Source organism: Streptomyces caatingaensis, assembly GCF_001187435.1.
In the GTDB taxonomy this organism is placed as follows: Bacteria; Actinomycetota; Actinomycetes; order Streptomycetales; family Streptomycetaceae; genus Streptomyces; species Streptomyces caatingaensis.
The window spans coordinates 803046-859818 of record NZ_LFXA01000002.1 but is presented as its reverse complement, the minus strand read 5'-3'; the positions used below and the strand labels follow the sequence as shown (position 1 = coordinate 859818).

Here is a 56773-nt window from a genome sequence, read left to right as displayed (position 1 = left end):
CGGCGTGCGCCGCGGGGCGCACGCCGGGAAGCCTACTGGAGGTAGGACTCGCCGCCGGGCCGTGCGGTTGAGCGGGGGCGCCCATTTGTTACGAACCGTGACGGGGGCGGGCCGGTCCCCGTCACCGCTCGGCGACCAGGAGCGTCTGCAGGATCCGCCCGCAGTCGCCGGCCGTGTCGTCGAGCCGGCCGGAGGCGAGCCCCGAACCGCCGGGGGTCGCGGCGGTGGCGGCGCTCAGGCACAGCCACTCCCCGACCGGGTCGCGGTGCAGGGCCAGGGTGATGTCGGTGTTGATGACGAGCCGCCGGACGTGGTCGAGTTCGAAGCCGACGGCCCAGTTGCTGTCCGCCAGGGTCAGGGCGCGCGTGAGCGGGGTGTCCTCCTCCCCGGCGACGAGGGGGATCCGCTGGCGGGCCCAGGCCGTCCCCGGGCCCGGGGTGGCGAATCCCCCCGCGGCGAAGCGCCACTCCATGGCCGCGACGTAGCCGTCGGGGTACGCCCCCGGCAGCGCGGGCGGCCCCTGCGGCTCCGGCGGGGGCGGAGGCGTGGGTTCCGGGCGCAGGCCCGGGGTGTCCGCCGGGCTCGTGGCGACCCGCCAGGCCCGGGCCAGCATCACGGGCCGGCCCCCGGCGGTGATCTCGCCCTCCAGGAGCTCGGTGCGGCGCCCGGCGCGGAGGGTGCGCACCCGTACGGTCAGGTCGCCGACGGGGACGGGCGCCGGGATCTCCAGGGTCACCCGGGCCACGCGGAGCCCGTCCCGCGGCTCGTGCCGTTCCAGTGCGCGGCCGAGGAGGGCGGAGGGCGGGCCCGCGTGCTGCGCCTCGGGGCTCCAGGGGCCGGCGGTGGCGGCGGTGCTCGCGTAGCGGCCGTCGCCCAGGCGGCGGTAGAAGGACTCGGGGCGGGTGGCGGCGGGCATCAGCGCGGCAGCTCGATCTGGTAGCGGATGAACCCGCGGTAGTCGGCCACCCTGTCGTACAGGGCGCGCGCGGTCGCGTTGGTCTCGTGCGTGCTCCAGTACACCCGCGAGCAGCCGCGCTCCTCGGCCCACCCGACGACGGCGGTGATCAGCGCCTCGCCCACGCCCTTCCGGCGGGCGCGCGGGTCGGTGAAGAGGTCCTGGAGGTAACAGACGTCGGGGCCCGAGGTGTTGGGGTGGGCGAAGTAGTGGGTGATGCCGACGAGTTCGCCGTCGAGGCGCGCGCCGAGGGCGTGCACGCGCGTGTCCTCCTGGAAGGCGCGCCACGCGGTGTCGTAGGTCTCCTGCGGCTCGTCGCGCCCGTAGAAGTCCAGGTACGCGCGGAACAGGGCCTCCCAGGCCGCGCGGTCGGCCGGGGTGAGCTTGCCGATGGCTATCACGGTGCCTCCGGGGTGTCGGGACGGTCGCGATCACCCTCCACCGCGGGAGGCCCGGCGCGGTAGCGCTTGTGTCGGGAGTCACGCGACCCGCCGCCGGGCGGCCCGTCGCACCCCCGTACCCTCGGGCGCCGGGAGTTCCTTCGTGACCCGCCGGTCCCGTCCCCGACCGCTCCGCTAGCATGTTCGAACTCGCGATGATCGCCCTCATCGCCCGCACCAGCCGGACCTCGCATCCCCTCCGACCAGCACCCACACATCGATCAGACCATTGATATCCAAAACATCGCGGGTGACTTCGCGAACAGACCACGGCATCACGTCCGCCGCGTGGCGCCGCCCCCGGACGGTCCTGTGGGCCGCGGCCGCCGTCGTGGGCCTCGGGTTCCTCATAGCCCTGGAGATCGCCGCACGTCACTACGGTCTTCCGGGGCCGATGACGAACCAGGTGAAGGAAGTGGTCCTCGCCCCCAAGTCGGGGCCGCTGCTGTACGGCAGCATGGCGCTGACGATGGTGGTCCTCACCTGGCGGGAGCGGTTCGTGGCCCTCGGCGCCGCGGTCGGCATCGATCTCGTCTTCTTCCTGGTGCGCTGGGCCGTCGGCGCCAGGATGATGTTCGGCAACGGCGCGTTGTGGGTGGTGCTGGCCTGCGCGGTCATCGCCGTCACGCGCCGCACCGGCCGCGAACGCGCCCTGCTGCTCAAGGGTGTCGGGCTGGGGCTGCTGCTGGTGGCCGGCCGCAAGACCGGCGACACCTGGCTCCTCATCACCGCGAAGACCCGCCCGACGGTGCTCGACCAGTACCTGGGCACCGCGGATCACGCGCTGGGCGACCCGTCGTGGCTGGTGGGACGCATCGTCCGGGCCACCGAACCGGTCGGCACCCACCTCCTCGACTACGTCTACATCCAGCTCGCGGTGGCCGCCGTCGTCGTCGCGCTGTACCAGCTGCGGAACGTGGCGTCCGAGCGCCGCTTCCCGCGCCACCACCTGGTGCGCACCTTCCTGCTGATCGGTCTCCTCGGGCCGGGCATCTACATGATCTACCCGGTGGTCGGGCCGGTCTTCGCCTACGGGCCCGACGGCGCCCAGTGGGCGGTGGCCGACATCTGGCCGAACGCGCTGCCGTCCGGCACTCCGCACCACATGCCGTTCAACGACTTCACCCCGCGCAACTGCATGCCCAGCCTGCACACCGCCTGGGCCACCGCGATCTTCATCCACTCCCGCAAGGGCCCGCGGATCCTGCGCTTCTTCGGGGCGTTCTGGCTGGTCACCACCCTGGGCGCGACCCTGGGCTTCGGCTACCACTACGGCACGGACCTCGTCGCCGGCGTCGTCTTCACCCTCACCATCGAGGCGGCCCTCCGCTCCCAGGAGCGCGGCTGGGACCGCGCGGGCCTGCGCCTGGTCGCCTACGGCACGGCGGTCTTCGCGGCCCTCCTGCTGGCGTACCGCTACCTGTCGGTGCCCATGGCCGGCCTGCCGTGGCTGTTCGGCCCGCTGCTCATCCTGGCGATGGCGTCGGTGATCTACGCGTACGTCCGGACCACGAGGCGGTGGGACCGGAAGCAGGCGCCGCTCCCGCACCCGCGCAAGGCACCCGAACTGGTCTGAGTTTCCGGCCCGTACGCCCGTGGCCGCCCCGGGGGCGGTGTCCCGCTCCGGGGCGGCCACGGGTGTTCTCGCGGGCCGGGCCTACGCGTTGGGGCGCAGGGTCCAGACGATCGTCATCTCGCCGGTCTCGGCGCCGTCCTCGCGGGTGATCGAGACGCGCACCGGGAACTCCGGGCGGCCGCCCGCGTCGAGTTCGGCGACGACCTCGGCGGCCGGACGGCCGAGGACGGCGGTGGCGGTGACGGGGCCCTTGGCGAGCTTCTTGTAGCCGATCTCGGCGCGGACGGCGAGCGGCACGGCGCGGGAGAGCTGGTCGCCGAAGGCGGCGAGGACGATGGCGCCGCTGGCGGACTCGGCGAGGGTGAACATCGCGCCGGCGTGCGGGCCGCCGACGTGGTTGTGGTACTCGGGCTGGTCGGGCAGGTGGAGCACGGCCCGCTCGGCGGAGATCTCGCCGAAGGCGAGGTTGAGGGTCCGCACCATGGGAACGGTGGCCGCGAGCATGTCGCCGATCGAGGGCTGGGTCTGAGACATGACACGTGAAGTTACCAGCCAGTAGCGTCTCCGGGAAGGCCCACCGACCACGCCCGTCACCTCCGCCCCTTATGGTTGTCGGCCATGTGGCCAGGACAGCAGCCCGCCAACGGGGGCGAGCACAACCCGCAGCAGCAGCCGAATCCGTACCAGCAGCCCAACCCGTACCAGCAGCCGGGGTACCAGGCGCCGGGGTACCAGACGCCGGGGTACGGACAGCCCCATCCCTCTCCGCAGCCCGGCGGGGCGCAGTGGACGCCGCCGGCCGCGCCCGGCGGGCCCCAGCCGCCGGGGGGCGGGGGGCGCGGGCGGCGCACGACCGTGATCGCCGTCTCGACGGCCCTGGCGGTGGTGGCCGCGGCGGTGGTCACCGGGGTGCTGGTGCTCAGGGACGACGGCGAGAAGACCACCGCGCACGACGACCCCAAGCCGCCCGCCTCGGCCTCGGCCTCCGCCCCGTCGACCGCGGGGCCGACCGGTTCGTCCTCGCCGGAGGTCAATCCGCGCGGCGGCGGCCAGGAGGTCAAGCCGGTGATCGCCGGCTGGAAGCCGGTCGTCAACCTCAAGCGCCACGACGTCTTCGACGTCCCGCCGGACTGGAAGGTCTCCGGGCCGTCGATGCAGTACAGCATCAGCGACGAGAGCGCCAAGGACGACAAGCGCTACCTGCTGCCCAAGCCGGCCGTGGTGATGACGGGCCCCGCCGACTACAAGGCGGGGGTGTGCGAGGCGAACAACGCGATGGGCGCGGCGGGCACCAAGGGCGCGCAGGGCGCCAAGAGCCTGGGCAGCGCAGCCGAGATCGAGGCGCTGAACTGGGTGTGGGCGGCCTTCGACCAGAAGAAGACCGGGCAGTTCAAGCGGTCCGACGCCAAGGAGTTCCGCAGCGACCACGGACTCACCGGCCAGATGGCCACGGCGACGGTCACCGGGGTGAAGAAGACGGGCAAGTGCACGACCGACGGCAAGGCCGTCGCCTTCACCTACAAGGACACCAACGGCGACCTGGCCACCTGGATCCTCTTCAGCGTCAAGGGCACCGACGACGAGATCCCCGAGGACACCATCAAGAAGATCATGAGTTCGCTGCGGCCGCTGGAGACGGACTCCTGACCCGGCTCACCCCACGCCGAAGGCCCCGGCGGGCGGCTCCGGGGAGCCGACCGCGTCCGCGTCGGACACCGGGGCCGCGCCGGCGGTGAACCGGGCGAGCGCGTCGCCGTGTTCGACGCGGGCCGGGAAGGCGTCCGCCGCGGCGCGCCGGGCCAGCGTGCCTACGGGCAGCGGCGCGGCGGAGGCGGCGAGCACGACGTTGCCGAAGCGGCGGCCGCGCAGCACCGGCGCCTCGGCGATCAGGCAGATCTCGGGCAGGACGGACGCCAGCGTCGCCACCTGCGGGCGCAGGAAGTCGAAGGGGGCGCCGTCGGCCAGGTTCGCGACGTAGACGCCGCCGGTGCGCAGCACGCGCGCGGCCGAGCGGGCGTACTCGAGCGAGGTCAGGTGGGCGGGGACCCGGGAGCCGCCGAAGACGTCCGCGACGACGACGTCCGCCGAGGCGCCGGGGGCGGCCTCCAGGGCCGCGCGGGCGTCCTCGGCCCGTACGGTGATCCCCGACCCGGCGGGTAGCGGCAGGTGTTCGGTCACGAGGGCGACGATCCCGGGGTCGGCCTCGACGACGTGCTGCCGGGATCCGGGGCGGGTGGCGGCGACGTAGCGCGGCAGGGTCAGGGCGCCGCCGCCGAGGTGGAGGACGTCGAGCGGCCGGCCCGGCGCGGCGGCCGCGTCGAGGACGTGCCCGACCCGCCGGGCGTACTCGAACTCGAGGTACGACGGGTCGTCGAGGTCGACGTAGGACTGGGGCGCGCCGTCCACGGTCAGGAGCCAGGCGCGCGCCCGGTCCACGTCCGGCAGGAGCCGGGCGGTGCCGCCGGCGACGTCGCGGGTCACGGGTATGGGTTCGTCCACCTCCCCATTGTGACTGCTGGTGACGGCTGTGGCGGCCGGTGACGGCCACGGCGGGATCATCCCTCCGTGGCGGTCACCCGGCCCGCCCCGACGGTGCGCCCGCCGTCGCGGAGGGCGAAGCCGAGCCCGGGTTCGACCGGGAGGCCGTGGTCGAGGACGGCGGTGAGGGTCACGGTCTCGCCGGGGCGGGCGGCGGTGCGCGGGCCCAGGTCGATGCCGCCGGGGACGTCGGCGGTGCGGAGGTGGAACCGGGGGCGGGAACCGGTGACGACCGGCGCCCGGCGGCCGCCCTCCGCCGGGCCGAGGACGCGCACGCTGGCCTCGAAGCGCCGGCGCGGGACGACGCTGCCCGGCGCCACCACCATGTCCCCGCGCCGGGGTTGGCGCCCCCGCGCACTCGGCAGCAGCAGCGCGACCCGGTCGCCGGCCCGCGCGCCGTCCACGGGCCGGCCGAAGGTCTCCATCGCGGCGACCGGGACGGGCTCCAGGACCCCCGGCACCTCGACGGGGCCGGGGAGGCGGAGGGTGCCGCGCTCCACGGTGCCGGTGACGAGGGTGCCGGTGCCGGGTACCGGGCGGACCCGGTCGACGGGCAGCAGGAAGGGGGCGCCGGTGGGGCGCGCGGGGGCGGGCACATAGGTGTCGACGGCGTCGAGCAGCGCCTCGACGCTGCCCGTCCAGCGCGGGTCGCCGGCCAGCGCGCCGAGCGCCGAGACCCGGACGACGGGGACCAGCCCGCCGGGCCGGCCGTGCGCGGAGAGCAGGTCGCGGACCTGGAGTTCGGCGAGGGCGGCGAGCTCCGGCTCGGCCGCGTCGGCCTGGGTGAGCGCGACGACGAGGCCGCCGACGCCCAAGTGCCGGACGAGCACGAGGTGTTCGACGGTCTGGGGCTTGACGCCGTCGAGCGCGGAGACGACGAGGACCGCCCCGTCGAGGCCGGCCGCAGCGGCGATCACGTCCTTGGCGCGCGCCGCGTGTCCGGGCAGGTCGGCGTGGACGTAGCGGCGCGTGTCGGTCGCGTACTCGAGATGCGCGGGCAGGACCGTCCCGCCGCGGGCGCGGCCGAGCCGTGCGGCGGGGACGAACGCGGCCGTGCCCCGCGCCGCCAGGACCTTGGTGACGGCCGAGGTGAGCAGGGTCTTGCCGTGGCCCGCGTGGCCGATGGCGCCGATGTTGAGGAGCGGCTCGGCGGGGCCGGGGAGCGGGGCCGGGGTGGGGATCGGGGCGTGGGCGGGCTGGGACATGGGCGTTCTCCGGTTTCTCCGGTGCGCGGGTCCGGCGCGGCGGCCGGTGGGCCCCGGGGCTGACCGACCCTCCCCGTACGGGGCCGCGGGAACGATCCGGGAAGGGTCAGCCTCGGACGTGCCGGAGCAGGCCGGAGGGCCCGGGAGCGGGCGCGGGGCGGGCGGCCCCGAGCGGGCCCGCGACCGCGGACCGCCTCGCGCAAGGGGCGTACCGGCACATGCTCTTGATGCTCGCTCACCCCGGAGGGGCCGTCGAGTGGTTTTCGCCCCGGCCGCGCACCGCGGCGCCCGACGCGTCATCACCTGATCCGGAGATCACACCGCAACCGGCCGCATGTCGGTTACGCTCCTTCGGTGTCCGACTCCGCCGCTCCCCCGCCCGCCCCGGACGAGCGCCCCGGCCGCTGTGGCGCGCTCTCCCCCTGGGCCCGGCTGGGGCTTCTGGCCGCCATCGTCGGCGGCGGGGTGGCCACCGTCCTCGCCTGTCACCCCGAGCGGCTGCTCGCCGGGGGACTGCCCGCCGGCACCCCCTACGGCCTGGCCTTCCTGCTCTTCTCCGCCGCGTACGGGCTGTGCACCGCGGCCTTCGTGCCCCGCCCGGTGCTGAGCGTCGCCGCCGGGACGCTCTTCGGCGCGCAGGCCGGGTCGGTGGCGGCGCTGGCCGGCACGGTCCTCGGCTCGGCCGCCTCCTTCGGGCTGGCCCGGCTGCTCGGCCAGAAGGCGCTGCGCCCGCTGCTGCGCGCCCGGTGGCTGAAGGCGGCGGACCGCCAGCTGAGCCGGCACGGCTTCCGCTCGATGCTGGCGGTGCGGCTCTTCCCGGGCGTGCCGTTCGCGGCCGCCAACTACTGCGCGGCGGTCTCGCGGCTGGGCTGGACGCCGTTCCTGCTGGCCACCGCCCTGGGCAGCGCGCCGAGCACCACGGCGTACGTGGTCGCCGGCAGCCACGCGGCGTCGCCCACCTCGCCGGCGTTCATGGCGGCCGTGGCCTTCATCGCCGTCACCGGGCTCGCGGCGGTGCTGGTGGCCTGGCGGCGCCGGGGCCGGGCGCTCCTGGCCGGCGGCCGGCGGCCCTCCTGATCAGACGGGCGGTCCCGCCGACCGGACGGCGGCCCTCCTGATCAGACGGTGTTCTCCTCGTCGTCCCGCTCGCCCTCGGCCTGCGACGGCGTGGTGCGGGGCGTCTGGGGGTGCTGCTCCTCGCCGAGGTCGTCGTCGCGTTCGCCTTCGGCCTGGGACGGTGTGGTGTCGCTGAGAATGATCTCGCTCATCGTGCTCCCCTTCCCGCTGCCTCCAGTGTGCCGCCGGAGCGGAGAACACGGGTACCCGGGGGCGGCCGGGGCACGCGGGAAGGGGCTGCCGTACAGCGAACCGCCGATTTCGGACGATCCCCCGCGTCGCCCGAAATCGGCGGACATACCGGAATTCGCCCTGCTCAGAGGGCAGGACAGCCGGTACCCTCCTGAGTATATTGGCTCGGAGCCAGTCAACGCAGGAGTTACAGCATGTCCCCTCGCAGCGCGTCGGTCAATGAGGAGTTGCGCCGCCGGTCCCGCGAGCGGCTCCTGTCGGCGACCGTGGAGCTGGTGGACGAGCGCGGCTACGAGGCGACGACGCTGGGGGACATCGCGGGGCGGGCGGGCGCGGCCCGCGGCCTCGTCTCGTACTACTTCCCGGGCAAGCGGCAGCTCCTGCAGTCGGCCGTGCACCGGCTGATGCACCTGAAGCTGGCGGCGGCGCTCGAACGCGAACCGGTGAGCCAGGACGGACGCGAGCGCATGGCGCGCGCCATCGACGCGATCCTGGGCCTCGCCCGCGAGCACCCGCGGCTGATGCGCACCCATATGGCGGGCATCCTCCAGGCGGAGGGCTTCATCCAGTGCCCGGAGCAGCAGCGGCTGGCGTTCCTGCTGCGCGACACCGTCACCCGCTACGGCTCCACCGACCCCGAGTCCGACTACCGGCTGCTGCGCGCGTTGCTCATGGGGGCCGTGGTGGCGGTGCTGATGCCGGGGATTCCGATGCCGGAGACACGGCTGAGAGCGGAGTTGTTCCAGAGGTACGGACTCGACTGGGAACTCGGCGTTCCGCCCGGCCCGAAACCGCCCCCGCCCGGCGTCTGAGTGATCCGAGGTGCTGCCGGGGCGCGGCGGCGGTGGGATGCTGGTCCCAACCGCCGGAAGGAGAGCCCTCCGTGCTTCGCGTCGCAGTGGTGGGATCGGGGCCGAGCGGGGTCTTCACGGCCCAGGCCCTGGTGCAGCAGGAGTCCGTCCCCGGGGTGACGGTGGACGTCCTCGACCGGCTGCCCTGCCCGTACGGTCTGGTGCGCTACGGCGTCGCCCCCGACCACGAGAAGATCAAGTCCCTGCAGAACACGCTGCGTACGTCGCTGGAGCACCCCGCGATCACCTTCCTGGGCAACGTCCCCGTCGGCGAGGGCCCCGGGGAGGTCGCCCCGGCCCGGCTGCGCGAGCTCTACCACGCGGTCGTCTACTGCGTGGGCGCGGCCTCGGCCCGGCGCATGGGCATCCCCGGCGAGGACCTGCCGGGGAGTTTTTCGGCCACCGACTTCGTCTCCTGGTACAGCGCCCATCCCGACTCCCCGCCCGACGCCTTCGCCCTCCCCGCCCGCTCCGCCGTCGTGATCGGTGTCGGCAACGTGGCCGTCGACGTCGCCCGGGTGCTGGCGCGCGGCGCCGACGAACTGGCCGCGACCGACGTGCCGCACGCCGCGCTCTCCGCGCTCGCCGAGAGCCGCGTCACCGACATCCACATGGTGGGCCGACGCGGCCCTGCGCAGGCCAAGTTCACCACCAAGGAACTGCGCGAGCTGGGATCCCTCTCCGGGGTCCGGGCCCTGGTGCGCGCCGAGGAGGCCGCGCTGGACCCGGCCTGGGAGGACGGCTCCGCGCTGCCCGGCATCGTCCGCCGCAACCTCGACGTGCTGCGCGGCTGGGCGGCGGCCGGGGATCCGCCGCCCGGCCCGCCCGACGGCCGCGGGCGCCGCATCCACGTCCGCTTCTTCCTGCGGCCCGTCGCCGTCCTCGGCGATTCCGCGGTGCGGGCCGTCCGCTTCGAGCGGACGGTGCCGGACGGCGCCGGGGGCGTGCGGGGCACCGGCCAATTCGAGGACATCGAGGCCCAGTTGGTGCTGCGCTCGGTGGGCTACCGGGGAGTTCCGATCGCGGGACTGCCCTTCGACGCGGCCGGCGGGACGGTGCCCCACGCCGCCGGGCGCGTGCTGCGCGACGGCGCGCCGTCGCCCGGGGAGTACGTGGCGGGGTGGATCAAGCGGGGGCCGACGGGGGTCATCGGGACGAACCGGCCCTGCGCGAAGGAGACGGTGCAGTCCCTGCTCGCCGACGCGCCGTCGCTGCTGGCCCGCCGGCCCGCCGACGATCCGCGCGCCGCCCTGCGCACGGCGGGCGTCGCTCCGGTGGAGTGGCCGGGCTGGCTCGGCATCGAGGCGGCGGAGTCGGAGCTGGGCCGGAGCCTGGGGCGTCGCACGGTCAAGATCCCCGACTGGGAGGGGTTGTTGGGGGCGGCGGGGTGCGTGCGGGGGTAGGCGGGGGGAGGGTGTGCCCCGGACCCGCCCTTTCACCGTTTCTTGCGCGGCTCCGCCGCGGTCTTGTCCTCAGTCGCCGGACGGGCTGAATCAGCCCGTCCGGCGACTGAGGACACCGCCCCGGAGGGCGGTTTCCGCGCGGCAGCGCGCAAGAAACGGTGAAAGGGCGGGTCCGGGGCACATTCCCCGCCCACACCCCCACTCACCCGTACGGGCGAACCCACCCCTGCGGGCGCCCCCACGCAGCCCTCCCGCCCGCCCGGGACCGCGGAACCGGTCCGAACCCATCGCGTACGATCTCCAACCGACCGCAACCGCTTCACAACAGGGAGGGGTCGCAGCCGTGGCTGCACGTCCCTTGCACGAGATCGTCGAATCCGGCTGGGCGAAGGCCCTGGAACCGGTCGCCGGACGGATCGCCGCGATGGGCGACTTCCTGCGCGCCGAGATCGCGGCAGGCCGCACCTACCTGCCCTCCGGCGCCAACGTGCTGCGCGCGTTCCAGCAGCCGTTCGACGACGTCCGCGTCCTCATCGTCGGGCAGGACCCCTACCCCACGCCGGGCCACGCGGTCGGGCTGAGCTTCTCCGTCGCCCCGGAGGTGCGCCCGCTGCCGGGCAGCCTGGAGAACATATACCGGGAGCTCAACAGCGACCTGGGCCTGCCCCGGCCGTCCAACGGCGATCTGACGCCGTGGACGCGGCAGGGCGTCCTCCTGCTCAACAGGGCCCTGACGACCGCCCCGCGCAAGCCCGCCGCGCACCGCGGCAAGGGCTGGGAGGAGGTCACCGAGCAGGCCATCCGCGCCCTGGTGGCCCGCGGCAAGCCGATGGTGGCGATCCTGTGGGGGCGGGACGCGCGCAATCTGCGCCCGCTGCTCGGCGGCGTGCCGTGCGTGGAGTCCGCGCACCCGTCGCCCATGTCCGCGGACCGGGGGTTCTTCGGTTCGCGGCCCTTCAGCCGGGCCAACGACCTTCTGGTGGGCCAGGGTTCGGCACCCGTGGACTGGCGGCTGCCCTGAAGCCGCGCGGTAAGGTGCCCGCCATGAGGGACTTCACGAACGTCCTCGCGAACGCCCGCACGACACCGGGCGCATGACGTCCGCTCAGGTGCTGGCCGTCGACTCGGGCGGCTCGGGCATCCGCGTCGCCGTCGCCCCGGCGGACGGCGCCGGCCCCCCGCTGACCTGGTCCTCCCCCGAACCGGCGCGGACGACGAGCGGCGGCATCGACGCCCGGGGCCTGCTCGGCCGCGTCCTGCCCGCGGCCCGCGAGCTGTTGCGCCGGGCGGACGCGCGGGAGTGCGCGGCCGTCTGCGTGGGGGCCGCCGGCATGGCCGGGCTCGGCGGCGAGCTGCGGGCCGTCCTGCCCGCGGCCCTGCGGGAGGCGCTGGGCACCCGGCGGCTCGCGCTGGCCTCGGACGCCGTGACCGCCTACGCCGGAGCCGTGGGCCAGGCCCCGGGCGCCGTCGTCGCGGCGGGCACCGGCCTGGTCGCCCTCGGCACCGACCTGGCGCCCGGCTCCGGCTGGCGGCGCGCGGACGGCTGGGGGCACCTGCTCGGCGACTGCGGCGGCGGGGCCTGGATCGGCCGGGCCGGACTGGAGGCGGCGCTACGGGCCCACGACGGGCGGGCCGGCGGATCGGCCGCGCTGCTGGCCCGGTCGGCGGCCGTCCTGGGCCCGGCCGGGGAGCTGCCGGGGCTGCTCTACCCGCGCCCGGACCGGCCCGCCCTGCTGGCCTCCTTCGCCCCGGAGGTCGCGCGGTGCGCCGGGGCGTGTCCGGTCGCCCGGGACATCCTGCGCACCGCCGCCCGGCACATCGCCGAGGCCGCCGCCGCGGCCTGCCGGCGGCCCGCGCCCGGCGCGCCGGAGCCGTCGGTCGCGGTCACGGGCGGTCTGCGGGGGCTCGGCGGGCCGCTGCTCGAACCGCTGGACGAACAGTTGCGCCTGCAACTTCCTTACGCGCGGCGGGTCGAGGCGGCGGGCACCCCGCTGGACGGCGCGCTGTACCTGGCCACGGCCCTGCTGACGGACCGTCTGCTGCTGCCGGCCGACGGGACGCTGCTGACCGTCATCGGGTGAACACCCTTTTCCCCGTTGACCGGACACCCCCTCCGGCCGCCGGATCCCTCACCCAATAAATCCGGACAGAGGTGACGTAACCTCCCCCCACCCGAACGGAGGAGTTCCCGACCGGATAACATGCGGCGCCATGAGCTCCTCCACAGGGCCCACGTCCGGCCTGCCTGTACGAATGCCCCGTCCCCGCCAGTCCGGGCGGCACCGGAGGCCGGAGCCCGTGACCGCGCCGACGGGGGCGCCCCCGCTCGTGCTCGCGGTGCCCGGCGCGCCCGGTCCCGCCGCGCGCCGCATCGCCGAGGAGATCCTCAGCATCGCCCGCTCCGAGCTGCCCGGCCTGGACGCGCGCATCGGCTACGCGGACGCCGAGGGCGGTTCCGCGGAGTACCCCGCGCTGGACGCCGTCCTCGGCTCCGCCGCGGCCCAGCACACCGCTCGCACCAGCGAAGCCGCCGCCTCCGCCGCCGGCCCGGACGGCGGGGACGCGCCGGACTGGTCCCGCGGCCCGGCCGCCGTCGTCGTCCCGCTGCTGGCCGGCCCGGACGCCGCCGTGCTGCGCCGCATACGCCGGTCGGTGGTGAGCAGCGGTTCGGCCTTCGAGCTGACCGACGCCCTCGGCCCGCACCCGCTGCTCGCCGAGGCGCTCCACGTGCGCCTCTCCGAGGCGGGGCTGGCGCGTGCCGACCGCGCCCGGCTGTTCACGGTCACGACCGCCGCCGACGGCATCGTGCTCGCGACGGTCGGCGGCACCGAGGCCGCGCAGGCCGCGGGCATCACCGGCATGCTGCTCTCCGCCCGCCTGGCCGTGCCCGTCCTGGCCGCCGGCCTCGACGAGGAGGGCGCCGTCGCCCGCGCCGCCGACGAGCTGCGCGCCGCCGGTTCGCGGAACCTCGCCCTCGCCCCCTGCCTGATCGGCCCCGAGGCCGACGAGGCGCTGCCGGCCATGGCCGCCAAGGAGGCGGGCTGCGCGGCGGCCGAGCCGCTGGGCGCCTACCCGGCGATCGGCCGGCTCGTCCTCGCCAAGTACAGCGAGCTGCTGGGCATCGCCACGCCGGCGCCGCTGGGGGCGCCGCTGCGCTGAGGGGCGCGTCGTTCCCCGTACGCCGTTCCCCGTACGCCGTACGCCGTTCGCCGTGAGGGGCCTCCGCCGTGGGGCCCCTCACGCGCGTCCCGGCCCGGGCGCCTCCCGGCTCAGGCGAAGACGACGCAGGAGGCCGCCGTCACCTCGATCGTGCCCGCCTTCCGCGGCACCCCCGTCTCCGGCTCGACCGTGAACCAAGTGACGTTCCCCGAGCGCTCGTTGGCCGCGTAGAGCCGTCCGTCGTGCAGGGCGAGGTGGCGCGGCCACCGCCCGCCGCAGTCCACGGTCGCGCGGAGCTCCGGGCGGCCGCCGTCGGCGTCGAGGGCGAGGACGGAAAGGGTGTCGTCCCCGCGGTTGGCCGTCCACAGGAAGCGTCCGTCCGGGGAGATCACGGGCGTGGACGGGTACGTGGGCCCGGCCGCTCCGGGCGGTACGACGCGGACCTCCTCCAGCGGCTCCAGCGCCCCGGCCACGGCGTCCCAGCGGCACACCGTCACGGCCGGGTCCAGTTCGTGCAGGACGTACGCGCGGTGGCCGCGCGGGTGGAAGACCAGCGTCCGGGGGCCGCTGCCGGGGGCGAGGGACGCCTCCCGGTACGGCACGGGGTCGCCGGTGGCGGCGTCCCGCTCCGAGATCCACACCGAGTCGGTGCCCAGGTCGACGGCCAGCAGCCAGCGGCCGGAGGGGTCGGGGACGGCGGTGTGCGCGTGCGGGGCGGACTGCCGGTCGGCGACCGGTCCACTGCCGTGGTGCGGCAGGACGACGGTGGGCGCCCCGGCCTCGCCGCCCTCGGCGAGCGGGAGCGTACTCACGCTCCCCGAGCCGTAGTTGGCCGTGAACAGCCGCCTTCCGTCCGCGCTCACCGCGAGGTGCGTCGGCCCGTCACCGCCCACCCGGACGGGCGGACCGAGCGGCTCCGGCCGGGCCGGATCCCCGGCGATCGAGAACGCCGTGACCGTGCCGTCGTCGGTCTCGCCGACGGCGTACAGACGGGTGCGGTCGGGGGAGACGGCGAGGAAGGAGGGGTTGGGGGTGGGGGTGGAGATGGTGTGAGCGGTGGTGGTGAGGGCTCCGGTGCGGGTGTCGAGGCGGGTGACCGTGATGCCGGGGCCTCCGGCGGTGGTGAAGGAACCGATGTAGGCGTGGGTTGCCTGGGATGCCATGGGCCGACGCTACAGGCGTGGGGAAATCTGCCCCAGCCCCGCCCCCAGAGGGGCCCATCTCACCGTTTCTTCCGGGGCTCCGCCCCGCGGCCCGAAACCGCGCCGCCGCGCGGCTGGACGCCCTCCGCGGGCAGCAGGGCGTTGAGGTCCTCGCCCGGCACCACCCTGCGCGCGGGCGGCCGGGGCCGCTCTCCTCGGCCCGGCGCCGCGCTACGCGCGGGTGGGCGGCGCAGCCCCCCCCCGCCCAGCACTGCACTGCCGCACGGGTGGCGGAGCCCGCCCTCCTCGCCCCGACGCCGCGCTACGCGCGGGTGGGCGGCGCAGCCCCCCGGCCCAGCACTGCACTGCCGCACGGGTGGCGGAGCCCGCCCTCCTCGGCCCGACGCCGCGCTCTGCGCGGGTGAGCGGCGCAGCCCCCCGGCCCAGCACTGCACTGCCGCACGGGTGGCGGAGCCCGCCCTCCTCGGCCCGACGCCGCGCTCTGCGCGGGTGGGCGGGGCTCCGCCCCTGCACGCCGGAACCGCGCTGCCGCACGGTAGGCGCGGGGCTCCGCCCCTGCACCCCGCCGGGGGCTACGCCCCCTGCCCCCCCGCTTCGGGCCTGCGCCCCTGCCCCCGAAGCACCGTGCGATCCCCCCAGAGGGAGCACCCCCAGCCCTCAAGCGCCGGACGGGCTGCTCCAGCCCGTCCGGCGTTTGAGGACAACCGCGCGGCAGCGCGGTTCCGGGGTGCAGGGGCGGAGCCCCGCCCCACCCGCGCGCAACGCAGCGCCAGGCCGGGGGCGGAGTCCCGCCCCACCCGCGCGGAGCGCGCCGGCGGGGCGGGCCGAGGGGCGCAGCCCCGGAAGAAACGGTGAAAGGGAGGGTCCGGGGCATATCACCCCCCGACGACGGCCCTACGCCCGCAACGGAACCGCCAGCTCCCCCAACGCCCGCTCCAGCCCCTGCAGATGGGCAAGCGCCCCCTCCCCGCCGGGAGACGGAAACAGCGCGGGAGCGGGCGCGGGCGCCGGCGCCGACCCTACCGCCGACGCCGACCCCACCGCCGAGGGCGACCCCACCGCCGAGGGCGAAGGCAACGACGCCGCCGGAGACGGCGACGTCAGCGCCCCCACCGCCGCCTCCACCCGCGCACACGCCGCCACCAGCCGCTCGTCCCGCGACGCCTCCGGATCGGCGGAGTCGGCGCAGTCGGAGGAGACGGCGGAGACGGAGGCGAGCCCGCGCACCTCGCGCGCGCACTCGTCGAGGAGGGCGAGGACACGGCGGGCCCGCTGCTTGCGGGCGCGCAGCGGGCTGAGGGGATGGACCAGCGGCGCGAGCGAGAGGCGTACGCGGCCGAGGAGCGCCTCCAGCTCGGCGACCAGCGGCGCTGGGTCGGCGTCGGGCGAGCCGGCGAGCCGGGCCGCCGCCTCCGCCGCGCAGGCGTGGACGCGGCGGAGGGCGTGCCGGATCCACGCGTCCGTCGTCGCGTGGGTCGTCACCGGCAGGACGACGACGACCGCGAGCGCCGCGCCGAGCGCGCCGACGCCGGTCTCGGCCAGGCGCAGGGCCAGCAGGCCGGGGGTGAGGACGCCGAGGAGCCCGTACAGGAGCCCGGCCATGACGGTCACGGCGAACATCATCCAGGTGTAGGAGACGGGTGCCGCGTAGAAGATCCCGAAGACGCACGCCGCGACGAGCACGGCCGTGGGTGCCCCGGCGCCGTGCAGCGGGATGGCGACGCCCGCCCCGAGGGCGATGCCGAGCACCGTGCCGGCCACGCGGCGGAAGCCGCGCACCAGGACGTCGCCCCGGGAGGCGGTGTTGACGAAGATCCACCAGACGGCGCCGACGGCCCAGTACCAGCGCTCCTGGGACAGCAGCTGTCCCGCCCCGAGCGCGAGCGCCCCCGCGACGACGGCCTGGACCGCCTGGCGGGTGGTCGTGCGGGCCAGGCCGGTCCCGGACGGCGGGGCCGGGGCGGCGGCGGGCGGCAGCCGGCGCTCGTAGCACCACAGGCCGAAGCGGACGGCGGAGGAGACCGCGAGGGAGAGCAGGGTCGCGGCGCACAGCTCGGGGAGCTGCGCGGGCACGGCGTGCAGGAACTGCGTCTCGAAGAAGGTCATGAACGCGAACACCCCGAGGGCGTGTCCGCGCGGCCCCCACCGCCGGGCGTAGACCCCGGCGCCCAGGACCGCGAGGAAGACGGCGTCCCGGGCCCAGGGCGCGCCGTGCAGCGCCGTCGCGGCGGCGAGCACGGGCAGGCCGGCCACCGGCAGCAGGGCGGTGGTGACGCCCTGGCCGCGGACCGTCGCGTCGGTGACGGTGAAGAGGGCGAGCAGCGCGGCGAGCCCGCCGGCGATCGCCGCGGTGAGGGAGTGGCCGGCGAGCCCGCAGACCGCGACCGCCGCACCGATGCCGAGGACGGCCCGGGCGCCGGCGCGCAGCCGCAGCCGGCCCGGGTCCGGAGCCACGAACACCTTCTTCAGCACCGGCACCTTCCTTTCGCACACGGAAAAGCAGTGGAGAGAGCAACGGAAAGGCGCCACGGAGATCCTCCGCAGCGCCATCGACGACACCATCAGACCATCCCGGCGGTTGATGGCTCAATAGTCTCCGCTCCGGCTGGGCCATTGGTACAGTGACCGCGCCCCGCACCCGACCCCGAGGGAGCCGTTGGCCCATGGCCGTGGACGCCCTGGACGCGAAGATCCTGCGGCTGCTGCTGGAGCGGCCGCGCACCAGCGCACGCGAGTACGCGCGCCTGCTCGGCATCGCCCGGGGCACGCTGCAGGCGCGGCTGGACCGGCTGGAGCGCACCGGGGTGATCACCGGGACCGGCCCGCGCCTCTCCCCCGCCGCGCTCGGGCATCCGGTGCTGGCGTTCGTCCACATCGAGGTGACCCAGGGGCACCTGGACCCGGTCGCGGACGGGCTGGCCGAGGTGCCCGAGATCATCGAGGCGTTCTCCGTCACCGGCGGCGGGGATCTCCTGGCCCGCGTCGCGGCGCGGGACGCCGCGCACCTGGAGGACGTGATCCAGCGCCTGGTGCGGCTGACGGGCGTGGTGCGCACCCGTACGGAGATGGTCCTGCGCGAGCGGGTGCCCTACCGGATGGTGCCGCTGGTGGACGCGGTGGGGCGCGCGGCGGAGCGCCGGACCTGAACGGGCTCACCCGCGCGGGGAGTTGGCGGACCGAGCGGCGAACGGCGGTGCGGGAGCGGGCGTCTGACACCCCGGGGTGCGGGAGGGGCACAACGGGGTGGGAGGATCAGGGGGTTCGACCCGGTTTCCAGTGAACCGGGACAAACCCGAGGATTGAGATGCATATGGTGAACATTGGGGGAAGACGGGCCTTCCGGTGGGGAGCCGGACTGACCGCGTCGACCGCCGCCCTCGCCGTCGCGCTGCCCGCGACGACCGCCGAGGCGGCCACCGGCCCGACGGGGATCGCGGCCAAGGGCGCCTTCCTGCTCGACAACGGGCCCAACCGCCAGCTGTGGGCCAAGGACGCCGACACCAAGCGGCAGATGGCCAGCACCACCAAGATCATGACGGCGACCGTGGTGCTGGACACCAAGCGCGTCAATCTCGACAAGCAGATCACGGTCAAGAAGTCGTACCGCGACTACGTCGCCCGTGAGGGCGGCAGCACCGCCGACCTGAAGGTGGGCGACAAGCTGACGGTCCGTCAGCTGCTGTACGGCATGATGCTGCCCTCCGGCTGCGACGCGGCCTACGCGCTCGCCGACAACTTCGGCACCGGCAAGACCGAGGCCCAGCGCACCAAGTCGTTCATCGCCCAGATGAACGCCAAGGCCAAGGCGCTGGGCATGAAGAACACCAGGTACGACTCGTTCGACGGCATATCGCAGTCCGGCGGGAACGTCTCCACGCCGCGCGACATCGCCAAGCTGGCCCGCCACGCCCTGGGCAACAGCACGTTCGCCACGGTCGTCAAGGCGAGCAGCACCCGCCAGAAGGCGACGAACGTCAACCGGCTGTACACCTGGTACAACACCAACCGGCTGCTGGGGTCGTACAAGGGCGCCATCGGCATCAAGACCGGCACCGGCACGGCCGCCGGCCCGTGCCTGGTCTTCGCCGCCCAGCGCGGCAAGCGCACCGTCGTGGGCGTCATCCTCAACGACCCGGCCAAGCGCTACCCGGACGCGGTGAAGATGCTCGACTGGTCGTTCAACACGAACAGCCCGAAGGTCAAGCTGCGGCAGCTGCCGAGCTTCGCCCAGCAGGACTGACGTCCCGGCGCCCGGGCCGTCGGGCCCGGGCGCCGTCCCGGTCAGCCGAGGAAGCTCAGCCGCACCCGCCGGTGCGGATTGTCCTTGTTCGTGTCGACCAGGCACACCGACTGCCAGGTCCCCAGCTCCAGCCGGCCGCCGACGACCGGCAGGGTGGCGTGCGGCGGGACGAGGGCCGGCAGGACGTGGTCGCGCCCGTGGCCCGGACTGCCGTGCCGGTGGCGCCAGCGGTCGTCCGCCGGGAGCAGGTCGTGCAGGGCCGCGAGCAGGTCGTCGTCGCTGCCGGCCCCGGTCTCCAGCACCGCCACCCCCGCCGTCGCGTGCGGGACGAAGACGTTGAGCAGCCCGTCGCGGCCGCCCGCCGCCTCCTTCAGGAACGCCTCGCAGTGCCGGGTGAGGTCGTACACGGTCTCCGAGGTGCCGGTCGTGATGTCGAGCACGTGGGTACGGAAGCTGTCGCTCATGTCACCATCATCGCCGGTCCGCCGCGGGAAGAGTCCGCCTCCCCGTCCGGTTGGCAGAACCATGAACGACATGCCGGTGGTGCACGAGGTGGACGTCGTGGTCGCGGGCGCCGGGCAGGCGGGTCTGTCCACCGCCTACCACCTGCGGCGCGACGGTTACGAGCCGGAGCGGGACTTCGTCGTCCTCGACCGCGCGCCCGGCCCCGGCGGGGCCTGGCGGCACCGCTGGCCGACGCTCACCTACGGCCGGGTCCACGGCATGCACGCGCTGCCCGGCATGCCGCTGACCGGCGCCGACGACGACCGGCCCTCGTCCGAGGTGATCGGCGGCTACTTCGCGGCCTACGAGGACGCCTTCGGCCTGCGCGTACGGCGGCCCGTCGCGGTGCGCGCGGTGCGCGAGGCGGGCGACGGGCGGCTGCGCGTCGAGACCTCGGACGGCGTGTGGCTCGCCCGGGCCCTGGTCAACGCCACCGGCACCTGGGACCGGCCCTTCTGGCCCCGCTACCCCGGCCAGGAGCTCTTCCGCGGCCGCCAGTTGCACACCGCGCAGTACGCGGGCCCGGAGGAGTTCGCCGGGCGGCGGGTCGTGGTCGTCGGCGGCGGCACCTCCGCCGTGCAGCACCTCCTGGAGATCGCCGAGGTGGCGACCGCGACGACCTGGGTCACCCGCCGGCCGCCGGTCTTCCGCGAGGGCCCCTTCGACGAGGAGCGCGGCCGGGAGGCGGTGGCGCTCGTCGAGGAGCGCGTCCGGCACGGGCTGCCGCCGCAGAGCGTGGTGTCGGTGACGGGGCTGCCGATGACGGAGGCGATGCGCCGCGCCGAGGAGGCGGGCGTCCTGCGCCGGCTGCCGATGTTCGACCGCCTCACGCCCACCGGCGTCGCCTGGGCCGACGGCACGGAGACGGCCGCCGACACGGTCCTGTGGGCCACCGGCTTCCGCGCCGCCCTCGACCACCTCGCACCACTGCGGCTGCGCGAACCCGGCGGCGGCATCCGCGTCGAGGGCACGCGGGCGGTCCGCGACCCCCGCGTCCACCTCGTCGGCTACGGACCGTCGGCGAGCACCATCGGCGCCAACCGCGCGGGACGCGAGGCGGTGCGCGCCCTCCGGCGGCCGCCGCTCCCGGCCCGCCCCGCGACCGGGCGGCCCCGCCCCGAACCGGCCCTGGCCGGAGCGGCACCGGGCCCGGCCGGGGCCTGAGGGGGTCCCGGTCACCCCTCCCCCGGCGAAGGGCCCTCGTAGCATGCACCCATGGTGCAACGACCTCCCCGCGTGGCCCTTCACATCACCTGCGTCAACGACACCCTCTATCCCCGCACCGGACGCGCCGTCGTCACCCTCCTCGAACGCCTCGGCGTCCGCGTCGACTTCCCCATGGCCCAGACCTGTTGCGGTCAGCCGTTCCTCAACTCCGGGTACCGGCGCCGCGCCGAGCCGCTGGTGCGGCGGCACGCCGCCGCGTTCCGCGGTTACGACCACGTCGTCACGCCGTCGGGCTCCTGCGCCGCCATGGTGCGCGAGCAGCACCCGCGCGTCGCCGCCCGGTCCGGCGACGACGGACTGACCGCGGCCGTCGCCGAAGTGGCCTCCCGCACCTACGAGCTGACGGAGTATCTGGTCGACGTGCTGGGCGTGACGGACGTCGGCGCCCACTACCCCCACACCGTCACCTACCACCCCACCTGCCACGGACTGCGCACGCTGGGCCTGGGCGACCGGCCCCGCCGGCTGCTGGAACACGTCAAGGGGCTGGAGCTGCGCGAGCTGCCGGGGGCCGAGGAGTGCTGCGGCTTCGGCGGCACGTTCGCCGTCAAGAACCCCGCCGTCTCGGCCGCGATGGGCCGGGACAAGGCCCGCGCCGTCACCGCCACCGGCGCCCGCGCCCTGTGCGCGGTCGACAACTCCTGCCTCATGCACATCGGCGGCGTCCTCACCCGGCAGGGCTCGCCCGTCCGCCCGGTGCACCTCGCCGAGATCCTGGCCGCCACGGAAGGAGACGCGCGATGAGCGGCCCCGTCCCCCTCGGCATGCCCGCCTTCCCGGACGCCGCCGCCGTCTCCACCCGCGACGCCCGGCTGCGCGCCACCCTCCGGCACGCCACCCGCACCATCCGAGCCAAGCGCGGCGCCGCCGTCGCCGAACTCGACGACTGGCGCCAACTGCGCGCCGCCGCCGCGGCCGTCAAGGACCGCACCCTGCGCCACCTCGACCACCACCTCGTACGGCTGGAGGAGCGCGTCACCGCGGCGGGCGGTACGGTGCACTGGGCCGCCGACGCCGACGAGGCCAACCGGATCGTCACCGCCCTGGTCCGGGAGACCGGCGAACGGGAGGTCCTCAAGGTCAAGTCCATGACCACCCAGGAGACCGGCCTCAACGCCGCCCTCGCCGAGGCCGGCGTCCGCGCCTACGAGACCGACCTCGCCGAGCTCATCGTCCAGCTCGGCGACGACCTGCCCTCGCACCTCCTCGTCCCCGCGATCCACCGCGGCCGCTCCGAGATCCGCGGGATCTTCCGCGACCGCATGGCCGACTGGGGCCGCCCGGCGCCCGCGGGGCTGACCGACCGGCCCGCCGACCTCGCCGAGGCGGCGCGCCTGCACCTGCGCGAGAAGTTCCTGCGGGCGCGGGTCGCGGTGTCCGGCGCCAACTTCATGGTCGCCGAGACCGGCACCCTGGTCGTCGTCGAGTCCGAGGGCAACGGCCGCATGTGCCTCACGCTGCCCGAGACGCTGATCTCCGTCGTCGGCATCGAGAAGGTGGTGCCCACCTGGCGGGACCTGGAGGTCTACCTCCAGCTCCTGCCCCGCTCCTCGACCGCCGAGCGCATGAACCCCTACACGTCCATGTGGACGGGCACGACGGACGGCGACGGACCGCGCGCCTTCCACCTGGTGCTGCTCGACAACGGCCGCACCGACACGCTCGCCGACGCGGTCGGCCGGCAGGTGCTGCGCTGCATCCGGTGCTCCGCCTGCCTCAACGTCTGCCCGGTCTACGAGCGGGCCGGCGGCCACGCCTACGGCTCCCCCTACCCCGGCCCCATCGGCGCCGTCCTCACCCCCCAACTGCGCGGCACCGCCTCCGCGCTGGAGGAGTCGCTGCCGTTCGCGTCGTCCCTGTGCGGCGCCTGCTACGAGGTCTGCCCGGTCGCCATCGACATCCCCGAAGTCCTCCTCCACCTGCGGGAACGGGTGGCCGAGGGCGGCGAGGCCACCGTCCGGGGCGTCCGGGCCGTCGTCCGGCCGGCCCGCCGGCACGCCCTGGAGCGCGGTCTGATGGCGGCCGCTGGCCTGACTCTGCAGCACCCCGGGGCGCTGCGGAGCGGGCAGCGGCTCGCGGCGCGGCTGCGCCGCCTGCGCCCGCGGCGGCTGCCGGGACCGGGCCGGGCGTGGACGGACAGCCGGGACCTGCCCGAGGTCCCCGAGGAGTCGTTCCGGGACTGGTGGGCGCGGACGCGAGGAGGTGCGTCGTCGTGAAAGGGACGGACGGCGGGGCGAGCAGGGCGCGGATCCTGGCGCGGGTGCGGCGGGCGCTGGCGGACGTACCGGCGCACGAGCGGCCGCGCGACCACCCCGTCGCCCGCGACTACCTGCGGGTCCACGGGCGCCGCTCCCCCGCCGAGTCGGCCGCGCTCCTCGCCGCGCACCTGGCGGACTACCGGGCCCGGGTGCACCGCTGCGGCGCCGACGGACTGCCGCGGCTGCTGCGGGACCTGCTGGCGGAGCGGGGCGCACGGCGGGTCGTGGTGCCGGCCGGGCCGCCCGAGGAGTGGCTGGCCGGGGCGCCGGTGGAGCGGGTGCCGGACTCGCCCGCGCTGACGCCGTACGACCTGGACGCGGTGGACGCCGTCGTCACCGGGTGCGCGCTGGCGATCGCGGAGACCGGCACCCTCGTGCTCGACGGGGGCCCGGGGCAGGGACGCCGGCGCGTCACCCTGGTGCCCGACCACCACATCTGCGTGGTGCGCACCGCGGACCAGATCGTGGACTCGGTGCCGCAGGCGCTCGAACGCCTCGACCCGCTGCGCCCGTTGACGTGGGTCTCGGGCCCGTCGGCCACCAGCGACATCGAACTCGACCGCGTCGAGGGCGTCCACGGGCCCCGGCTGCTCGACGTCGTCCTCGTCGCCGACGCCGCTGGGTGACCTTGGCAGTGGTACGAAGCCCCGGTGTCTGGGTGGCGCTGCGGCCGGGCGGCAGGCTGGTTCCCGTTCGGCAGGAACGATCGTCCGAAAGGGGCGCAGCAGCATGACCGTTCAGATGGCGGAGACGGCGGAGACGGACCGGGCCGGGGCATCTACCGGCTGGTCGGCGGGGTGGTCGGCGGCGGTGCAGCGGCCGGGTGCCAACTTCGGGGAGAACTGGTCGGAGACCGGCTTCGACCGGCAGAGCGTGCGGCAGGTCGTCCGGCTGACGGGCGGCGGCACGTCGGCCCGCGTCCGGCTGTCGAACCGCTACGGCGACGCGCCGCTGGCGGTCGCCGCGGCGTCCGTCGCGCTCGCCTCGGAGGGCGCGGCCGTGCGGCCGGGAACGGTACGGGAGTTGACCTTCGGCGGCGCGGCCACCGTGCGGGTGGCGGCGGGCGGGGAGGTGTGGAGCGACCCGGTGGAGCTGCGGACCGCGCCGTCCGGCCGGGTGGCGGTGACGCTGTACTTCGCCCGCCCGACCGGGCCCGTGACCTTCCACGCGCAGGCGTGGACGGACAGTTACCGCGCCGCGGGCGACCGCACGCGGGAGGCGGGCGGGGAGTCCTTCGGGGAGTCCACCCGGTCCTGGTACGTCCTCTCGGACGTCGAGGTGGCCGGCGCGGGCGCCGGCGCGGAGGCCGTGGTGGCGTTCGGTGACTCCATCACCGACGGCTTCGGCTCCACCCCGAACGCCGACCGCCGCTACCCCGACGCCCTCGCCGCGCGACTGACCGCCGCCGGGTGGCCGTTGGCGGTGGTCAACGCGGGCATCGGAGGGAACCTGCTGCTCAACGACTCGCTCTGGTTCGGCGAGGCGGCGCTCGCGCGCTTCGAGCGCGATGTGCTGGACCGGCCGGGGGTGCGGGCCGTGATCGTGCACCTGGGTCTCAACGACATCGGTTTCAGCGAGGTCGACCTTCCGACGTACAAGCCGGACGCCCCGGTGTCCGTCGAGGAGTTGACCGCCGGCCACCGGGAGCTCGTCCGGCGCGCCCGGGCGCGGGGGGTCCGGGTGATCGGGGGGACGATCACCCCCTTCAAGGGGTCGGAGTATCACAACGCGCGGGCGGAGGCGAAGCGTTCTGCGCTGAACGCGTGGATCCGGGGGGCGGGTGAGTACGACTCGGTTGCGGATTTCGCGGCGGTGCTGGGTTCGCCGGACGATCCGGAGGTGCTTGCGGCTGCCTTCGACTCGGGCGATCGCAAGCATCCCAATGATGCGGGGTTCCGGGTGATGGCGGGGGCGGTGGATCTGGCTGCGCTGTGAGTGATGGGGGGTGCCCCAGCCCCTCCCCCAGGGGGCACCCCCTCACACCGGCACCGTCGGCCTCGCATCCCGCCGCACCAGCGCCGCATACCGCCCCTCCGCCGCCAGCAGCTCCGCGTGCCGGCCCCGCTCGGCGACCCGGCCCCCGTCGAGCACGACGATCTGGTCGGCCCCCCGCACGGTGGAGAGCCGATGAGCGATCGTGATCGTCGTCCGCCCGGCGGAGAGCGCGTCGATCGCCCGCTGCACGGCCTGCTCGGTGCGCGTGTCCAGCGCGGACGTCGCCTCGTCGAGGACGAGGACCGGCGGGTCGCGCAGAATGGTCCGCGCGAGGGCCAGCCGCTGTTTCTCGCCCCCGGAGAAGCGGTGCCCCCGCTCGCCGACCACGGTGTCGTAGCCGTCGGGCAGGGCGGCGATGTGGTCGTGGATCTGGGCGGCCTCGGCCGCCGCGCGGATCTCCTCGTCCGTCGCGTCCGGCTTGGCGAAGCGCAGGTTGTCGGCGACGGAGGCGTGGAAGAGGTAGGTCTCCTGGGAGACGATGCCGACGGCGCGGGAGAGGGTGTCGAAGGAGAGGTCGCGGACGTCGGTGCCGTCGATGAGGACGCGGCCGCCGGTGACGTCGTAGAGCCGGGGGACGAGGTGGGCCAGCGTGCTCTTGCCGGAGCCGGTGGCGCCGACGACGGCGAGGCTGGTGCCGGCGGGGATGTCGAGGTCGATGCCGTCGAGGGTGGTGCGGTCGGCGTCGTAGGCGAAGGTGACGTTCTCGAAGCGGACGTCGCCGCGGATCTTCTCCAGGCGGACGGGGCGCTCGGGTTCGGCGATGTCGACGGACAGGTCGAGGTATTCGAAGATGCGCTGGAAGAGGGCGAGCGAGGTCTGCACCTGGACGCCGGTGGACAGCAGGGAGACCGTGGGCCGCAGCAGGCCCTGCTGGAGGGAGACGAAGGCGACCAGGGTGCCGAGGGAGATCTCCGGGCCGCCGGTCTTCAGGGCGATGCCGGCGGCCCAGTAGAGGAGGGCGGGCATGGCGGCCATGACGACGCCGATGGTGGACATCCGCCAGCGCCCGGCCATGCTGGCCCGCACCTCCAGCCCGACCAGCCGCTCGGACTCCCCGGCGAAGGCGGCGGTGAGCGAGTCGGCGCGGCCCATGGTGCGGCCGAGCACGATGCCGCTGACGGAGAGCGACTCGGTGACCATCGTGGCCATGGCCGCCATCTGCTTCTGCCGCTGCGAGGTGATCTTCTTCCGCTCGCGGCCCACCCGGTGGCTGACCCAGACGAACAGCGGCAGCAGGAGCAGCGAGACCGCGGTGAGCCGCCAGTCGAGGGCGAGCATGGCGACGACCGTGGCGACGACGCTGGTGAGGTTGGAGACCAGTGAGGTGGCGGTGGAGGTGACGGTGGCCTGCATGCCGCCGATGTCGTTGGCGATGCGGGACTGGACCTCGCCGGTGCGGGTGCGGGTGAAGAAGGCGAGCGGCATGCTCTGGAGCCGGGCGTAGACGGCGGTCCGCAGGTCGTGCATCACGCGCTGGCCGACGGTGGTGGAGATCAGCGTCTGGAGCACGCCGAAGACGCTGTTGACCACGGCGGCGGCGATCATGCCGAGGGCGAGCAGGGTCAGCAGTCCGGTGCGGCGCTCCGGGAGGGCGACGTCGAGGACCTCGCGCAGCAGGAACGGCGAGGCGACCGTGACCAGGGACGAGGCGGCGACGAGCAGGCCGACGACGGCGAGCCGGCCGCGGTAGGGGCGGAAGAGCCCCAGGATGCGGCGGACTTGGGCCGGGCGTTCGGGGTCGGCGGGCGGCGGGGTCCACTCCGGTTCTTCGGGACGCAGGTCGGGACGCATGGGCTCCTTCGGCGCGGTCGGCTCCGCCGCCCGGGGCGGACGGAGGCGGGGGTGCGGGGACGGCAGGGCGGAGCGGGGCGGCCGGACGGCGGTCCGGCCACCGCAGCAGAGCATAGCTCACTGTTACCTATACTCACAATGCACGGAGTCCTGATAGCCTGTGCCGATGACCGTCCCCGACACGTCCGGCCAGCTCGCCGAGCAGCTCCTGCGGCTCACCCGCAGGCTCAACCGGGCGCAGAAGCGTTACCTGGACCCGGTCGGCATCACGCCCGCCCAGTCCCGGCTGCTGCGCAGCGTCGCGCACTGCGAGGCCCCGCCGCGCATGGCCGACCTGGCCGAGCGGCTGGAGGTCGTCCCCCGGGCGGTCACCACCCTGGTCGACGCGCTGGAGGCGAACGGCGCGGTGCGCCGCGTCCCCGACCCGGCCAACCGCCGGGTGATCCGGATCGAACTGACCGACCGCGGCCGGGAGATCCTGCGGGCCCTGCGCGAGGCGCGGCGCGCGGCGGTCGAGGAGATCCTCTCGCCGCTGACCGCCGAGCAGCGCGAGATGCTCGGCGGTCTGCTGGGCGAGCTCATGCAGGGCTCCGCCCCGCACCGCCACTGAGGGCCTGGGGCCCGGAGGTTCAGCAGCGCGAGCGGTCCTCCGTCAGCTCCCCCTGCGCCGTGGCCAGCGTCCGGTCCCAGCAGGCGCCGGGGCCGAGGAGCCGGTAGCGCTCGCGGGAGACGCCGGTGGCGTGCCGCTGGTCGCGCGGCACGTTCTGCTGGTAGGCGGCCTCGCCGCTCCAGCGGTCGTCCAGCAGCGACCAGCCGGTCCGTTCGCCGCCCCGCAGGGTGACGGCGTCGGCGCGGTCGCCGGTCGTCAGGACCGTCCGCAGCCGGGGTCCGGCGGCGCCGGTGATCGCGCCGTCGAGGGTGTAGGCGCGGTGGACGCGGTGCGTGGTGGCGGGTCCGCGGCCGCGCACGGTGACGCTCTCGTCGTCGGTCCAGCGGGCGTCGAGCGCGTCGGTGTCCTCGCCTCCGGTCCAGCGGTGCGTGGACGAGGCGCCGACCCGGCGGGCGACGGTGGTGGCGACGCGGCCGTGCGAGGTGTCCAGGTAGCCGGAGACCGTCAGGGAGTGGTGGGCGTCGGAGGTGACGCGGTGCTCGCCGCCCGGCCGGTAGGCGGTGGTGCCGCCGGGCGTGCCCTCCTCGTGCGCGGTGAGGGCGCCGGTGACCCGGGACGCGCCGTGGTCCTGCCAGACCAGGACGTTGACGGGGGTGCTCCACCCGCTCCGCCCCTCGGGGACGCCGGCGACGGACACCGTGATCCGGTGCGGCCGCCCGTCGTCCAACTGCCCGGCGAACGGCGTCAGATCGTATGCGACGGGCTTGACGTCGAAGGCGCGCGGGCCCGGTATCACGTACCAGAGGAAGGGGTTCGACCAGCCGCCGGTCCATATCGTCGGATGCGGCGCGGCGATCCCGGCGAGCTTCCCGTCCACGGCGATCCGCACCTCGCGCTGCGGTCCGGCGGCGGCCTTGCAGGAGTACGGCGCGGCCTCGGGGACCGCGAGGTACCAGAACTCCTCGCAGCCGCCGCCCGATCCGGTCGCGTAGACCTCGGCCACGATCCGCTCGCTGTTGCGCGGCACGGTCAGCGCGCCCTCGTACGCCGTGCCCGCCTCGTGCGCGCCGTCCAGGGTGAGGACGCGGTCGGGGGCGGCGGCCGGCCTCGTCCGTCCCTCGGCGGCGTAGAAGGTCAGGGTCGCCTTGACCTTGATGACACCGGTGTAGGTCTCGTTCACGGTGTTGCCGATGAGCATCTCGACCGGCTGCGCGGTGCGCAGGGTGGCGGCGTAGCGGGTGACGTCCTTCTCGACGTGCCAGGAGATGCCGCGGGGCGAGGGTTCGGGGGTCGAGGTGCGCAGGACCTCGACGCCTCCGACGCGCAGGTAGCCCAGGCGGTCGTACTGCCGCCCGGCCACGGAGCCGTCGAGGCGCAGCACCACCTTGCTCCAGCGCTTTCCGCAGCCCTCGGGGGGCGCGTAGGAGCCCTTGTAGGGCGTGTAGTCGCGGAACTCGGTCTCCGCCACGGTGACGTGGCAGGAAGAGGTGCCGGGCGTGGCCACCGGGGGTCCGGCGGTGACCGGGTCGTGCCAGTCGTCGCCGAACTCGGCGGGCGGACCGGCCGCGTTCGCGGGAACCGCGCCCAGCGCGAGGGCGGTGACCGCGGCGCACAGGGCGAGCAACAGTCGTCTCATGGGGTCGGAGTGAAGCGTGTCGAACGGCGGCGCACCAGTACCCCTTTGGCCTCCTTGCGCAAAGCCCCTGCGGGAAAAACCGGTTGAACGCCGCGGTGCCGACCCGTCAGGCTGGATCATCTCCGCCCGCTCCCCCTCCCCCTGGGACGCCATGCGAATCCGCGACCTCCCCTATCCCGACCCCGGCACGCCCGACGTCCGTTCGGGCCCCCGTTTCCTCCTCTGGCTCTCCCGCCGCCAACTGGGCGGGCAGGTCAAGGCCCTGGCCTGGGGCACGCTCCACATGGCCGCCGTGGCCGCGCTCCCGCTCGCGGTGGGCACCACCGTGCAGGCGGTGGTGGACCGCTCGGGTGCCCGGCTGGCGGCGGCGGGCGGGCTGATCCTCGTCCTCGCCCTGCTGACCGCGCTGGGCGACACGATGCTGCACCGGGCGGCCGTCGGCAACTGGATCACCGCCGCGGCCCGGGTGCAGCAGCTTCTGGCCCGCCGGACGGCCGCGTTGGGGGCCACGCTGACGCGGCGGGTCGCGGCGGGCGAGGTCGTCGCCGTGAGCGCGGGGGACGTCGAGCGGATCGGCTGGTTCGTGGAGGCCGAGTCCCGCTTCCTGTCCGCGGCGCTCGCCTCGGTGGCCGTCTGCGTCGCCCTCGTCGTCTACGAACCGTCCCTCGGCCTGGTCGTCGCGGCCGGCCTGCCCGTCCTGGCCCTGGCCGTCATGCCGTTGCTGCCGCGCGCGACCCGGCGGGCCGACGAGCAGCGGGAGAAGGCCGGGTACGCCACCGAGCTGGCCGCCGACACCGTCGCGGGCCTCAGGGTGCTGCGCGGCATCGGCGGCGAGGAACTGTTCCTCGCGCGCTACCGGCGCGCCTCGCAGGAGGTGCGGACGGCGGCGGTGCGCAGCGCCCGGATGTGGTCGCTGATCGCCGCGGTGCAGGTGGCGCTGCCGGGGCTGCTGATGATCGCGGTCGTCTGGTTCGGGGTCGGCCTGGTGCGCGAAGGACGGGTCGGGGTGGGTGAGTTGGTGACCGTCTACGGCGTGGTCACCTTCCTGCTGTATCCGCTGCGGCAGGTCGAGGAGATCGCGATGGCCTGGTCCTTCGCGGGCCCGTCGGCGCGGCGCGCGGCCCGGCTGCTGGCCCTGCGGCGCACGGACGACGGCGGTCCCGTCCCGGGTGATCCCGCCCCCGGGGATCCGGCGCCTGGTGAGTCCGTCCCCGGTGATCCCGTCCCCGGCGATCCGGTGCCCGTCCTGACCGGTGGCCTGTACGACCCCGGGACCGGACTGGAGGCGCCGCAGGGGCAGTTGACGGCCGTGGTGTGCGGCGATCCGGACGCGGCCGGGAGGCTGGCCGACCGGCTCGGCGGGCACGCCCCGCAGGGCACGGCGGGCGTGCCGTCGGCCCGGCTGGGCGGGGTCCCGCTGGACGAGGTGCCGTTGGCGGCGGCCCGCGCGGCGGTGTTGGTGCAGGACAAGGACCCGGTGCTGCTGGCCGGCACGCTCGAGGAGCTGCTGGACGTGCCGTCCTCGGGCCGGGTGACGGCGGAGGCGGCCCTGGCGGCCGCCCAGTGCGGGGACGTGCTCGACTCCCTGCGGCGCTCCTCGGCCGACCCGTCGGCGGGTCCGATGCGGGCGCACGTCACCGAGCGGGGCCGTTCGCTGTCGGGCGGCCAGCGCCAGCGCCTGGCGCTGGCCCGCTCGTTGATCACGGATCCCGAGGTCCTCGTCCTCGACGAGCCGACCTCCGCGGTGGACGCGCACACCGAGGCGCGGATCGCCGACGGGCTGCGCGAGCTGCGCGCGGGCCGGACGACGGTCGTGTTCACCTCCAGCCCGCTGCTGCTCGACCGCGCGGACCGGGTGGTCCTGGTCCGCGAGGGCAGGGCGGTGGCGACGGGGCGGCACGACGAACTGCTGCGCACCACACCGGAGTACCGGGCGGTGGTCACCCGCGAGACCACGCCCGAACCATGGATCGGAGAGCCCGCGTGATCGGCGTACCGCCCCCGTCCGTCGACCCGGCCGCCCCGGAGTCGGCCACGACCCTGCCCGTCGGCGGGCCCGCCACGGTCCGCCGCTGCGTGCGGGAGCTGCTGCGCCGGCACCGCCGCGCGCTCGCCCTGCTGGTGGGCGTCAACGCGGTGGCCGTCATCGCGTCGATGGCCGGCCCGCATCTGCTGGGCGGGCTCGTCGAGGACCTCGCGGCGGGTGACGACGTCCAACTGGGCCGGGCCGTCTCGCTGTTCGCGGTGGCGCTCGCGGTGCAGACGCTCTTCACCCGGATCGTGCGGGTGCGCGGCGCGATGCTCGGCGAGGAGATGCTCGCCGATCTGCGGGAGGACTTCCTCGTCCGCTCGGTCCGGCTGCCGCCGGGCGTCCTGGAGCGGGCCGGCACCGGCGACCTGCTCTCCCGGGTCACCACCGACGTCGACCGGCTGGCCGAGGCCATGCGCGAGGCCGTCCCCGAGCTGGCCATCGGCGTCGTGTGGGGCGTGCTGCTGCTCGGCGCCCTGACGGCGACGGCCCCGCCGCTGGCGCTGTCCGTCCTGGTCGCGCTGCCGCTGCTGGTCTGGGGCTGCCGCTGGTACTTCCCGCGCGCCCCGCGCGCCTACCGCTCCGAGGCCGCCGGGTACGCCGCGGTCTCCGCCGTGCTCGCCGAGACGGTGGACGCGGGCCGCACCGTCGAGGCCCACCGGCTGGGCGCGCGCCGGGTCGCCCTCTCCGACCGCCGGATCAAGGAGTGGACGAGCTGGGAGCGGTACACCCTCTGGCTGCGCACCGTCTTCTACCCCGTGATCAACCTGACCCACATGCTGGTGATCGGCTCCGTGCTGCTCCTCGGCGGTTTCTTCGTCCTGCGCGGCTGGATGTCGGTGGGCCAGCTGACGGCCGGGGCGCTGTACGCGCAGATGCTGACCGAGCCGGTGGGGATCGTCCTGCGCTGGTACGACGAGCTCCAGGTCGCCCAGGTGTCGCTGGGGCGGCTGGTGGGGGTGCGCGAGATCGAGCCCGACGCGGGGGACGAGCGGGTCCGGCCCTCGGGCCGGGACGTCCGGGCGGACGACGTCCGCTTCGGCTACGGCTCCCACGCGGACGTCCTGCACGGCGTCTCCCTCGACGTCCCGCCGGGGACGCGGCTGGCCCTCGTCGGCCCGTCCGGGGCCGGCAAGTCCACGCTGGGCCGGCTGCTCGCCGGGATCTACGCGCCCCGGGCGGGGTCGGTGACGCTCGGCGGGGCGGAGCTGTCCCGGATGCCGACGGAGCGGGTGCGGCGGCATGTCGCCCTGGTCAACCAGGAGCACCACGTCTTCGTCGGCTCGCTCCGTGACAACCTGCTGCTGGCCCGGCCCGAGGCGTCGGACGAGGAGCTGTGGTCCGCGCTCGGGGCGGTGGACGCGGAGGGGTGGGCGCGGGGGCTCCCCGACGGCCTCGCCACGGCGGTGGGCTCCGGCGGGCTCGCCCTCACGCCGGCCCGGGCCCAGCAGGTCGCCCTGGCGCGGCTGGTCCTGGCGGACCCGCACACGCTCGTTCTCGACGAGGCGACGTCGCTGCTCGATCCGCGGGCGGCGCGGCATCTGGAGAGTTCGCTGGCGAAGGTGCTGGCGGGGCGGACGGTCGTCGCGATCGCGCATCGGTTGCACACGGCGCACGACGCGGATGTGATCGCTGTCGCGGAGGACGGCCGGATCAGTGAGCTGGGCTCGCATGAGGAGCTGGTGGCGGCGGGTGGGGCGTATGCGGCGTTGTGGCGGTCGTGGCAGCGGTAGTTGTCCGCGGAGGGTTTTCTCCCCGCCCCGCCCTTTCCCGTTTCTCCCGGGGCTCCGCCCCTCGGCCCGGCACCGCGCTCCGCGCGGTGGGCGGGGCTCCGCCCCTGCACCCCGCCGGGGGCTTCGCCCCCTGGCCCCCGGAGCCTCGATGCCCCGGGCGGCAGCGCGCGAGAAACGGTGGAGGCGGGGATGCCCCCTGGTGGAGGGGCGGGGCACCCTCACAGAACGTCCAGCGCCCCCAACCCGCACGCGCCCCCGAGCACCATGAACACCGGCATCAGCACCTTCACCTCGACCCGGCTTCCCGCGCGGAAGCGCAGGGACTTCGGCGGGCCCACCGGATACCACCGCTTCCGGGCGATCGGCAGCGGCCAGAGGATCGGGCAGCCCGAGACCGTCAGCGCGTCGCCGATGTCGTGCACCAGGGCGCCGAGCACGATCGGCACGCCGAGCCACAGGTACTCGTGGCCGGGCCCGGTGAAGAGCCAGTCGGAGCCGTTGCCCGGCTCGTCGAGGACACCGGCCAGCAGCCAGGCGCTCGTGGCGCCGAGCAGCCACACGAGCACATCGCTCGACGTCCGTGCCGCCCGCCACAGCAGCCCCTCCACCGCGAGGACGAGGTGCACGAAGAGGATGCCGAGCACGGCCCACCGGTCACCGGTCATCGCCAGGGCCGATGTGCCGGCCCCTATGAGCACCGCCCACAGGGCCGTGTGCGTGAGCGTGCGGTGACCGCCGTTGCGGCGGGGATCGCCCTTGCCGCGGGTCGCCTTGTAGACCGCGTGGGAGAGGGCGTCGATGAGCCCGCACAGCAGCCGGGATATCGGCCCGAACGACCGCGATATCGTCGCGGACTTGTGGTCGAGGTCGGGGGCCAGCGCCGCTCCCGCGCAGATGAGGGCGCCGACGACGAGCACCGGCCACGGCATCGCGTAGTCGGTGCCCGCGACGGCCGCTCCCACCCCCAGCCAGGCCGCCGCCCCGGAGAGCGAGTGTGCCGGTCCCATCATGATCGTCCACCCCTTGGCCTCGCGGTCGCGCCGTCCTGACGCCGTGTCGGCCACTCAGCGTAATGCCCGGGTGATCATCGTTCGACCGCCCGGTTCCCGGATCGGGCCGGAGGCCAGGCAGTATGGAGGGGTGACCCTTATCGATCAGATGCCGAGCCATGCCGACCCCGACGCCCTCTTCGAGGCCTTCTCGACCTGGGCCGAGGAGCGCGGGATCACTCTGTACCCCGCCCAGGAGGAGGCGCTGATCGAGGTGGTCTCCGGGGCGAACCTGATCCTGTCGACCCCGACCGGCTCGGGCAAGAGCCTCGTCGCCGCCGGCGCGCACTTCACGGCGCTGGCCAACGACCAGGTGACGTTCTACACGGCGCCCATCAAGGCGCTGGTGTCGGAGAAGTTCTTCGACCTGTGCAAGATCTTCGGCACGGAGAACGTCGGGATGCTCACCGGCGACGCGTCGGTGAACGCCGACGCCCCGGTGATCTGCTGCACCGCCGAGGTGCTCGCCTCGATCGCGCTGCGCGACGGCAAGGACGCCGACATCGGCCAGGTCGTGATGGACGAGTTCCACTTCTACGCGGAGCCGGACCGCGGCTGGGCCTGGCAGATCCCGCTGCTGGAGCTCCCGCAGGCGCAGTTCGTGCTGATGTCGGCGACGCTCGGCGACGTCTCGCGCTTCGAGGAGGACCTGACCCGCCGCACCGGCCGGCCGACCGCCGTCGTGCGCTCGGCGACCCGGCCCGTGCCGCTGTCGTACGAGTACCGCTCGACGCCGCTGACGGAGACGCTGACCGAGCTCCTCCAGACCCGCCAGGCGCCCGTCTACATCGTCCACTTCACCCAGGCCGCGGCCGTGGAGCGGGCGCAGGCGCTGATGAGCATCAACATGTGCTCGCGCGAGGAGAAGGAGGAGATCGCCAAGCTCATCGGCAACTTCCGCTTCACCACCAGGTTCGGCCGGAACCTGGCGCGGTTCGTCAAGCACGGCATCGGCGTGCACCACGCCGGCATGCTGCCGAAGTACCGGCGGCTGGTGGAGCGGCTGGCGCAGGCCGGCCTGCTGAAGGTGATCTGCGGCACGGACACCCTGGGCGTGGGCGTCAACGTGCCCATTCGCACGGTGCTGTTCACGGCGCTGACCAAGTACGACGGGCAGCGGGTGCGCACGCTGCGGGCCCGGGAGTTCCACCAGATCGCGGGCCGGGCCGGGCGGGCCGGCTTCGACACGGCCGGCTTCGTCGTCGCCCAGGCCCCCGACCACGTCATCGAGAACGAGAAGGCGCTGGCCAAGGCGGGCGACGACCCGAAGAAGCGCCGCAAGGTGGTCCGCAAGAAGGCTCCCGAGGGCTTCGTCGGCTGGACGGAGAACACCTTCGAGAAGCTGATCGCCTCCGAGCCCGAGCAGCTCACCTCCCGCTTCCGGGTCACGCACGCGATGCTGCTGTCGGTCATCGCCCGTCCCGGCAACGCCTTCGAGGCGATGCGCCGCCTCCTGGAGGACAACCACGAGCCGCGCAGGAACCAGCTCCGGCACATCCGCCGCGCCATCGCCATCTACCGCTCGCTGCTGGACGGCGGCATCGTGGAGCGGCTGGACGAGCCCGACGCCGAGGGCCGCATCGTCCGTCTGACGGTGGACCTCCAGGCGGACTTCGCCCTCAACCAGCCGCTGTCGACCTTCGCGCTGGCCGCCTTCGAGCTCCTCGACCCCGAATCGCCGTCGTACGCGCTCGACATGGTCTCGGTCGTGGAATCCACGCTGGACGACCCGCGGCAGATCCTGGCGGCGCAGCAGAACAAGGCGCGCGGCGAGGCCGTCGCGGAGATGAAGGCGGACGGGGTCGAGTACGAGGAGCGCATGGAGCGGCTGATGGACATCGGCTACCCCAAGCCGCTCGAGGAGCTGCTGACGCACGCCTACGACGTCTACCGCAAGAGCCATCCGTGGGTCGGCGACCACCCGCTGTCGCCGAAGTCGGTCATCCGTGACATGTACGAACGGGCCATGACGTTCACGGAGTTCACCTCCTTCTACGACCTGGCCCGCACCGAGGGCATCGTCCTGCGCTATCTGGCGAGCGCGTACAAGGCGCTGGACCACACCGTGCCGGACGACCTGAAGTCCGACGACTTCGAGGACATCGTCGCCTGGCTCGGCGAGATGGTGCGCCAGGTGGACTCCAGCCTGCTGGACGAGTGGGAGCAGCTGGCCAACCCGGAGGAGGAGACGGCCGAGGAGGCCCAGGACCGCGCCGACCAGGTCAAGCCGGTCACGGCCAACGCGCGGGCCTTCCGCGTGCTGGTGCGCAACGCGCTGTTCCGCCGGGTGGAGCTGGCCGCGCTCGACAAGGTCGCCGAACTGGGCGAGATGGACGCCGAGTCCGGCTGGGACGAGGACCGCTGGGCGGCGGCCATGGACGCCTACTGGGACGAGTACGAGGAGCTGGGCACCGGCCCGGACGCGCGCGGCCCCAAGCTGCTCAGCATCGAGGAGCGGCCGGAGGACGGCCTGTGGCGGGTGCGGCAGACCTTCGCCGACCCGGAAGGCGACCACGACTGGGGCATTTCGGCGGAGGTGGACCTCACGGCGTCCGACGAGGAGGGCCGGGCGGTCATCCGCGTCATGGACGTGGGCCACCTGTAGGCGCGCGGGGCCCGAGCGGCCCGTCACGGGTGGTGCCCCCGCCGCGGGGGCACCACCGCCCTCCCGCGGGCGGCGGCCGCCCGGCGGTCGTCCGGCGGGGCCCGGCCGCCCCCGGCTACCGCGCATCGGACCGCGCGGGAGATCCCCCGCCGTCCGCGCGGCGCGCCCGCGACGCCCCGCACACCCGGCCGAGCAGGCGCCGGCCGAGCACACGCCGCGCCCGCCCCGCCCCGTCGCGCAGCAGCCCCGAGGCCGCGGAGGCCGCCCTCACCCGGGCACCCCGGACGGACCCCGGGCGCACGGCGGCCGGGCGGGCCGCTCCCCCGGCCCCGGTCCCCGCCGCGGGCACCCGCACCGGCTCCTCCGCACGCGCCCGCTCCACCAGCCCGGCCAGCTCCTCCCGGTAGCGCGCCGCCTCCTCGTCCTCCGCCAGCAGCAGCGCCGCCACGCACGCCTGCCCGGCGGGGGTGGCGGTCCGCACGGTGGTCAGCGCGGGGCGCAGGGCGGCCAGCCGGATCCGCTCCGCCGGATCGGGGACGGCGGCGGCGACGTCCGCGGGGGCGAGCACGGCGGCCGTCGCCGCCGCGCGGGCCCAGGGCGCCTCCGCCTGCTCCGTCAGCTGCCGGACGCGCAGCGCGCGCCAGTTGGCCGGCCGTTCGTCCCGGCCCGCCGCCACCGCGGCCCGCAGGGCAGCGGGCAGCGGCCCCTTGAGCAGCTCGGGATTGCGTTCCGCGAACTCCTCGACGTCCGTGGCGAGGTAGTGCCACACCACCACCCGGTAGCGGTTGAGGTGGAAGCGCACGGGGGTGAGGAGGCCGCAGCGGGCGAGCCGGGCGAAGCGCTCCGGCCGGACGCCGGCGAGCTCCGCGCCCCACGCCGTGCCGACCACGCGCAACCGGGCCCGCAGCGCGGCCTCGCGGCCCGCGTGCCGCCCGACCTCCGCGGCGGGCACCCTGCGCGGCCCTCCCGGGCCGGACGTCACCGTCCGCACCTCGCCCAGCTGGACCGCCAGCTCGAACTCCCCCGGCTTCAGCCCCAGTTCCCTGGCCGCCCGCAGCACCGGGACACACGTCTCCCCCATCGCACACCCTCCCGTCGTGCGTCGATTACCGACAGTGACGACTGTAGAGGAGGGGTACGACAACGGTCAGCGCTTGCCCGCGATCCGCTCGGCCAGCACCGTCATCTCGTAGGCGACCTGCCCGAGATCGGCCCCTTCGTCCCCCAGGACGCACAGACAGCGCTCCTCGTCCACGGCGGTGACGAACAGCACGCCGCGGTCGAACTCCACCATCGTCTGGCGCACCCGCCCCGCGCTGAACTGCCGTCCGGTGCCCCGCGCCAGGCTGTGCAGCCCGGAGGCGACCGCGGCGAGGTGCTCGGCGTCCTCCCTCGCCAGGCCCTCGGCCGCCCCGGTCACCAGCCCGTCCCCCGACAGCATGAGGGCGTGCCGTACGCCGGCCACCCTGCGGGCCAGGTCGTCCAGTATCGCGTCGAGCCCCTTGCCGAGTCCCATGCGTCGCCTCCCCGTTCCGCTGTTCCCGGCACTGCCGTGCCAGCCTTGCTCACCGGGCGTCCGGTCGGCAACCACGCGGCGCTCACCGGCCGGGCGCCGCCGGGGCTCCGGCCCGCGGGCACCAACGCGTCACACGCGCCTTCGCCTTCGTCCGCCCTGGGTTCAATCCCCGGACGACCGGGCACACTTGGACAACCTCAAGGTAGAGCCGCTCACGGGGGCAGGTGATCCGCGTGTTGGACAGGCTTCGCAGGTGGTGGGGCACGGACGGCCGACGCCCCGCCGAGCCGGACGGACGTACGGCGAAACGGTCCGGCAGGGACGGCGGGGCAGGCGGGGAGGAGAGGGCCGGCAGGAGCGGCAGGAGCGCCGGCAAGCACCCGAACCTGTTCGAGGCCGCGGCCGCCTACATCGCCGCGTGCGCCGAGAACGACCAGGACTCGGGCGCGGAGGCGGCCCGTTGGGTCTCCCCCGAGGCGCTCGGCTTCGGAGTGAACGAACTGGCCTGCCGGGCCGTCCGCACGCTCGCCCGCGAACACGGCACGTCCCCGCGGGAGGTGGCCCGCTCCCTGCTCGGACTGCCCCGCGGCTGACCCCGGTACACACCCCCCACGAACCGGCCGCACACCGCTCGGCGACCGTTCCCCCGGCCGTCACCGACGAGCCGTGCACATGTCACCACCCGCCCCTAGGCTGCCGCGTACGTCCCTCCCGCGCCACCGCCCGGCCCGCACCCCGTCCCCGATCCCCCACCTCGACACCTCGGAGGACCCGTGCCCAGCACCCCTTCGTCCCCCACCGCCGCCCGTCCCTCCCGCAGACACCGGGCCGGCGTCCTGGGCGCCGCGCTCGCCGTCGTCGCCGGCGCCCTGGGCCTGTGGGTCGCCGACTCCTCGGCCTCCCCGGCGGCGGCCGGGCTCCCCACGCCCGACCACGTCGTGGTCGTCGTCTTCGAGAACCGCGCCTACGACCAGGTCATCGGCTCCTCCTCGGCCCCGTACATCAACTCCCTGGCCGCGGGCGGCGCGAGCCTCACCGCCTCCTACGCGGAGACCCACCCCAGCCAGCCCAACTACTACGCGCTGTTCTCCGGCGACACCCAGGGGATCACCGACGACGGCTGCGTGGACGTCGGGGCCCTCGACGAACCCAACCTCGCCACCGAACTGGCCGCCGCGGGGAAGACGTGGGCGAGCTACAACGAGTCGCTGCCGTCGGAGGGGTCCACGACGTGCGGCAGCGGCAGGTACCGGCAGAAGCACAACCCGTGGTTCGGCTTCGGCAACGTGCCCACGAGCACGGCGCACACCTTCGCCGCCTTCCCCTCCGACTACACCGAGCTGCCCACGGTCTCGTTCGTCGTCCCGGACATGTGCAGCGACATGCACGACTGCTCCATCGCCACCGGCGACACGTGGCTCAGGAAGAACCTCAAGGGCTATGCCGACTGGGCGGCTTCGCACAACAGCCTCCTGCTCGTCACCTTCGACGAGGACAACCGGCTCAGCGGCAACCGCATCCCCACCGTCCTGTACGGCCAGCCGGTCAAGCGCGGTTCGGGCTCCGGCACGACGTACAACCACTACGACGTGCTGCGCACCATCGAGGACATGTACGGCACCGCGCACGCCGGCAACGCCGCGCGCGGCAAGGACATCACCGGCGTCTGGAACAGCTGACCGTGTACCTCGCGGACGGCCGCACCCCACCGCCCCGCGCCGCCGCCCCCGCTGGCCGCCACGGCCGGCGGGGTGCCGCGATTCCGGCGACGGTCCTCGCCCTGGGCACGGTCAGCCTGGTCACGGACGTCTCCTCGGAGATGGTCACCGCCGTGCTGCCGCTCTACCTGGTGTCCGGGCTCGGGCTCTCGCCGCTCGGCTTCGGCCTGCTGGACGGCGTCTACAACGGCGTCGGCGCGCTCGTCCGGCTCGCCGGCGGCCGCGTCGCCGACCGGGGCGGCCACAAGGCCGTGGCCGCCGCCGGATACGGCCTGTCGGCCCTGTGCAAACCGCTGCTGCTCCTGGCCCACACCCTCCCCCTGATCGGCGCCGTGCTCGCCGCCGACCGCACCGGCAAGGGCCTGCGCACCGCCCCGCGCGACGCCCTCATCTCCCTGGCGAGCGAACCGGCCGCGCGGGGACGGGCGTTCGGGGCGCACCGGGCCATGGACACCGCCGGGGCGCTCCTGGGCCCCGTCGCGGCCTTCCTCCTCCTGCGGGCGGCGGCCGGGGGGTACGACGCGGTGTTCACCGTGAGCGGGTGCGTGGCCGCGCTCGGCGTGCTCGTCCTGCTGCTCTTCGTCCCGGCCCGCCCCTCCCCCGGTGGCGCCTCCGCCGGGGCAGGGGCGCCGGCCCCCGCGCCCCGCACGCCCGTCCGCGCGCTGCTGCGCCGCCCGGCGGTGCGCCGGCTGACGGTCTGCGCGGTGCTGCTGGGGCTGACGACGGTGAGCGACTCGTTCCTCTACCTGACGCTCCAGCGCCGCCTGGACCTGTCCGAGTCCTGGTTCCCGCTGCTGCCGCTGGGCACCTCGGGGGTCTTCCTGGCGCTGGCCCTGCCGCTGGGCGCCCTCGCCGACCGGACCGGCCGCCGGCGGCTGTTCCTCTGCGGGCACGCGGCCCTGCTGGGGGCGTACGCGCTGCTCCTCGCACCGTGCGGCACCTCGCCCGCGCTCGCCGGTGCGGTCCTGGCCCTGCACGGCTGCTTCTACGCGGCGACCGACGGCGTCCTCGCCGCCGCGACCGCGGACGCGGTGCCGGAGGAGGCGCGCGGCAGCGGCCTGGCCGTGGTGCAGACCGGCCAGGCGGCCGCGCGCTTCGCCTGCTCGCTGGCGTTCGGCGCGGCCTGGACGGCCTGGGGCGACCGGACGGCACTGGGCGCGGCGGCCGCCGGGCTCGCCGTCTCGACGCTGGCCGGCGCGGTGCTGCTGCGCCCCGGGCGGGCGCGGTGAGGGCCGGCCGGGCACGGCGCGTCCTGATCCTGCTCGCCGCCGTCCTCGTGCTCGGCGGCGTGGCGCTCGGCGCCGTCCTGCACGCGGCCGGGCGGGCGGCGGACGAGGGCCGGGAGCGGGCCGGCGCGCCCCGGGTGCGCCCGGGCGCGGTGGTGCTGGGCGCGGCGGGCCGGGGCGTCTTCCGCAACATGGCCTGGGGGCCGCACCGCGACGAGATCGTCTCGGTGGACGCCCGGGATCCGGCGGGTCCGCGCACCGCCTCCGGCGTGCGCTGCCTGCGCTTCCACGCGGCGGGCGGCACGGCGGTCTGTCTGCGGTCGGTGCGCCGGGGGCTGCGCGACACGTACCGGGCCGTCGTGCTGGACGCCCGGCTGCGCGAGCGGGGCCGCTACGAGCTGGCGGGCGTGCCGAGCCGGGTGCGGGTCGCGCCGGGCGGGCGCGTGGCGGCGTGGACGGTGTTCGTCAACGGTGACGCATACGCGGGCGGTTCGTTCTCGACCCGGACGTCCGTGCTGGACGTGCGCTCCGGCGCGCTGGACCGGAACATCGAGACGTACCGCTTCGTCCTGGACGGCCGTCCGCGCCGGCCCGCCGACCTGAACGTGTGGGGCGTCACCTTCGCCGACGACGACCGCTTCTACGCGACGGCCGCGACGGGCGGGCGCACCTACCTCGTGGCGGGCGACCGCGCCACGCGCACGCTGCGCTCCGTGCACGCCAACGTGGAGTGCCCGTCGCTGTCACCGGACGGCACACGCGTCGCGTACAAGAAGCGGGTGGCGGGCCCGTCCTCGGACGCGCCGTGGCGGCTGTACGTACTGGACCTGCGTTCGGGGCGGGAGACGGCCACGGCGGAGCGGCGCAGCGTGGACGATCAGGCCGTCTGGCGGGACCCGCGCACCCTGGTGTATTCGCTGCCCGGCGACTACGGGTCGGACCTGTGGACGGTGCCGGCGGACGGCTCCGGCGCGCCGCGCGTGCTGACGGAGGCCGCCCTGGCGCCGGTGTTCGGCCCCTGAGCGGGACCGGGGCCGCTCAGCGGCCGAGCTCCTTGCGGGTCACGCGCCGCAGCCGCCTGCGCTGCGCGGGGTCCAGCAGGAGGTACGCGCCGACGGGGACGCCCACCATCACCAGCACGGCCGCCCAGAAGGGCAGCACCAGCAGGAGCAGTGCCCCCACCGCGACGCCGCCGACGGCGATCTTGGCCCTGTTGCTCATCTCCGTACCTCCTCCGCTCCGTCCTCACAACGCCCGGCGTCCGCGGGCGGTTCCCCGCGTCAAGTGTCCCTCGCCCCGCCGGGCGGCAGTGGCGCGGCTCACACCCCGGCGGGCTTCGCCTGGGGCCTCCGTCCTGTACCCTCGGCGACTCCGACTCCCACTAGTCAAATTTGAGGAATGCGCAGCGCTGTGACGCCCAACCCTGCCGCGACGCCCTCCGAGATCTCCCTGCTCTCCCGCTGCTCCGCCGTCCACCTCCCCGCCGACCCTCCCCGCGAGGGCCGGGTCGCCTTCTGGCTCCCCGACGGCCAGGCCCCCGTGGTGCGGGGGCAGGTCGAGGACCTGACGGTCGTCGTCCCCGCCGAGGGCGACGTGACCACCACGACCGTCCGGGCCGTCCTGCTGCCCGTCCGCGCGGCCCTGCCCGTCCTCACCCGCGCCCGCGCCGGACGGGCCGGCGCGGCGGCCGCCTTCTGGGGCGCGGCCGCCGTGCTCGCCCTCCAACTGGCCGCCCGCGGGCGCCTGTTGCCCGGCCTGAGCGCCGACGACCACGACGCCTGGCGGGCCGGCCCGCTCACCGCCGAGGACCTGCGGCGCGTCCAGGAGCTGGCGGACGCCATGCCGCCGGAGGCGCACGCCGTCCCCGTGCCCGGCAGCGATCCGCTGCTGCTGCCCGAACCGCTGCGGCTGCTGCGCTCGTTCCTCGACGCCGTCGCCGACACCCTGCCCCGCTCGGCCGCGGCGGCCGCCGCCGCGGGCGGCCCGGCCTTCGCCTCCCCCGAGGTGCGCCGCCGCCCCGGACTGCGGCCCTGGGCCGACGCGGTGGCCGCCGGGCACGACGCGGGCGTCCGCCTGTCGCTGCGCGTCGAGGCCCTGGGCCCGCTGGGCGAGGACGGCGCGGGCCCCCGCTTCCGGGCCGTCCTCCAGGTGCACGGCCTGGCCGACCCCGCCCTCGTCGCGGACGCCGCCGACGTGTGGTCGGACGGCTCCCCCGCCGCCGCCCGCTTCGGCCGCGGCGTCCGCCGCACCGCGCTGCTGGCCCTGCGCCGGGCGGCCCACGCCTGGCCGGCCCTCGCCCCGCTGCTCTCCTCGCCCGTCCCCGACGCCCTCGACCTGGCCGACGAGGAGGTGACCGGGCTGCTCGGCGGCGCCGCCCGCGCGCTGGACGCGGCCGGCGTGGAGGTCCACTGGCCGCGGGAGTTCGTCCGGACGCTCACCACGCACGCCGTGGTCGGCCCGCCCGACGGGGAGCGGCGTTCGGGCCTGCCGTCGCTGCTGTCCGCCGACGCCCTGCTGGCGTTCGGCTGGCGGCACGCGCTCGGCGGCCGCGAGCTGACCCGCGCCGAGCTGGACCGGCTGGCCGAGGCGAGCCGCCCGGTCGTGCGGCTGCGCGACCAGTGGGTGCTCGTCGACCCCGCCGTCGCCCGCCGCGCCCTCGAACGGCGCGACCGCAAGGTCACCCCCGTCGAGGCGCTGGGCATCGCCCTCACCGGGCGCGCCCCCGCCGCCGAGGGGGACGACGAGGACACGGTCGAGGTCCGCCCGACGGGCTGGCTGGCCGAGCTGCGCGACCGCGTCGCCGATCCCGAGGCCGCCGACGGCCTGTCGGCCCAGCCCGCCGCGCTCGCCGCCACCCTGCGCGACTATCAGCTCCGCGGCCTGGCCTGGCTCCACCGGATGACCTCCCTCGGTCTCGGCGCCTGCCTCGCCGACGACATGGGCCTCGGCAAGACCATCACCCTCATCGCCCTGCACCTGCACCGCCAGTCGCTGCCCGACGCGGCGGGCCCGACCCTGGTCGTCTGCCCCGCCTCCCTCATGGGCAACTGGCAGCGCGAGATCGAACGGTTCGCCCCCGGCACGCCCGTCCGCCGCTTCCACGGCCCCGGCCGGAGCCTGGAGGCCGTGGCCGGGGGCGAGTTCGTCCTCACCACGTACGGCACGATGCGGCTCGACGCGGCGCGCCTCGCCGGGACGGAGTGGGGCATGGTCGTCGCCGACGAGGCCCAGCACGTCAAGAACCCCTACTCCGCCACGGCGCGCGGGCTGCGCACCATCGGCGCCGGGGCGCGCGTCGCCCTCACCGGCACCCCGGTCGAGAACAACCTCTCCGAGCTGTGGGCCGTCCTCGACTGGACCACGCCCGGACTCCTCGGCTCCCTGAGCGCCTTCCGCCGCCGCTACGCCCACGCCGTCGAGGGCGGCGCGGACCCCGACGCCGCACACCGGCTCGCCGCGCTCGTCCGCCCCTTCCTGCTGCGCCGCCGCAAGTCCGACCCGGGCATCGCGCCCGAACTGCCGCCCAAGACCGAGACGGACCGGGCCGTCGCGCTCACCCCCGAACAGGCGGGCCTGTACGAGGCGGTGACGCGCGAGCTGCTCGACCAGGTCGCCGAGGCGGACGGGCTGGAGCGGCGCGGACTGATCGTCAAGCTCCTCACCGGCCTCAAGCAGGTCTGCAACCACCCCGCGCAGTACCTCAAGGAGGACGAGCCGCGCATCGCCGGGCGGTCGGGAAAGGTGGAGCTGCTGGACGAGCTGCTCGACACGATCCTCGCCGAGGGCGCGGCCGTGCTGGTGTTCACCCAGTACGTGCGGATGGCCCGGCTGCTCGAACGGCACCTCACCGGGCGGGGCGTCGGCGTGCAGCTCCTGCACGGCGGCACGCCCGTCGCGCGGCGCGAGGAGATGGTGCGCCGCTTCCAGGACGGCGAAGTGCCCGTCTTCCTGCTGTCGTTGAAGGCGGCGGGCACCGGCCTGAATCTCACCCGCGCCGAGCACGTCGTCCACTTCGACCGCTGGTGGAACCCCGCCGTCGAGGCCCAGGCCACCGACCGCGCCCACCGCATCGGCCAGACCCGGCCCGTCCAGGTGCACCGGCTGGTCGCCGAGGGGACGGTCGAGGACCGCATCGCCGAGATGCTCGGCCGCAAACAGGCGCTCGCCGACGCCGTGCTGGGCACGGCGGGCGACGACGACGACGCGATCGGCCGCCTCACCGAACTGACCGACGCCGAACTGGCGGAACTCGTCTCCCTGGGGGGAACGCACCGATGACCGAGCGCATCTTCGCCCCGCTGCCGCCCGCCGGCGGCGGGGCCTTCGCCCGGAGCAACTGGGGGCGGGCCTGGCTCAAGGCCCTGGAGGACACCGCGCTGGACGGCGCCCAGGTCAAGGCGGGCCGCCGGCTCGCCCGGACGGGCGCGGTCGGCGCCGTGTCCGTACGCCCGGGCCGCATCACCGCCGTCGTCCACGACGTCCGGGCCGACGTGGTGGTCCAGCGGCTGTCCGACGCGGACTGGGAGCGGCTCCTCGGCCTGGTCGCCGACCGGGCCGGGCACCTCGCCGCCCTGCTCGACCGCGACGTGCCGCCGGGCCTCGCCGAGGACGCCGCCGCCTCCGGCGTCGAACTCCTCCCGGGAATAGGCGACGTCGAGCCGGAGTGCGGCTGCGGCGCGTGGGACCACTGCGCGCACACGGCCGCCCTGTGCCACCAGGTGGCCCGGCTCCTCGACCAGGACCCGTTCGTCCTGCTCCTGCTGCGCGGCCGGGGCGAGGAGGAGATCCTCGCGGCGCTGCGCACGGCCGGACCGTCCACGGCGGGCGTCCCGGCGCGCGAGGCGTTCGCCCTGCGCGCCCTGACCCCGCCCCTCCCGCCCCTCCCGGACGGGCCTCCCCCGGCCCCGGCCCCCCTGCCGTCCCTGACCGGCACCGAGCCCGCGCCCCCCGCCGGACTCGACGCCGCGGCCCTGGAGTTCCTGGCGGCGGCAGCGGCGGAACTGGCCCGCCGGCTGCTGGCGGAGGCACCGGACGCCCCCGACCTGACGCTGCGTCAGGATACCGCCCGCCTCGCCGCCATGGCTCCCCCCGCCCCCGTCACCGAACGCCTCGCCCGGGCCCACGGCTGCGCCCCGGACGAGCTGGCCCGCGCCGCCCGCGCCTGGACCCACGGCGGCCCCGCCGCCCTCGCCGCCCTGGAGGACGCCTGGAGCCCCGCCGAACCCGAGCGGCTGGACGCCGAGTTGTCGTCCGCCCTCGCCGAATCCCCCGGCGACGGCCGCCCCCGCCGGGAGGGCAACCGCTGGCACCTGGACGGCTCCGCCGAGCTGCGCTACGGCCGGGACGGCCGCTGGTGGGCCGTCCGCGACGGGGAGTTGGCGGGCCCGGGCGAGCGGGACGCGGCGGTGGCACTGGGCCTGCTCATGACCTGACGGCGCGCCCGGCGCCCCTCACCCGCCGCGCCGCACGAACCGCCCGCCCCGGCCTTCCACGCCCCGCGTCACCCGGCACCCCCGCCGAACAGCCCGGAGGGGAGCGCCGTCGGCAGGTCCGTCGGCAGGCTCGTGGGCAGGTCCGTCGGCAGACCGGTGGGAAAGCCGGTGGGGAGGCCGGACGGCAGGGCGGGGGCGGACGGCGGGGGCGTCGGGGTCGGGGCCGTCGGGGACGGGCCGGGGCCGCCCCGCGTCAGCGCGGCCACCCCCGCGGCGATGCCGCCGAAGGCCACCAGGGCGACCAGGACGTACAGCAGCCGGCGCCGCCCGCCGTGGGACGGGGGGCCGGCGGGCCAGGGGGGCGGAGGGCCGAAGGAGCGGCCGTCGGGCGGCATGGAGCCAGCGTGCCGGTCACCGCCCGGCCCGCGGCCGGACGTGACCGTACCGGTACGCGCTCCGGGCCGGACCCCGACGTTCCGTCACCCCGCCGCCCCACACCCCCGCGCGTGGCGCTCCTTCCGGAACGATTCTCCGATCGTACGATTTGCCGGATGACTGTTGATACGCACCAGAACGTCACTGAGGCCAAGGCCCAGGCGGCCCGCCTCCTGCTGGCCTTCCGGCACGGCAATCAACGGGCCTTCGACGACTCCCTGCCCGGGGAGAGGACCGAGACGCGCGAGCTGATCGCCACGCTCGTCTGGATCGCCAACGAGGCGGTCGACAAGGTGTATCTGCCGGGCGTCGCCGACCGGGTCCTGCGCCGGCTCGCCAGCAGGTCGCCGGACGCGCCGGGCTGGGTCCCGACCGACGAGGAGGCGGCCCCGCATGTCGCACTGCTCCTGGAATCCGTGCGGCGGCAGGACACGCACACGGTGGGCGAGCTGGTCAGCGCCACACCCGACACCACGTTCCTGCTCGGCAAGCTGCTGGACGCGGTGGCCCGGCTGCTGCCACTCGTACCCGAGCGGGAACTGCGCCGCGTCATCGTCGAGCTGCGCGGAGGAACGCCTCCAGCCCCGCGAGGTCATCGGTGTTGAGGTAGCCGGCCCCCGCCGCCAGCAGCTCCCGCCACAGCGCCTCGCGCGCGGGCCCCGGCGCGTCCGGCGTGGCCCAGAAGCGCACCTGCCGGCCCTCGCCCCGCGCGGCGGCGGCCAGGCGCCGCAGCCGCGCCCGCTCGTGCTCCGGGACCGGCCCCACGCCCCGCCAGGTGAAGTGCAGCCCCCAGTCGTCGCTGACGAGAGGCATGAACGAGGCCGGCGCGCCGCCGCCGAGGTCGCCGAGCCGCCCGTCGTAGAAGGCGTGCCGCACCCGCTCCGCGGCCATCGGCCCGCGCGCTCCGCGGTCGCCGGAGACGACGGCGGTCACCGCCCCGCGCCGCACCCTGCCGTCCGCGGCGACGGTGAGCATCCCGTGGTACGGGCGCAAGTGGCGGGAGAGTTCGCGGTAGGCGGGGCCGCCGGGGGACTTGATGTCGATGAGGAGTTGCAGGGTGCGGTCGTATCCCCGGTACACGCGGCCGTCGTTGGCGCGGACGCGGCGCAGGAGCGGGTCGAGGTAGAGGGATTCCAGGGTGCGCCGCGGGTCGAGGCGTCCGGCGTCGTGGCCGACGAGGAGTTGTTCCCCGACGAGCCAGATGTCGGCCTCGACGCTGTCGAAGCCGTGCGCGAGGGCGTCGGTGAGCGGGTGCGGGTGCTCGTAGTCGTTGTGCGCGTGCGCGTGGCGCAGCGGCGCTCTGCCGCCGCCCGTGGCGAGCGCGGGTGCGGCCAGGGAGCCCGCGAGGGCGGCTCCGAGGGTGACGACGGCGGCGCGGCGCGTGTGCGGGCGCGGCCGTGCGGGGCGGGGGGTCATCGGGGTCACGGTCCCTCCAGTGGGATAGCCGCGCTGGGCGCGTGCCGTTGGGAGTGAGTATCGGGGCCCGAAGGGCCGTTCGGCAGGGACGTGCCGAGAGTTGCCCCGTTCGCCGCCGGTGCTTTCACGGGCGTTCTTCCGGGGCAGGGATAAGGCCCCTGTGCTGTGGCGGAGTTGACGAGTTCTCTGGGGTTCGAGGGTGAGCAGACGCGGAGGCCGCGTGCGCGCGGTGCTGTCGGTGCTGGTGGCGTGGGTGGCGTGGGTCGGCGGGGACGTCGGCGGTGGCGCCCCCGCGGCGTGGGCGGCCCGGGCCGCTCCCGCCGCGCCCGGGCGGGAGGCCGCCGAGCTGCGCGTGGGCGCGGTGTCGGCGGTCGCCCCGGGGGTGGGCTACCGGGAGTTCTCGTTGAAGGGGCGGCACGGTCCGGCCCACGGGCATCTGCTGACGGTGGACCTCCGGGAGCGGCGGGTGTCGGTGGATGTCTTGTACCCCGGCGTGGTGGGCGCACGGTCCCGGATCTCCCAACTGGCCGACGCCCGGGGCGCGGTGGGCGGGGTGAACGGGGACTTCTTCAACATCTCGGAGGAGCAGCACCCCGGCGTGGAGGCCACCGGTGCCCCGGTCGGCCCGGCGGTGGCGGGCGGCCGGGCCCTCAAGTCGGCCGTGCCGTACGGGCAGCGCTTCGGCCCGGAGACGCCGCGGGGGGTCTCCACCGAGGACGTCCTCGCCGTCGGCACGGACAGGGTCGCGCGGCTGGACCGGCTCCGGGCGGACGGCGTCGTCCGGGCCGGGGAGGACGAGCTGGAGCTGAGCGGCTTCAACCAGTACGCGATCCCGGTGGGCGGGGTCGGCGCGTACACCTCCGACTGGGGCTCCGCGTCACGGCTGCGCGCGACCTGCGGGACGGACCGCGACCGGGCCGCGCCGTGCAGCCGGACCACCTACGAAGTGACCGTGCGGAACGGGCGGGTGACGGCCGTGTCGCGCAGACCGGGCCGGGGCCGGGTACCCCGGGGGACGGTGGTGCTCGTGGGACGCGAGGGCGGTGCGCGGGACCTGAGCCGGCTGGAGGTCGGCGAGGAGGTGGAGGTGACGCACCGGCTGCGCTCGCGGGAGGGCGGTGCGCCGCACTGCGCGCTGGGCGGCTTCCCGGTCCTGCGCGACGGCCGCGCGCCGGCCGGGCTGGACGCGGTGACGGGCGCGGTGCGCACGGCGGCGGGCGTCGCCGACCGCGGTCACCGGCTGTACCTGCTGGCGCTGGACGGCCGGGCCGCCTACCGCGGCGGCCTGACGCTGGCCGAACTGGCCTCGGCGATGCGCGGGCTGGGCGCGGAGGACGCCTTCAACCTGGACGGCGGCGGGTCGAGCACGCTGGTCACGCGCGATCCGCACGGCGGCCGGGCCACGGTCCGCAACCATCCGTCGGGCGGCGCGGAACGGGCCGTGGCCAATGGGATCGGGGTCTTCCTCAGGAACTGAGGATCAGGAACCGGGGGCGAGGATGCCGGGGGCGGTTCAGGGACGGACGCTCGCGACGAGGTCGGTGGTGGCGGTGATGCCGTGGTGGATGGTCGGCGCGATGCTGGTGCTGGCGAGCATGAAGCCCAGCAGGATGCACACCAGCGCGTGGGACATCCGGAGGCCGCCGTTGCGGAGGAAGACCACTGCCAGGACGACGAGCAACACAATCACGGAGATCGAAACGGCCATGACGTACCTCCTGGTGGAGCTGCGGACGTCCGCTCAGTGTCGCGTATCCCGCCATGTCCCCTCTCACAGTGAATGTCCTCCTTTCGGGTGGCACATGGAGGAATCGGGCCCGGGTGGCCGCGTTCGCCTCGGCAGTACGGGTGAGTCCACGCGCCTACGTTCCAGTGGTGTTCGACGCGCGGTCGCTGCCGGGCCTGCCTAGGCTGACGGAATGAGCCGCACAGCCCGGGGGCGCGGGCGCGCCACGACGCAGAAGACGGAGGTCCGGACGGCTGAGGACGGCGAGCCGGACTCCCCCTGGCGCCGGTTCAGGCACCGGGTGCCCAGCGGCTTCGCGCTCTTCTTCGGCCTCCTCGGCGTCTTCTGCGCGCTGACGTCACTGATCCCGCCGCTGCGCAGCGGCGCCCATCCCGTCACCGAGGCCCTGGACACCCTCACCGTCCCCACCGCCCCCAACCTCGCCTACGCGGTCTTCCTGCTGCTGCTCGCCACGGCGATGGCCGCGCGCAAGCGCGTCGCCCTGTGGTTCGTGCTGGCCTATCTGGCGCTGCTGGCCCTCGCGGACGTGCTGCTGCTGTTCGCCGACTACTGGGACACGGTCCCCTCCCTGGTCCTCTCGCTCGCGGCGATGGCCCTGCTGGTGCTGGCCCGCGACGAGTTCTACGCGCAGGTGCGGCGCGGCGCGTTCCTGCGGGCGCTGCTGGTGCTGGTCGCGGGGCTCGCCGCGGGCACGCTGGTGGGCTGGGGCCTGGTGTCGCTGTTCCCCGGCTCGCTGGAGCGCGGCGGCGGCAACCGGCTGATGTTCGTCGCCAACAAGGTGTGCGGCGGGCTCGTCAGCGGCCGGCACTTCACCGGGCACCCGCCGCACCCGGTCTACTTCCTGCTCGGCCTCTTCGGCGCGCTCGCCCTCATCAACGCGACGATGACGCTGTTCCGTTCACAGCGCCTGGAGGCGGCCCTCCACGACGACGAGGAGCCGCGCATCCGCGCGCTGCTCGCCCGCTACGGCGGCGGGGACTCGCTGGGCTACTTCGCGACCCGCCGCGACAAGGCCGTCGTCTTCTCCCCCAGCGGCAAGGCGGCCGTCACCTACCGCGTCGAGGCCGGTGTCTGCCTGGCCTCCGGCGATCCGCTGGGCGACCCCGAGGCGTGGACGCCGGCGATCGACGCCTGGCTGGAGCTGGCCGGACGCCACGGCTGGCAGCCCGCCGTGATGGGCGCCAGCGAGGCCGGCGCCCGGGCGTACGCCCGCTCGGGGCTGGGCGCGCTGCAACTCGGCGACGAGGCGATCCTCCAGGTCGCCCACTTCGACCTGGAGGGCCGCGAGATGCGCGTGACCCGGCAGGCCGTCAACCGCGTCGAGCGCACCGGCGCCACCGTCCGCATCCGCCGCCACGCCTCCCTCACCGACGAGGAGATGGGGGAGGTCATCGCCCGCGCCGACGCCTGGCGGGACACCGAGACCGAGCGGGGCTTCTCGATGGCGCTCGGCCGCCTCGGCGACCCCGCCGACGGGGACTGCCTGCTCGTCGAGGCGTTCGACAGCGAAGGCGACATGATCGCGCTGCTGTCCTTCGTCCCCTGGGGGCGCGACGGCGTCTCCCTGGACGTGATGCGCCGCGACCGGGCCGCGCCCAACGGCGTCATGGAGTTCATGGTCGCCCGGCTGTGCGCGCAGGCCGGCCGCTTCGGCATCAAGCGGATCTCGCTCAACTTCGCCGTCTTCCGCTCGGCCTTCGAGGAAGGCGCCCGCATCGGCGCCGGGCCGGTGCTGCGGCTGTGGCGCAAGCTGCTCCTCTTCTTCTCCAAGTGGTGGCAGCTGGAGGCCCTTTACCGCTCCAACGTCAAGTACAACCCCGAGTGGCACCCCCGCTTCCTCTGCTACGCCGACGCCGGCGCCCTCGCCCGCATCGGCCTCGCCTCCGGCATCGCCGAGGGCTTCGTCTCCGTCCCCAGCCTCGGCCAGCTGTGGGGCCGGGGCCGCGCGCGGGGCGCCGCCCGACCCGCCTCCACCGCCGGCCTGCCCCCGCTGTCCGAACTCGACCTCGGCACCGACGCCGCCGGCGAACTCGTCAAGGACGAACTGGAGGGCCTGCCCGAGCAGGTGCGCGTCCGGCGGCACAAGCTGGACCGGCTGCGCCGCGAGGGCGTCGACCCGTACCCGCCGACCGCCCACCGCACCCACACCTGCGCCGCCGTCCGCGCGGCCCACGGCATCCTCCCGCCCGGCACCCGCACCGGCGACCGCGCGGCCGTCGCCGGCCGCGTCCTGCTGCTCCGCAACCACGGCGGCATCGCCTTCGCCGTCCTGCGCGACTGGTCCGGCGACCTCCAGCTCGCCGTCTCCCGCGACGGGTCCGGGCCCGAGCTGCTCCGCCGCTTCACCCGCCTCGACCTCGGCGACCACATCGAGGCCGAGGGCGAGATCGGCGCCAGCGACAAGGGCGAGCTCACCCTCTTCGTCACCCGCGCCCGGCTCACGGCCAAGTGCCTGCGCCCGCTGCCCGACAAGCACCGGGGCCTGGCCGACCCCGAGGCCCGCGTCCGCATGCGCTACGTCGACCTCGCCGTGTCGCCGGAGGCCCGGCGCACCGTGCGCGCCCGCAGCGCCGCCGTCCAGGCGCTGCGGCGCGGCCTGCTGGAGCGCGGCTACCTGGAGGTCGAGACGCCGATGCTCCAGCAGGTCCACGGCGGCGCCAACGCCCGCCCGTTCACCACCCACATCAACGCCTACGACCTCGACCTCTACCTCCGCATCGCCCCCGAGCTGTATCTGAAGCGGCTGTGCGTCGGCGGGCTGGAGAAGGTCTTCGAGCTGGGCCGCACCTTCCGCAACGAGGGCGTCTCCTACAAGCACAACCCCGAGTTCACGATGCTGGAGGCGTACGAGGCGTTCGCCGACTACGACGTGATGCTGAACCTGACCCGCGAACTCGTCCAGGAGGCCGCCGTCGCGGCGCACGGCGCGCCGGTCGCGCTGCGCACGGACCCCGACTCCGGGAAGACGACCGAGCTCGACATCGCGGGCGAGTGGCCGGTGCGGACGGTGCACGGCGCCCTCTCGGAGGCGCTCGGCGAGGAGGTCACCCCGGACACGCCCGAGGCCGCCCTGCGCCGCCTCTGCGACGCGTCGGGCGTCCCCCACCGTCCCGAACACTCCCGTGGCGACGTCGTGCTGGAGATGTACGAACGCCTCGTCGAGGAACGCACCACCCTGCCCGTCTTCTACAAGGACTTCCCGACGGACGTCTCCCCGCTCACCCGCCCCCACCGGGCGGACCCGCGCCTGGCCGAACGCTGGGACCTGGTCGCCTTCGGCACGGAACTGGGCACGGCCTACTCGGAGTTGACGGATCCGGTGGAGCAGCGCAACCGCCTGACGGCCCAGTCGCTGCTGGCGGCGGGCGGCGACCCGGAGGCGATGGAGCTGGACGAGGACTTCCTGCGGGCTCTGGAGTACGCGATGCCGCCGACGGGCGGGCTGGGCATCGGCGTGGACCGCCTGGTGATGTTCCTGACGGGTCTCTCGATCCGCGAGACGCTCCCCTTCCCGCTGGTGCGGACGCTATGACCCCTCCCCGAGCACGGCTTCGGCGAGCCGTTCCCGGAACCAGCGGTGGCCCGGGTCGGCCTCGTTGCGCGGGTGCCAGGCCATGCCGATCTCCAGGGGAGCGAGGTCCAGGGGCACGGGGAAGGTGCGCAGGCCGAGGGCCGCGAGGGTGTCCGGCATCCAGTCGGCCAGGGTGATCGTGACGAGGTCGGTGTCGCGGGCGAGCAGCATCGCGCTCGTGTGGCCGGGGACGACGGCGGCGATCCGCCGGCGCAGCCCGAGTCCGGCGAGTGCGGTGTCGATGGGCCCGAGCCGCTTGCCGCGGCGCGAGACGCCGATGTGGTCGGCCGCGGCGAACGACCGCGCGTCGACCGGCCCGTCGAAGAGCGGGTGACGTGCGCGGGCGACGCCCACGACCGTCCGGCGGACGAGGCTGCGGGTCCGTATCTCGGGTTCGAGATCCCCCAGGGATCCCAGTTCGACGTCGATCCACCCCTGCCGCAGCCCCGGTCCGCCTTCCACGGACTCGGGCAGGAAGACCACGTCCACGTGCGGGGCCTCCCGGTGGATCCGCTCGGTCAGGACCCCGGCCGTCCCGACCAGGAGGACGTCGGAGGCCTGGACGGTGAAGGTGCGCCGGAGGCGGGCGGGCTCGAAGCCGGCCCCGGGCCGCAGGACCTCGTCGCACCGGCGCAGCAACGCCCCCACCTCGTCCCGGAGTTCCAGCGCCCGGGGCGTCGGCACCAGCCCCTGGCCCGCGCGGACCAGCAGGGGGTCGCCGACGGCGCGGCGGAGCCGGGCCAGGGTGCGGCTGACCGCCGCGGGCGAGGTGCCGAGGCGCTCGGCGGCGCGGGTGACGCTGTTCTCCTGGAGCAGGACGTCCAGGGCCCGCAGCAGGTTGAGATCCATCAGGGGTACCCCTTCTGAGCTGCACTTTTACGGGGACGGCAAGGATCGGTTGCCGATTCTTGCATGGCTTCCCCACCCTTCTTCGCCGAGGGTGGAGGGGTCCGCGGAACGACGCGCGACATCCTCGTACCACCGTTGAAGGAGCTTTCTGTGCACCAGTCCCCGCGTGCCGGCCGGGAAGGCGACGTCCTGGCCGTGGTCAGCCAGAGCGGATCGGCGGTCTCGTTCTTCGACGCGGCCTCCGACCGGCGTCTCGGCTCGGTGGACGTCGCCGCCCAGCCGCACGAGGTGTGCTTCGACCCGACGCGGCGCCTGGTGTGGTGCGCGTCGACGTACCACTCGGGCTACTACCACGCCAACAGCGGCCGGCAGACCGTGCTGACCGTCATCGACCCCGACACGCGCCGTGTCGTCGACACCGTCGACCTGGCTCCCGAACACGGGCCGCACGGCCTCGCGTTGGACGTGGAGCGCGGCCGTCTGTACGTCGGCGTGGAGGCCTCGGCGGACCGGCCCGGGGGCGTCGTGGTGATCGACGCCGCGACGCGCCGTCCGCTGGGCCGGATCGACACCGGGGCACCCGGCCCGCACTGGTTCGCCGTCGATCCGGCGGGCCGGACCGGGTACGCCACCAACAAGGAGGCGCCGTTCGTCTCGGTGGTCGACCTCGAACGGGGCACTCTCACCGCGAAGATCGAGGTGCCGGGCAGCGAGGGGCTCGCCGTCTCCGCCGACGGCTCGCAGGTCTTCGTCGCCTCGCCCTACGCCCTGTTCTCGGGGAAGCCCGGGGACGCGGCGGGCGGGGAGCCGCCCGTCACCGGCGTCCGGGTGGTCGACGCGGCGACGGCGTCCGTCGTCGGCGTCCTGCCCACCGACCACCTCGTGATGCCGGTGCATCTGACGTCGACCGGCAAGGTGCTGGCGGGCGAGGTGTGCATGGAGGCCGGTCCGGAGTCCCGTCCGGGGCGCCACGCGCCGGGCCGGCTCACGGTGTTCGACGCCGCGACCCGTGAGCTCCTGGGCCGGCTGCCGGTCGGGCGCTTCCCGTTGACCATCACCGCGTCACCCGACGGCCGGCTCGCCTATGTGGCCTGTGTGGTCTCCTCGACCGTCCACGTCGTGGACCTGGAGACGCTGGAGGAGTCGGCCCTGCTGGAGATCGCCGCGGCCGGCGAGGCCGGCGCCCACGGCCTGGCCTACATCCCGCGCCCGGCCTGACCGCCGCCCGTGGGGCCGCTCCCCGGCGCCAGGTCCGTCCAGCGCACCACCCGGTCGCACCACCGTCCCAGCAGCACCGGGTCGTGGCCGACCGCCAGCAGGCCCGCGCCGTTCTCGCGGCGGTAGTCCTCGACGACGGAGACCAGCGCCGCCGTCGTCGAGGCGTCCAGCATGGCCGTCATCTCGTCGCAGACGAGCCAGCGCGGCCGCAGGGCCAACGCGCGGGCCAGGCAGGCGCGTTGCAGCTGGCCGTCGCTGACCTGGTGGGGGCGGCGGGCCAGCAGGTCGTCCGAGAGGCCGACGGCGGTGGCGAGTTCACCGATGCCGTCCGGGGCGCCGGTCGCGCGCAGCGGTTCGGCGATCAGGTCGCGCAGCCGCAGGCGCGGGTCGGCGGACAGGCGGGGCTGCTGGAAGACGACGCCGAAGGCGGTGCGCTGGGCGCGGGGCGCGCGGTGGCGCCAGCCCCGCGCCTCGGTGCCGTCCACGACGACGGTCCCCGCGTCCGGCCGGTGCAGCAGCGCCGCCACCCGCGCCAGCGTCGACTTGCCGCACCCGCTCGGGCCGAGCAGCCCGACGGACTCGCCCGCGGCCAGGGTCAGGGACACGTCGCGGACGACGGGTGCGCGCCGGTCGTATCCGGCGGTGATGCCGCGCAGTTCAAGCACGGGAGGCCTCCGGGGCGTGGTGGCAGGCGACGGTGCCGTCGAAGGCCGGCACAGCGGCGCAGGCGTCCGTCGCCGACGGGCAGCGCGCGGCGAACGCGCAGCCCGGGGGCAGCGCGTCGAGCTCCGGCGGCATGCCGGGGATCGGGGTGAAGGACCGTTCGGGCAGGGCGTCGAGCAGGCCGCGCGCGTACGGGTGCCGGGGGCCGGGGGAGCCGAAGAAGCGGGCGGCGTCGGCCAGTTCGACGATCCGGCCCGCGTACATCACCGCCACCCGGTCCGCGATCCGCTCGGCCGCCGCCAGGTCATGCGTGATCATCAGCAGCGCGTGGCCGGCGTCCACATGGCGCCGCAGCTCGTCCGCGGTGCGCTCCACCAGCTCCCGGTCGAGCCCCGTCGTCGGCTCGTCGGCCAGCAGCAACGGCGCGTCCCCGACGAGCGCGAGCGCCGTGGCCGCCCGCTGGGCGAGGCCGCCGGAGAGCTGGTGCGGGTACCGGTCGAGGTGGTCGGCGGGGAAGGAGGCCCGCGCGGCGGCGGCCTCCTCGCCGCCCCGCCGTCCGGTCAGCTCGCGCAGGGTCTCGCGCAGGTGGGAGCGGACCGTCCGCACGGGCGTCAGGTGCGCCGACGGGCTCTGCGGCACCAGGCCGACCCGCCGCCCCCGCACCGTCCGCGCGAGCACCCGCTCATCCGCCGCCGTCAGGTCGAGGC

At 75.4% G+C, this 56773-nt stretch carries 50 protein-coding genes (1 of these 50 running past the window's edge); 29 read left to right on the top strand and 21 right to left on the bottom strand.

Annotation, left to right across the window (positions count from 1 at the left end):
• Window positions 1-121: 121 nt before the first annotated feature.
• Entirely contained in the window at window positions 122-916 is a 795-nt protein-coding gene (locus tag AC230_RS04400; RefSeq protein ID WP_049714572.1) for a thioesterase family protein, read from the bottom strand.
• Complete coding sequence (locus AC230_RS04395) at window positions 916-1356, bottom strand: GNAT family N-acetyltransferase (RefSeq protein ID WP_049714571.1); 441 nt, start codon at window positions 1354-1356, stop codon at window positions 916-918. Before AC230_RS04395 ends, AC230_RS04400 begins: the two co-directional genes overlap by 1 nt.
• A gap of 268 nt (window positions 1357-1624) precedes the next feature.
• Here AC230_RS04395 and AC230_RS04390 point away from each other — a divergent pair, with 268 nt between their 5' ends.
• A complete protein-coding gene (locus tag AC230_RS04390; RefSeq protein ID WP_078870940.1) occupies window positions 1625-2971 on the top strand; it encodes a phosphatase PAP2 family protein in 1347 nt (448 codons plus the stop codon).
• Window positions 2972-3052: 81 nt separating this feature from the next.
• On the opposite strand, the gene AC230_RS04385 is transcribed toward AC230_RS04390, so the two are convergent.
• Window positions 3053-3505 carry a DUF4442 domain-containing protein gene (locus tag AC230_RS04385; protein WP_049714570.1) on the bottom strand — a complete coding sequence of 151 codons (453 nt, stop codon included), beginning with the start codon at window positions 3503-3505 and terminating at the stop codon, window positions 3053-3055.
• A gap of 84 nt (window positions 3506-3589) precedes the next feature.
• On the opposite strand from AC230_RS04385, the gene AC230_RS04380 reads away from it, so the two are divergent.
• Complete coding sequence (locus AC230_RS04380) at window positions 3590-4618, top strand: DUF8017 domain-containing protein (RefSeq protein ID WP_049714569.1); 1029 nt, start codon at window positions 3590-3592, stop codon at window positions 4616-4618.
• Window positions 4619-4624: 6 nt separating this feature from the next.
• Here AC230_RS04380 and AC230_RS04375 read toward each other — a convergent pair whose 3' ends face one another.
• Together AC230_RS04375 and AC230_RS04370 are read right to left on the bottom strand one after the other, a co-directional pair.
• Window positions 4625-5470, bottom strand: a complete 846-nt coding sequence (locus AC230_RS04375) for a spermidine synthase (RefSeq protein ID WP_049714568.1) — start codon at window positions 5468-5470, stop codon at window positions 4625-4627.
• A gap of 56 nt (window positions 5471-5526) precedes the next feature.
• On the bottom strand, window positions 5527-6714 hold the full coding sequence (locus AC230_RS04370; protein WP_049714567.1) for a GTP-binding protein: 1188 nt from the start codon (window positions 6712-6714) through the stop codon (window positions 5527-5529).
• A 354-nt stretch (window positions 6715-7068) separates the two neighbouring features.
• On the opposite strand from AC230_RS04370, the gene AC230_RS04365 reads away from it, so the two are divergent.
• Window positions 7069-7791: a TVP38/TMEM64 family protein gene (locus AC230_RS04365; protein WP_049714566.1), complete on the top strand. Its 723-nt coding sequence runs from the start codon at window positions 7069-7071 to the stop codon at window positions 7789-7791.
• 41 nt (window positions 7792-7832) lie between these two features.
• On the opposite strand, the gene AC230_RS32880 is transcribed toward AC230_RS04365, so the two are convergent.
• Window positions 7833-7982, bottom strand: a complete 150-nt coding sequence (locus tag AC230_RS32880; RefSeq protein WP_198535407.1) for a hypothetical protein — start codon at window positions 7980-7982, stop codon at window positions 7833-7835.
• 234 nt (window positions 7983-8216) lie between these two features.
• Between AC230_RS32880 and AC230_RS04360 the strand changes: the two genes are divergently transcribed.
• The 5 genes from AC230_RS04360 (at window position 8217) to AC230_RS04340 (ending at window position 13435) form a co-directional block, all read left to right on the top strand.
• Complete coding sequence (locus AC230_RS04360) at window positions 8217-8834, top strand: TetR/AcrR family transcriptional regulator (protein ID WP_049714565.1); 618 nt, start codon at window positions 8217-8219, stop codon at window positions 8832-8834.
• Between the two features lie 71 nt (window positions 8835-8905).
• Window positions 8906-10276 (top strand): FAD-dependent oxidoreductase, encoded by a 1371-nt coding sequence (locus tag AC230_RS04355; RefSeq protein WP_049714564.1) that lies wholly within the window; start codon window positions 8906-8908, stop codon window positions 10274-10276.
• A 343-nt stretch (window positions 10277-10619) separates the two neighbouring features.
• Window positions 10620-11297, top strand: coding sequence for a uracil-DNA glycosylase (locus AC230_RS04350; RefSeq protein WP_049714563.1), 678 nt, complete (start codon window positions 10620-10622; stop codon window positions 11295-11297).
• Between the two features lie 73 nt (window positions 11298-11370).
• Window positions 11371-12357 (top strand): BadF/BadG/BcrA/BcrD ATPase family protein, encoded by a 987-nt coding sequence (locus AC230_RS04345; protein WP_049714562.1) that lies wholly within the window; start codon window positions 11371-11373, stop codon window positions 12355-12357.
• A 130-nt stretch (window positions 12358-12487) separates the two neighbouring features.
• On the top strand, window positions 12488-13435 hold the full coding sequence (locus AC230_RS04340; RefSeq protein WP_078870939.1) for a sirohydrochlorin chelatase: 948 nt from the start codon (window positions 12488-12490) through the stop codon (window positions 13433-13435).
• A gap of 110 nt (window positions 13436-13545) precedes the next feature.
• Here AC230_RS04340 and AC230_RS04335 read toward each other — a convergent pair whose 3' ends face one another.
• Both AC230_RS04335 and AC230_RS04330 read right to left on the bottom strand, forming a co-directional pair.
• A complete protein-coding gene (locus AC230_RS04335) occupies window positions 13546-14598 on the bottom strand; it encodes a lactonase family protein (RefSeq protein WP_049714560.1) in 1053 nt (350 codons plus the stop codon).
• Between the two features lie 894 nt (window positions 14599-15492).
• Window positions 15493-17070, bottom strand: coding sequence for an FUSC family protein (locus tag AC230_RS04330; RefSeq protein WP_049714559.1), 1578 nt, complete (start codon window positions 17068-17070; stop codon window positions 15493-15495).
• 191 nt (window positions 17071-17261) lie between these two features.
• Here AC230_RS04330 and AC230_RS04325 point away from each other — a divergent pair, with 191 nt between their 5' ends.
• Together AC230_RS04325 and AC230_RS04320 are read left to right on the top strand one after the other, a co-directional pair.
• A complete protein-coding gene (locus tag AC230_RS04325; RefSeq protein ID WP_049714558.1) occupies window positions 17262-17744 on the top strand; it encodes an Lrp/AsnC family transcriptional regulator in 483 nt (160 codons plus the stop codon).
• A gap of 164 nt (window positions 17745-17908) precedes the next feature.
• Entirely contained in the window at window positions 17909-18838 is a 930-nt protein-coding gene (locus AC230_RS04320) for a D-alanyl-D-alanine carboxypeptidase family protein (protein WP_107082045.1), read from the top strand.
• A gap of 41 nt (window positions 18839-18879) precedes the next feature.
• Here AC230_RS04320 and AC230_RS04315 read toward each other — a convergent pair whose 3' ends face one another.
• The gene (locus tag AC230_RS04315) at window positions 18880-19302 is read right to left on the bottom strand and encodes a secondary thiamine-phosphate synthase enzyme YjbQ (protein ID WP_049714556.1); all 423 of its coding nucleotides are present in this window, start codon (window positions 19300-19302) and stop codon (window positions 18880-18882) included.
• A gap of 61 nt (window positions 19303-19363) precedes the next feature.
• Here AC230_RS04315 and AC230_RS04310 point away from each other — a divergent pair, with 61 nt between their 5' ends.
• From AC230_RS04310 to AC230_RS04290, 5 genes are all read left to right on the top strand, one after another.
• Entirely contained in the window at window positions 19364-20506 is a 1143-nt protein-coding gene (locus tag AC230_RS04310; RefSeq protein ID WP_107082044.1) for an FAD-dependent oxidoreductase, read from the top strand.
• Window positions 20507-20557: 51 nt separating this feature from the next.
• Window positions 20558-21313 (top strand): (Fe-S)-binding protein, encoded by a 756-nt coding sequence (locus tag AC230_RS04305; protein WP_049714555.1) that lies wholly within the window; start codon window positions 20558-20560, stop codon window positions 21311-21313.
• Window positions 21310-22785: a lactate utilization protein B gene (locus AC230_RS04300; protein ID WP_049714554.1), complete on the top strand. Its 1476-nt coding sequence runs from the start codon at window positions 21310-21312 to the stop codon at window positions 22783-22785. Before AC230_RS04305 ends, AC230_RS04300 begins: the two co-directional genes overlap by 4 nt.
• Entirely contained in the window at window positions 22782-23453 is a 672-nt protein-coding gene (locus AC230_RS04295; RefSeq protein ID WP_241833065.1) for a LutC/YkgG family protein, read from the top strand. The genes AC230_RS04300 and AC230_RS04295 overlap by 4 nt, the downstream gene beginning before the upstream one ends.
• A gap of 103 nt (window positions 23454-23556) precedes the next feature.
• Window positions 23557-24762, top strand: a complete 1206-nt coding sequence (locus AC230_RS04290; protein WP_049714552.1) for an SGNH/GDSL hydrolase family protein — start codon at window positions 23557-23559, stop codon at window positions 24760-24762.
• A gap of 42 nt (window positions 24763-24804) precedes the next feature.
• Here the strand turns inward: AC230_RS04290 and AC230_RS04285 are convergent, their stop codons facing one another.
• A complete protein-coding gene (locus AC230_RS04285) occupies window positions 24805-26601 on the bottom strand; it encodes an ABC transporter ATP-binding protein (protein WP_049715012.1) in 1797 nt (598 codons plus the stop codon).
• A 178-nt stretch (window positions 26602-26779) separates the two neighbouring features.
• Here AC230_RS04285 and AC230_RS04280 point away from each other — a divergent pair, with 178 nt between their 5' ends.
• A complete protein-coding gene (locus tag AC230_RS04280) occupies window positions 26780-27223 on the top strand; it encodes a MarR family winged helix-turn-helix transcriptional regulator (protein ID WP_049714551.1) in 444 nt (147 codons plus the stop codon).
• A 19-nt stretch (window positions 27224-27242) separates the two neighbouring features.
• Here AC230_RS04280 and AC230_RS04275 read toward each other — a convergent pair whose 3' ends face one another.
• Window positions 27243-28859 (bottom strand): peptide-N4-asparagine amidase, encoded by a 1617-nt coding sequence (locus AC230_RS04275; protein ID WP_049714550.1) that lies wholly within the window; start codon window positions 28857-28859, stop codon window positions 27243-27245.
• A gap of 151 nt (window positions 28860-29010) precedes the next feature.
• Here AC230_RS04275 and AC230_RS04270 point away from each other — a divergent pair, with 151 nt between their 5' ends.
• Together AC230_RS04270 and AC230_RS04265 are read left to right on the top strand one after the other, a co-directional pair.
• Window positions 29011-30846, top strand: coding sequence for an ABC transporter transmembrane domain-containing protein (locus tag AC230_RS04270; protein WP_049714549.1), 1836 nt, complete (start codon window positions 29011-29013; stop codon window positions 30844-30846).
• The gene (locus AC230_RS04265; RefSeq protein ID WP_049714548.1) at window positions 30843-32621 is read left to right on the top strand and encodes an ABC transporter ATP-binding protein; all 1779 of its coding nucleotides are present in this window, start codon (window positions 30843-30845) and stop codon (window positions 32619-32621) included. Before AC230_RS04270 ends, AC230_RS04265 begins: the two co-directional genes overlap by 4 nt.
• A gap of 218 nt (window positions 32622-32839) precedes the next feature.
• On the opposite strand, the gene AC230_RS04260 is transcribed toward AC230_RS04265, so the two are convergent.
• Window positions 32840-33631: a metal-dependent hydrolase gene (locus AC230_RS04260; protein ID WP_049715011.1), complete on the bottom strand. Its 792-nt coding sequence runs from the start codon at window positions 33629-33631 to the stop codon at window positions 32840-32842.
• A 130-nt stretch (window positions 33632-33761) separates the two neighbouring features.
• Between AC230_RS04260 and AC230_RS04255 the strand changes: the two genes are divergently transcribed.
• On the top strand, window positions 33762-36275 hold the full coding sequence (locus AC230_RS04255) for a DEAD/DEAH box helicase (protein ID WP_049714547.1): 2514 nt from the start codon (window positions 33762-33764) through the stop codon (window positions 36273-36275).
• 115 nt (window positions 36276-36390) lie between these two features.
• On the opposite strand, the gene AC230_RS32395 is transcribed toward AC230_RS04255, so the two are convergent.
• Window positions 36391-37356, bottom strand: a complete 966-nt coding sequence (locus tag AC230_RS32395; RefSeq protein WP_053160986.1) for a DUF6397 family protein — start codon at window positions 37354-37356, stop codon at window positions 36391-36393.
• Window positions 37357-37422: 66 nt separating this feature from the next.
• A complete protein-coding gene (locus AC230_RS04245) occupies window positions 37423-37791 on the bottom strand; it encodes a roadblock/LC7 domain-containing protein (protein ID WP_049714546.1) in 369 nt (122 codons plus the stop codon).
• A 224-nt stretch (window positions 37792-38015) separates the two neighbouring features.
• Between AC230_RS04245 and AC230_RS04240 the strand changes: the two genes are divergently transcribed.
• The 4 genes from AC230_RS04240 to AC230_RS04225 all read left to right on the top strand — a co-directional run bounded on the left by AC230_RS04240 (window position 38016) and on the right by AC230_RS04225 (window position 41757).
• Window positions 38016-38384: a hypothetical protein gene (locus tag AC230_RS04240; RefSeq protein ID WP_422125551.1), complete on the top strand. Its 369-nt coding sequence runs from the start codon at window positions 38016-38018 to the stop codon at window positions 38382-38384.
• A gap of 180 nt (window positions 38385-38564) precedes the next feature.
• Window positions 38565-39470 carry an alkaline phosphatase family protein gene (locus AC230_RS04235; RefSeq protein WP_049714545.1) on the top strand — a complete coding sequence of 302 codons (906 nt, stop codon included), beginning with the start codon at window positions 38565-38567 and terminating at the stop codon, window positions 39468-39470.
• A gap of 2 nt (window positions 39471-39472) precedes the next feature.
• Entirely contained in the window at window positions 39473-40738 is a 1266-nt protein-coding gene (locus AC230_RS04230) for an MFS transporter (RefSeq protein WP_049714544.1), read from the top strand.
• Entirely contained in the window at window positions 40735-41757 is a 1023-nt protein-coding gene (locus AC230_RS04225; RefSeq protein ID WP_049714543.1) for a TolB family protein, read from the top strand. Before AC230_RS04230 ends, AC230_RS04225 begins: the two co-directional genes overlap by 4 nt.
• A 16-nt stretch (window positions 41758-41773) precedes the next feature.
• Here AC230_RS04225 and AC230_RS04220 read toward each other — a convergent pair whose 3' ends face one another.
• On the bottom strand, window positions 41774-41956 hold the full coding sequence (locus AC230_RS04220; RefSeq protein ID WP_049714542.1) for a hypothetical protein: 183 nt from the start codon (window positions 41954-41956) through the stop codon (window positions 41774-41776).
• A gap of 177 nt (window positions 41957-42133) precedes the next feature.
• Between AC230_RS04220 and AC230_RS04215 the strand changes: the two genes are divergently transcribed.
• Window positions 42134-45013: a DEAD/DEAH box helicase gene (locus tag AC230_RS04215; protein ID WP_049714541.1), complete on the top strand. Its 2880-nt coding sequence runs from the start codon at window positions 42134-42136 to the stop codon at window positions 45011-45013.
• Window positions 45010-46167, top strand: coding sequence for an SWIM zinc finger family protein (locus AC230_RS04210; protein ID WP_049714540.1), 1158 nt, complete (start codon window positions 45010-45012; stop codon window positions 46165-46167). Before AC230_RS04215 ends, AC230_RS04210 begins: the two co-directional genes overlap by 4 nt.
• Before the next feature lie 68 nt (window positions 46168-46235).
• Here the strand turns inward: AC230_RS04210 and AC230_RS04205 are convergent, their stop codons facing one another.
• Window positions 46236-46562, bottom strand: coding sequence for a PT domain-containing protein (locus tag AC230_RS04205; protein WP_053160984.1), 327 nt, complete (start codon window positions 46560-46562; stop codon window positions 46236-46238).
• 156 nt (window positions 46563-46718) lie between these two features.
• Between AC230_RS04205 and AC230_RS04200 the strand changes: the two genes are divergently transcribed.
• Window positions 46719-47207, top strand: coding sequence for a hypothetical protein (locus AC230_RS04200; RefSeq protein ID WP_049714539.1), 489 nt, complete (start codon window positions 46719-46721; stop codon window positions 47205-47207).
• Here the strand turns inward: AC230_RS04200 and AC230_RS04195 are convergent.
• A complete protein-coding gene (locus AC230_RS04195) occupies window positions 47152-48018 on the bottom strand; it encodes a PI-PLC domain-containing protein (protein WP_049714538.1) in 867 nt (288 codons plus the stop codon). The genes AC230_RS04200 and AC230_RS04195 overlap by 56 nt on opposite strands.
• Before the next feature lie 199 nt (window positions 48019-48217).
• On the opposite strand from AC230_RS04195, the gene AC230_RS04190 reads away from it, so the two are divergent.
• A complete protein-coding gene (locus AC230_RS04190; RefSeq protein WP_241833064.1) occupies window positions 48218-49495 on the top strand; it encodes a phosphodiester glycosidase family protein in 1278 nt (425 codons plus the stop codon).
• A gap of 36 nt (window positions 49496-49531) precedes the next feature.
• Here AC230_RS04190 and AC230_RS04185 read toward each other — a convergent pair whose 3' ends face one another.
• On the bottom strand, window positions 49532-49726 hold the full coding sequence (locus AC230_RS04185) for a hypothetical protein (protein WP_049714536.1): 195 nt from the start codon (window positions 49724-49726) through the stop codon (window positions 49532-49534).
• A gap of 211 nt (window positions 49727-49937) precedes the next feature.
• Between AC230_RS04185 and lysX the strand changes: the two genes are divergently transcribed.
• The gene (gene lysX, locus AC230_RS04180) at window positions 49938-53297 is read left to right on the top strand and encodes a bifunctional lysylphosphatidylglycerol synthetase/lysine--tRNA ligase LysX (RefSeq protein ID WP_049714535.1); all 3360 of its coding nucleotides are present in this window, start codon (window positions 49938-49940) and stop codon (window positions 53295-53297) included.
• Here the strand turns inward: lysX and AC230_RS04175 are convergent.
• Window positions 53292-54185 (bottom strand): LysR family transcriptional regulator, encoded by an 894-nt coding sequence (locus AC230_RS04175; protein WP_049714534.1) that lies wholly within the window; start codon window positions 54183-54185, stop codon window positions 53292-53294. The genes lysX and AC230_RS04175 overlap by 6 nt on opposite strands.
• 150 nt (window positions 54186-54335) lie before the next feature.
• Between AC230_RS04175 and AC230_RS04170 the strand changes: the two genes are divergently transcribed.
• On the top strand, window positions 54336-55403 hold the full coding sequence (locus tag AC230_RS04170) for a surface layer protein (RefSeq protein WP_049714533.1): 1068 nt from the start codon (window positions 54336-54338) through the stop codon (window positions 55401-55403).
• On the opposite strand, the gene AC230_RS04165 is transcribed toward AC230_RS04170, so the two are convergent.
• Both AC230_RS04165 and AC230_RS04160 read right to left on the bottom strand, forming a co-directional pair.
• The gene (locus tag AC230_RS04165; protein ID WP_049714532.1) at window positions 55382-56068 is read right to left on the bottom strand and encodes an ABC transporter ATP-binding protein; all 687 of its coding nucleotides are present in this window, start codon (window positions 56066-56068) and stop codon (window positions 55382-55384) included. The two genes, AC230_RS04170 and AC230_RS04165, sit on opposite strands and share 22 nt — an antisense overlap.
• Window positions 56061-56773 carry the 3' portion of an ABC transporter ATP-binding protein gene (locus tag AC230_RS04160; RefSeq protein ID WP_049715007.1) on the bottom strand. It continues 175 nt past the right edge of the window, so only the last 713 of its 888 coding nucleotides appear in the window; the start codon falls outside the window, past its right edge — the gene reads right to left on this strand; the stop codon is at window positions 56061-56063. Before AC230_RS04160 ends, AC230_RS04165 begins: the two co-directional genes overlap by 8 nt.

What these genes read in the sequence shown, in the direction of transcription:
- AC230_RS04400 (WP_049714572.1), bottom strand. Translation starts at nt 916, where the DNA reads ATGCCCGCCGCCACCCGCCCCGAGTCCTTCTACCGCCGCCTGGGCGAC.
- AC230_RS04385 (WP_049714570.1), bottom strand. Translation starts at nt 3,505, where the DNA reads ATGTCTCAGACCCAGCCCTCGATCGGCGACATGCTCGCGGCCACCGTT.
- AC230_RS04380 (WP_049714569.1), top strand. Translation starts at nt 3,590, where the DNA reads ATGTGGCCAGGACAGCAGCCCGCCAACGGGGGCGAGCACAACCCGCAG.
- AC230_RS04370 (WP_049714567.1), bottom strand. Translation starts at nt 6,714, where the DNA reads ATGTCCCAGCCCGCCCACGCCCCGATCCCCACCCCGGCCCCGCTCCCC.
- AC230_RS32880 (WP_198535407.1), bottom strand. Translation starts at nt 7,982, where the DNA reads ATGAGCGAGATCATTCTCAGCGACACCACACCGTCCCAGGCCGAAGGC.
- AC230_RS04360 (WP_049714565.1), top strand. Translation starts at nt 8,217, where the DNA reads ATGTCCCCTCGCAGCGCGTCGGTCAATGAGGAGTTGCGCCGCCGGTCC.
- AC230_RS04345 (WP_049714562.1), top strand. Translation starts at nt 11,371, where the DNA reads ATGACGTCCGCTCAGGTGCTGGCCGTCGACTCGGGCGGCTCGGGCATC.
- AC230_RS04340 (WP_078870939.1), top strand. Translation starts at nt 12,488, where the DNA reads ATGAGCTCCTCCACAGGGCCCACGTCCGGCCTGCCTGTACGAATGCCC.
- AC230_RS04335 (WP_049714560.1), bottom strand. Translation starts at nt 14,598, where the DNA reads ATGGCATCCCAGGCAACCCACGCCTACATCGGTTCCTTCACCACCGCC.
- AC230_RS04325 (WP_049714558.1), top strand. Translation starts at nt 17,262, where the DNA reads ATGGCCGTGGACGCCCTGGACGCGAAGATCCTGCGGCTGCTGCTGGAG.
- AC230_RS04320 (WP_107082045.1), top strand. Translation starts at nt 17,909, where the DNA reads ATGGTGAACATTGGGGGAAGACGGGCCTTCCGGTGGGGAGCCGGACTG.
- AC230_RS04315 (WP_049714556.1), bottom strand. Translation starts at nt 19,302, where the DNA reads ATGAGCGACAGCTTCCGTACCCACGTGCTCGACATCACGACCGGCACC.
- AC230_RS04310 (WP_107082044.1), top strand. Translation starts at nt 19,364, where the DNA reads ATGAACGACATGCCGGTGGTGCACGAGGTGGACGTCGTGGTCGCGGGC.
- AC230_RS04305 (WP_049714555.1), top strand. Translation starts at nt 20,558, where the DNA reads ATGGTGCAACGACCTCCCCGCGTGGCCCTTCACATCACCTGCGTCAAC.
- AC230_RS04300 (WP_049714554.1), top strand. Translation starts at nt 21,310, where the DNA reads ATGAGCGGCCCCGTCCCCCTCGGCATGCCCGCCTTCCCGGACGCCGCC.
- AC230_RS04290 (WP_049714552.1), top strand. Translation starts at nt 23,557, where the DNA reads ATGACCGTTCAGATGGCGGAGACGGCGGAGACGGACCGGGCCGGGGCA.
- AC230_RS04280 (WP_049714551.1), top strand. Translation starts at nt 26,780, where the DNA reads ATGACCGTCCCCGACACGTCCGGCCAGCTCGCCGAGCAGCTCCTGCGG.
- AC230_RS04275 (WP_049714550.1), bottom strand. Translation starts at nt 28,859, where the DNA reads ATGAGACGACTGTTGCTCGCCCTGTGCGCCGCGGTCACCGCCCTCGCG.
- AC230_RS04270 (WP_049714549.1), top strand. Translation starts at nt 29,011, where the DNA reads ATGCGAATCCGCGACCTCCCCTATCCCGACCCCGGCACGCCCGACGTC.
- AC230_RS04260 (WP_049715011.1), bottom strand. Translation starts at nt 33,631, where the DNA reads ATGATGGGACCGGCACACTCGCTCTCCGGGGCGGCGGCCTGGCTGGGG.
- AC230_RS32395 (WP_053160986.1), bottom strand. Translation starts at nt 37,356, where the DNA reads ATGGGGGAGACGTGTGTCCCGGTGCTGCGGGCGGCCAGGGAACTGGGG.
- AC230_RS04245 (WP_049714546.1), bottom strand. Translation starts at nt 37,791, where the DNA reads ATGGGACTCGGCAAGGGGCTCGACGCGATACTGGACGACCTGGCCCGC.
- AC230_RS04220 (WP_049714542.1), bottom strand. Translation starts at nt 41,956, where the DNA reads ATGAGCAACAGGGCCAAGATCGCCGTCGGCGGCGTCGCGGTGGGGGCA.
- AC230_RS04215 (WP_049714541.1), top strand. Translation starts at nt 42,134, where the DNA reads ATGCGCAGCGCTGTGACGCCCAACCCTGCCGCGACGCCCTCCGAGATC.
- AC230_RS04210 (WP_049714540.1), top strand. Translation starts at nt 45,010, where the DNA reads ATGACCGAGCGCATCTTCGCCCCGCTGCCGCCCGCCGGCGGCGGGGCC.
- AC230_RS04205 (WP_053160984.1), bottom strand. Translation starts at nt 46,562, where the DNA reads ATGCCGCCCGACGGCCGCTCCTTCGGCCCTCCGCCCCCCTGGCCCGCC.
- AC230_RS04200 (WP_049714539.1), top strand. Translation starts at nt 46,719, where the DNA reads ATGACTGTTGATACGCACCAGAACGTCACTGAGGCCAAGGCCCAGGCG.
- AC230_RS04195 (WP_049714538.1), bottom strand. Translation starts at nt 48,018, where the DNA reads ATGACCCCCCGCCCCGCACGGCCGCGCCCGCACACGCGCCGCGCCGCC.
- AC230_RS04185 (WP_049714536.1), bottom strand. Translation starts at nt 49,726, where the DNA reads ATGGCCGTTTCGATCTCCGTGATTGTGTTGCTCGTCGTCCTGGCAGTG.
- lysX (WP_049714535.1), top strand. Translation starts at nt 49,938, where the DNA reads ATGAGCCGCACAGCCCGGGGGCGCGGGCGCGCCACGACGCAGAAGACG.
- AC230_RS04175 (WP_049714534.1), bottom strand. Translation starts at nt 54,185, where the DNA reads ATGGATCTCAACCTGCTGCGGGCCCTGGACGTCCTGCTCCAGGAGAAC.